The organism is Aminobacter sp. P4_D5 (genome assembly GCF_056401815.1).
The window spans coordinates 1-56,043 of record NZ_JBFUIP010000013.1 but is presented as its reverse complement, the minus strand read 5'-3'; the positions used below and the strand labels follow the sequence as shown (position 1 = coordinate 56,043).

Here is a 56,043-nt window from a genome sequence, read left to right as displayed (position 1 = left end):
CCGCTGCGCGCAGCGTCATCATCGAGCCGGGCGAGCGCTTCTTCGAGCATTCCGACAAGCCTACGCGCTTCATGCGTCTGGGCATTTCCTCGATTGCGCTTCAGCACATCGAGCCCGGAATCCGCGAGCTGGCGACCGCCGCCGGACGCCGCCCCGCGGCTGCATAATGCCCTTTGCCGGCGGCTCCTCCGCGCCGCCGGCTTATATCAGCGTTCTGGCATATCCGGCGGAATCCGCTGGCCCATAGTCTGGGCCAATGGACACGGCATAGTCGCGCAAAGGGAACGAGGCGACACGACGGTGGCATAATCACTGCGGGCCAGCCTCACAGAGTTCGGAGGACCTGCATGTCGCATGCCATCGAAAGCCATGACCTGTCGGCAGAGCAACGCTCGCGCCGATCCGGCGGCAGGGAGGCCAGGCGGGCGATGCGCGCAGCACCACTTGCCGACGACATCCGCCCCATCCGCGCCGGCCTCGAAGGTGGCCGCTTCCAGGCATTGGCGCCAAACGATCTCGAACGCATCCACGAAGCGGTGCTGACTCTGCTCGAGACGGTCGGCTTCGCCAACGCCATCCCAAGTTGTATCGAAGCGCTGACCCGGGTCGGCGCAACCTACAGCGACGACGGCCGCATTCGCTTTCCGCGCGCACTCGTGCTCGCCACCATCAACAACGCTGCCCGCAATTTCACGCTCTGCGGCCAGGACCCCAAACACGACATGCTGATCCAGGGTAAGCGCGTGCATTACGGCACCGCCGGTGCAGCCGTGCATCTTGTCGACGTCGAAAAGCGCGAATATCGCGAAAGCCTGCTGCAGGACATCTACGATGCCGCCCGCATCGTCGAGGGGCTCGACAACATCCATTTCTTCCAGCGCCCGATGGTGCCGCGCGACATTCCCGATCCGCTCGATATGGATTTCAATACCCTCTACGCTTGTGTCTCCGGCACCTCCAAGCATGTCGGCACCAGCTTCACAGTGCGCGAGAACGTCGCCCCGGCTCTTGAGATGCTTTATGAGATCGCTGGCGGCGAGGAGAACTTCCGAGCACGGCCGTTCGTCTCCAATTCCAACTGTTTCGTCGTGCCGCCGATGAAATTCGCCGAGGATGCCTGTGGCGTGCTCGAAGCCTGCGTCGATGGCGGCATCCCGATCCTGCTGCTCTCCGCCGGCCAGGCTGGCGCAACCGCGCCTGCGGCGATTGCAGGTGCGGTGGTCCAGGCGGTCGCCGAGGTGCTTGCCGGTCTCGTCTATGTCAACGCGCTGAAGCCCGGCCACCCCGCGATCTTCGGCACCTGGCCGTTCGTCTCCGACCTGCGCACCGGCGCCATGTCGGGTGGCTCGGCCGAGCAGGCGTTGCTGACGGCGGCCTGCGCCCAGATGGCCCAGTTCTACGATCTGCCCGGCGGCTCGGCCGCAGGCATGGCCGACTCCAAGCTGCCCGACATCCAGTCCGGCTACGAAAAGGGCATCACCAACGTCATGGCCGGCCTTTCCGGCCTCAATCTGGTCTATGAGTCCGCCGGCATGCATGCCTCGCTGCTCGGTTTTTGCCTGGAAAGCCTGATCATCGACAACGACATGCTGGGCCAATGCCTGCGTTGCGTGCGCGGCATCGAGGTCACCGACGCGGCACTGTCGATCGACACAATCTCGGAAGTCTGCCTCAACGGGCCCGGCCATTATCTCGGCAACGAGCAGACGCTCAGGCTGATGCAGACCGAGTACTTTTACCCCGCTGTCGCCGATCGTTTCTCGCCTAAGGAGTGGATCGAAAAGGGCAAGCCCGACCTGCTGGGCAAGGCGATCGCGGAGAAGAAACGAATCCTGGCCGAACGTTTTCCGCGCCACATTCCAAAAGCCACCGACGACAGGCTGCGCGCCCGCTTTGGCGAGCTGATCAAGTTGCCACGCGGTGGCATGGGCGGGTAGGGCAGATCGCCGCTAGTCGGTGCTCAGCCCGAAACGCTCGACGACATCGGGATTGATCAGCTTGGCGTGGAGTGCAAGCAGCACGATCTCCGCGTCGAAGCCGTCGCCTGCTTCCAGCGCTGCCTCGATCCGTTGCTCGGCTTCCTCCATGTAGTCGCGGCCATTGGCCCGCTCGAATGCTTCCGGCCCGGCGATGCAATAGCCAAACAGTTGCGCCACCGGCGGGTAGGCATGTGAAGGCGGGTCGTCTGGCCAATGATCCTTCATCAGATTGACGATGGTGAGCTTCACGCCTTCCGGCACCAGCGCGGGATGCAGGTCGACGCCGCGCAAGGCCGCGTCCAACTCGCGCAGATCGCCCGAGCGGCCGAACATGCCGAGAAATCCAAGGGAAGAGCGTCGTCTCGTCATGATGTCCCTGACCGTTTCCTCATCACCTAGGCGGTTTGGAAACGGAATTCAAAGGCCAACTGCGCGAGCATGGATGACGATCCAGCAGCGCTGACTGTCACTCCTTGAGCGACAGCCAGCGCGACCGGTGCACGTCACGGACATTGTCTTCGAAGCCGACAGCTTTCGGCGACACCAGGTTTTTCGATACGGCCCAGGTCAGCGGAATCACCGCCGTTTCGTCCAGTGCCATCTCTTCCGCGACCCGCAGCAGCAGGAGGCGCTCCGCCGCATCCTGTTCGGTCGCCGCCTTGTTGAGCAGAATGTCGAAGCCAGGATTCGAATAGCCCGCATAATTGTTCGGGTGGCCGGTTTTCATCAGCGCGAGTGAGTCGCTTGCGTCCGCATAGTCGAGGATCCAGCGCGCGCTGCCGGCAGTGAAATCGCCCTTTTTGAGCGCGTCTTGATGTTCGGGGATTTCCTCCCTGACAAACTCCACCTCCGCGCCGATCTCCTTCCATGCCTTTGCGACCGCCTCGCTGGTCTTGATCTGCAGGGGCAGGTTGGACGTGCGCAGTTGGAATTTGAGCGGCTTGCCGGGTCCATAGCCGGCGGATTGCATCAGCGTTGTCGCCTCGGCGACGCGCTGCTCGAGCGTCTTTGCGCTCCAGTCGGGCATGTAGGGCGTGTCCCCAAAACCCGGCACGCCGAGCGGTACCATCCCATAGGCGGCGAGCTGTCCGGTCTCCAGAACTGTGCCGATTTGCTCGCGGTCGATCACCATCGACAATGCGCGCCGCACCCGTGGATCGTTGAAGGGCCGTGTCTTCAGGTTGAGCACGTAATACCAGATGCCGAGCGCAGGCACGATGCGCGCCTCGCCTGGCCGGCTCGACTGCAGTTCATCCATTTGCGCGGCAGGGAACTGCGTGGCGATATCGATGTTGCCGGCCTTGTACGCCGCAAGCGTCGCGCCTTCGTCGTCGATGAAATGATAAACGACCTCGTCGAGCTCGACCTCGCCAGCCTCGCGATATCTGTCGTTCTTGACCGCGCGCAGCGTCTTCCCAGACTTCCATTCGGCGAGTTTGAAGGCGCCATTGCTCACCAGATGTTCCGGCTTGGCCCAGTCATCGCCGAACTTCTCGATGATGTGCTGCGGCACTGGATAGGCACTCGCCTGCACCAGCGCCTGCAGGAAATAGGGCATCGGCCGTTCGAGCTTGATTTCGAGTGTCTTGGCATCGGGTGCAGCCACGCCGAGCACTGCCGGGTCGGTTATCCTCCCGCCATTGAAGGCCTCCGCGTTCTTGATGGGGAACTGGATGAAAGCGAAATCGGCCTTGGTCTTGGGGTCGAGCACGCGGCGCAACCCAAGCAGAAAGTCGCTCGCCTCCAGCGCTTCGCCGTCGCTCCATTTCAGCCCGTCGCGCAGCTTGAACGTATAGGTCAAACCGTCCGACGACACTTTCCAGGATTCCGCTTGGCCCGCCACCGGAGTGCCGGAGGCATCCTCCGTGACCAGCCCTTCAAACAGATCGCCGATGATCAGGTCCGGCCAGTCGCCGGTCAATTTCTGCGGGTCGAGTGTCGCCGGCTCGGCCGATGTCTGGATATCAAGCGTCGCTGCCAGTGCCGCGTTTGTCAGCAATATCGGAACCAGGATGAATGCACTCAGCCAGGATGCGATGCGATTACGCATGGCCATTGCCCCTCTGTTGCTGTCGCAACCTACATCACGAGGTTGCATGAGTGAAGCTGCGCGCCTTTGCCTTTGCCAGCCGATTTTTCTCCCATCGATGGAATAGACCAAAATGTCTCCCGTTCCTCCCAGGCAATCACCAAGATTGTCGAAAAGGAGATGACAGATGAAAAAGATCATCGCCGTGCTTGGCGCGCTGCTGGTCGCAGCACCTGCTACGCAGACACCTGCGATGGCGGACAATGATGTTTCGAAATTCTTCAAGTCGGTCGTTTCAGGCGGCAAGAATTCGAGCGACCGTAGTGGTTGGTCGAATTCAAGCAGCAACCGCTCGTCCAATTCTTCGGACAATTCGAGTTCCAACCGTTCCTCGAACTCGTCGAACAACTCGAGCTCCAACAGTTCGTCCAATTCGAGCTCCAACTCGTCGTCCAATTCCAGTTCGAATTCCTCATCGAACTCGAGTTCGAACAGTTCGTCGAATTCCTCTTCCGACGACGATTGATCGCGGACACGGCATCATCAATCAGAAGGGCCGGTGGAAATTCCACCGGCCCTTTGCGTTTGGTGCAAGGCCTGCATCTTAACGTGGTGCCCGCGCGATCTTGCGATACCAGCCATCGGACGCGATGGTGTTGCGGAGGACGCGACGGCGGTCCTGCTCTTCATCCTTGCGCTCGGCGCGTATATCGGCGGTCAGTTCAAGCGCTTTGCGCTCGAAGGGGATGACCTGCACTAGCGGCGCGCCTTTTTCGATGATGTGCAAGCCGTCGGCGCCTGTCGCAAAGAACGGAAAGTGGATTTCGGCAGTATAGGTGTCGGTATCGACCACGCCCGAGACCAGTTCGAAGATGCCGTTTGGCCGGTTCAGCGGCTGCACGAACAGGCAGCTCCACCCGGGTGGCGTGCGCACGCTCCAGTAGTTGTGGAACTTGCACGGCGGCGCAGGCTGGCGCGGATTGCCTGCGACCTGATGCGCGCCGTGATTGCTGACCAGCGTTCGGTCGAAATCCCAGGCGGTATCTACCGTCTTGCCACCGTCAGAGATTTCCATGCGCACCGTGGCCGCGAGCCTGATGATCCAGCCTGCTGTCATGGCATCGAGAAACGGCATGCAGCGCTTGATGGTGAGGCCACTGTCTCCTGTCGAAAGCTTGGCCGGGTCGACCGCCGGCAACTTGCGGAACCAGTCGGGCAGGAAGGTCTTGGCCGGCACGGGCGGCGGGATGACGCCGTCATCCTCTGGGCGGCACAAAAAGCGGATCGAGGGCGGCTTCGGCGAAAATGGAAACATCTTTTTCTCCTGCGTGATGGCGGGAGAACGCGCGGGGCCGATGTCTATTCCATAAGGGCGGGCGCGTGAGGCAATCAGAGCAGGCTGCGCTTGACAGTGAACCTCTTCGGCAGTAATTAACCGATATGTTAATTAACGTGATTGCTAAATAAATGACCGACGATCGCCTCAGCGCCACCTTCTCCTCGCTCGCCGATCCGACGCGACGCGCCATTCTCGCCCGCCTGGCGCTTGGCGAGGCAACCGTCAACGAACTCGCCGAACCATTCGCCATGAGCCTGCCGGCGATCTCGCGTCACCTGAAAGTGCTGGAGMRSGCCGGCCTGATCAGTCGCGGCCGCGAGGCGCAGTGGCGGCCSTGCCGGCTGGAGGCAGGCCCGCTCAAGGACATTGCCAACTGGGTCGAGCACTACCGCCGCTTCTGGGATGCCAGCTTCGACCGTATGGCCGACTACCTCAAGGAATTGCAGACTGCTCAACCCAAGGGAGGACCCGATGACCGCAAGAACTGACACCGTCGCCGCCCAACCGCTTTCGCTTGAGTTCTCGCGCGTTTTCGACGCTCCGCCAGCGCTTGTCTTCAGGATGTGGTCAAGCCCCGAACATCTGACCCGCTGGTGGGGTCCGAAGGGCTTTACCTCTTCCGTCAAGAAGCTCGAATTCCGCAAGGGCGGGCGCTACCACCTGCTTATCCACGGCCCAAACGGCGAGGATGACAGCATGTCATCCGGCATGTCTGGCACGTTCCGCGAGGTCGTTCAGGGTGAAAAGATCGTCTTCACCTTCGCTTGGGATTACGACCCGGCCTGGGAAACGCTGGTGACGGTGACGCTTGCTGCCGAAGGCACGGGCACGCGGCTGACCTTCCGGCAGGAACCGTTCCTCGACGTCGAAACCCGCGACTCGCACATGGGTGGCTGGGGCGAATGCCTTGATCGCCTCTCCGACGCTCTCGCTGGCCGCCCGGTGATCTGAAAACAGCGCGCTCCGCGGGCGCGCCCGCCGACTTGCATATTCAAACCAGCGCTTGCCGAAGATCTCAGTCGCTTTTCGGATCGATGCGCCATGCCTTGGAGAAGACGATGTTGAAGACCTATCGCGGCAGTTGCCACTGCGGGGCTGTGCATTTCGAATGCCAGCTTGATCTTGCGCCATCGGGCCAGCGCTCCAAGCCCGAGCTCGACGGCATCTGGTGGACCTCCAGCTTTCGCTGCAACTGCTCGTGGTGCGCCAAGACACGGTTTTGGAAGGCCTTTGCCCGTCCGTGGGACTTTCGCGTGACGGAGGGCGCCGAGATACTGACCGAATACCGCTTCGGCGAGCGGGCCATCCGTCACACCTTCTGCAGCCGCTGCGGTGTCCATCCCTTCGCGACGGCCAGTTTTGAGCCGATGGGCGGTGATTTCGTCGCCATCAACGTCGCCTGTCTCGATGACGTTGCACCTGAAGAACTCGCCGCTGTGCCGATCACCTATGAGGACGGCCGCAACGACGCCTGGGACGGGCCGCCGGCTCAGACGGCCCACATGTGAGCGCCGGCCCAGTCATTGCAGCGAGCCGGCCGCAATGGTGCTGCCGGCGAAAAAGTCCAACGATGGAGAGCATGATGCAGCATGAAATCGTGTCACGAGACGAATGGCTGGCCGCGCGCGTAGCCCTGCTGGCCAAGGAAAAAGCAATGACCAGGGCGCGCGATCAGTTGAGCGCCGAGCGGCGCCAACTGCCCTGGGTGAAGATCGACAAGCAGTACTATTTCGAGGGTCCAGAGGGCAGGCTTTCGCTGTCCGACCTCTTCGGCGGCCGCAGCCAGTTGTTCATCAAGCATTTCATGATGGGCCCGGGCCAACAGCACCATTGCGTCGGCTGCTCGTTCGAACTCGACAACGCCGACAGCGTGATCGTCCACCTCGACAACCACGACGTCAGCTACGTCGCCGTGGCGCGCGCGCCGATTGCCGAGGTCGAGGCGCTCAAGGCACGCATGGGCTGGCAGGCGCGCTTCGTCTCTTCCTTTGGCAGCGACTTCAACTACGACTTCAATGTCTCCTATACGCCTGCGCAATTTGCGGCGAAGAAGGCGGTATACAACTTCGCGCCGCTCGATTTCGAAATCGAGGATCTGTCCGGTGACAGCGTCTTCTACAAGGACGAAGACGGCCAGATATTTCTGACCTATGCGAACTTCGGTCGCGGCAGCGAAATGTATCTCGGTGCCTACGGTATTCTCGATGTCATGCCCAAAGGCCGCAACGAAGCCGGGCCTTCCCACGACCTGACAAGTTGGATGCGGCCCCACGATATGTACGGCAAGGGTGGCATGGTCGAGCGCACCGGCCGCTACCATCCGGCCGATTGCAGTTGCGGCAAGCACGCCTGAGCGAGGTGATGCACCGATGTGCTGCGCCATTGGAGCGCTGATCATCGCCGTGATTGCAGCTTGGCGCCGCTTGCTGAAGGCGGCGTCGGGTTGGCATTCAGCATCGCGACGGGCTGCGGCGATTGCCGTGGCTCTGGGCCTTGGCGCTGGGACGGCAATTGCCGCGCAACATTTTCAGCATTACGGCGAACGCGCCGAAAACCATCGACGCACCATCCTGGCCGAGATTTGGTCTCAACCCATCTGCGATGGCAATTCTAAAGCAAGCAGCAGATATCGAGGCTGAACTCACCAAAATCCCGCGCGGCGATCCTTAGTGATTATCGCGCGGGATGCCCTTGGTCTGGGCGACGCGCTGGTACTTCACCGCCGGCTTCAGCACCATGCCCTCCGACAACTGGTCGACCATGCCGCGCTGGATCTCCTGCCACGGCGTCTGGTGCGCCGGGAAATGATAGCCGCCATTGTTCTGCAACTCGGCGCGGCGGCGGGTGATCTCGTCGTCGGTGACCAGAATGTCGGCGGTGCCTTTCTTCAGGTCGATGCGCACGCGGTCGCCCGACTTCAGCAGCGCCAAGCCACCGCCGACCGCCGCTTCCGGCGAGGCGTTGAGGATCGACGGCGAACCTGACGTGCCCGATTGGCGGCCATCGCCGATGCAGGGCAGCGAGTGGATGCCGCGCTTGAGCAGATAGGCGGGCGGCTGCATGTTGACCACCTCGGCGCCGCCGGGATAGCCGACGGGGCCGGCACCGCGCATGAACAGCACAGTATTCTCGTCGATGTTCTCGGCCGGATCGTCGATGCGGGCGTGATAATCCTCCGGCCCGTCGAACACTTTGGCCGTGCCTTCGAAGGCCTCGGGGTCGCGCGGGTTCGACAGGTAGCGGTCGCGGAACTCCTTCGAGATCACGCTGGTCTTCATGATCGCGCTGTCGAACAAATTGCCCTTCAGGTTGATGAAGCCGGCGTCCTTCTTGAGCGGATCGGCGACCGCACGGATGACCTTTTCATCGTGGTTTTCGGCCACGCCGCAATTCTCGCCCATGGTCTTGCCGTTGACGGTGGCAGCATCGGGATGCGGCAACAGGCCGGCCTTCATCAGTTCGGCAACGACCGCCGGCACGCCGCCGGCATGGTGATAGTCCTCGCCGAGGTATTCGCCGGCGGGCTGGAGGTTGACCAGCAGCGGCACATGGTGGCCGATCTTCTGCCAGTCGTCATTGTCGAGCGGCACGCCGAGATGGCGCGCAATGGCGTTGAGATGGATCGGCGCGTTGGTCGACCCGCCGATCGCCGAGTTGACGACGATGGCGTTCTCGAAGGCTTCGCGTGTCATGATGTCGGACGGCTTCAGATCCTCGCGCACCATGTCGACGATGCGCTTGCCTGTTTCGTACGAGATCTGGCCGCGCTCGCGATAAGGTGCGGGGATCGCCGCCGAGCCGGGCAGTTGCATGCCCAGCGCCTCGGCCAGGCTGTTCATCGTCGTTGCCGTGCCCATGGTGTTGCAATAGCCGACAGAGGGCGCCGAAGAGGCGACGATGTCCATGAACTGGTCGTAGTCGATCTCGCCGGCCGACAGCTTTTCGCGCGACTTCCACACGATGGTGCCCGAGCCTGTGCGCTCGCCCTTGTGCCAGCCATTGAGCATCGGCCCGACCGACAGGGCAATCGCCGGGATGTTGACGGTGGCCGCCGCCATCAAAAGTGCTGGCGTGGTCTTGTCGCAGCCGATGGTCAGCACCACGCCGTCGAGCGGGTAGCCGTAGAGCACCTCGACGAGGCTGAGATAAGCGAGGTTGCGATCGAGCGAGGCGGTCGGGCGCTTGCCGGTTTCCTGGATCGGGTGGCAGGGAAATTCGAACGGCACCCCGCCGGCGGCGATGATGCCTTCGCGCACGCGCTTGGCCAGTTCGATGTGGTGGCGGTTGCACGGCGACAGGTCGGAGCCGGTCTGGGCGATGCCGATCAGCGGCTTGCCCGATTGCAGCTCTTCGCGCGTCAGGCCGAAATTCAGGTAGCGCTCGAGATACAGCGCGGTCATGCCGGGATTTTCGGGATTGTCGAACCACTCCTGCGAACGGAGCTTCTTCGTCGTCTTGGTGCCGGCCATAAATTCCTCCCGAAATCCGGACCTGCATCGTTATGGCAAGGACTGAATCGCTGCAAGGGCGACGAAGGCGTGGCGCGTGGGGGCATGTGATCGGGCTGGCTTCGAAAGCGCTCGCTGGTCTCATGAGCGGGGCTGTCCTTGCGGCGCCGCGATGTTATGAAAGCGCCGCCAATGACATGAGAGCCCGTGCCTTGATCGACGACCGCCTCTACATCGACCCCGAGCTTGTGCAGTTCTACGACCTTGAGAACGAAGGCGGCGGCGACGTCGATTTCATCCTCCGTTTCGCCGGCGAGGCGAAGACCGTACTCGATCTCGGCTGTGGCACCGGTGCGCTGACAGTGGCGTTGTCTTCCGGTCGCTCTGTTACTGGCGCCGATCCAGCTGCCGCCATGCTCGATATCGCCCGCAAGCGCCCCGGCGGCGACAATGTCGAATGGGTCGAGGGCGATGCCCGTTCGCTGCGTCTCGGCAAGAACTTCGATCTTGTGCTTTTGACCGGCCACGCCTTCCAGGTGTTCCTGACGGCCGAGGACCAGCGGGCAGCACTCGATACCATTGCCGCCCATCTCGCGCCGGGCGGCCGTTTCATCTTCGATACCCGCAATCCCGCGGCGAAGGCCTGGCTGGAATGGGGCCCTGCTGACTCGCAACGCACTGTCGAGCACCCAACCTTCGGCGCGGTCGAGGCCTGGAACGACGCCGTCCAGGACGAGGCGACGGGTATCGTCACCTACGACACGTTTTACCGCGTGCCGGCCACCGGGCGGCAGTTCCATGCCCAGTCGCGCATCGCCTTTGGCGAGAAGGCGCCGCTTGCTGCGATGATGGCCGATGCCGGGCTTGTCGCCGACCGCTGGCTCGGCAGCTGGCAGGGCGCGCCCTATGCACCAGACGCACCCGAGATCATCCCGATCGGCCACAAGGGCTGACCGCTGCCGGCGTGATGGACAATCGCTGGACGCTGCGTTACCCCTCAAGGATCGGCATTCGGGAGGATTGCGCATGGCTTTGGTGATCGAAGGCGAAGAAAAGATCGCCGCCCCCATCGACGTGGTGTGGAAGGCGCTCAACGATCCCGAAATCCTGAAAGAGAGCATTCCCGGCTGCGAGAGCCTGGAGATGAGTTCGCCGACCGAGATGGCCGCCAAGGTGGTGCTCAAGATCGGTCCGATCAAGGCGACCTTTACCGGCGAAGTGACGCTGAAAAACCTCAACCCGCCGCACTCCTACACCATAGCAGGCGAAGGCAAGGGCGGCATCGCCGGCTTCGCCAAGGGCGGCGCCGACGTCACGCTGACCGAGGACGGGCCCGAAGCGACGATCCTCAAATACGAGGCCAAGGCCGATGTCGGCGGCAAGATCGCCCAGCTCGGCAGCCGCCTGATCACCTCGACCTCGAAGAAGCTCGCCGGGCAGTTTTTCTCGACCTTCGGCGAGAAGGTGGGAGGAGCGTAGGGGGATTTCGCTCGCCCCGTTTACGGGGAGAGGGTGGCCCGAAGGGCCGGGTGAGGGGCGGAGCCAAGTCTTTCACTGTTTGCGCTGCCCCTCATCCGCCTGCCGAAGAGACCAAGCTTGTCCGCCGCCACGCCCCGTTTCCGGTCTGGCCATTGCTAGGAAAAAGTTCGGGAAGCGGGGCGCGAGGCCGAGCCTTCCGATAGTAATTGTTTGGCGCGAACCTTGCGCCCCGCTCGGTGTTCTTGCCCCGCTCAGTCGCCTCAACGCTTTCGCGCCGCCAGCCGCCGCAAGGCCCGGGCTTGGGGGCTCATCACCCAGCAGGAGATCCGACCTCCCGCCAGCCCGGCACCGGCGCTTCCCCCCGATGCCCGGTGCGCACCGGGGTCCCGTGGAAGAACGCGAGGACAAGGATACGGCAGGTTTGAGAGGCGTGGAAAAACACGGGCAGTCTATCCACGCGGATTGCTGACAGACTTGCTGACAAGGCAATCGAAAGGCGGAGGCAGCAGCGTTGCGGAAGTGGCCGTTATCGTTGGCCTGCGATCAGGTGAAGAGCTTGAAAGCGCTGAAAGCGAAGTCGGAGGGATGGGCCTATTTCGGAAGGCATTCCACGGTGAAGGCGACGATGATCTGCTCCGGACCGGCTTTGCCGATGCTCTTCAGGTCTTCCAGGCCACTTCTCAGCCTGTCTCCCGCTTCCTTCAGGCTGGCCTCAAGTTTCGTCTTGGCTGCCTTGCATCGCTCTTCATTGGTAAACTCCTGGAACACAACGGTTGGAAGGAGCCTCCATTCCGACCTGTCATTTGTAGCAGCCGGACTGATTGAAAAGGAAAAGACATACATCAGGACCCACATCGGCATGCTCCACTTTTGGCAGACGGCCCGGCGGCCACAATTGCCAAGGATTGCTCTGATCGGGGCGCCTCTTCCAGATAGTAGTGCTCTACATTGCGTAGTCAGTCGGCGCTTTGTCGGTAACTTGGAGAGTACACCTTTCCACAGCGAGATGCGACCGCGCCCAAAGTTGCATCGTTGCAGGGGCAAGCGGAACAAGTTTCGGCCAACGGATGATTTTCCACGCCAATACAAGGTCGGAACGGATGTTCGGAGCCGAGTGCCACCGAGGTCCACGCAACCAAGGCCAACGAGGCCCGTCCCTACATCGTGGCACGCAGGAGATGACGTCGCCGGACGAGGCCGTCCAGTTCTGATCTTGGACGCGAGTTCGAGGGCTGCTTTAGGCAGTTGAATGCCCAGGCAGCCATTCAGTTTACGGCTTCAATGTCTTCCAGTTTCCAAGTCTTGTCGAAATAGGGTTCCGTCGGGCCATAGAAGCGGAAGATCGGGAACCATCCCTTTCCGGGAACGGTCTGTATCCAGTTCGCCTGCTGTTGGGGTTTGTCGGGGCCGAAATGGATGTCGATAGAGCCGTCTGCATTGACGATCGGCGATTTGTAGCTGCTGACTGACGGAAGAGGTTGATCGTTCTTCAGTTCGGACCGACTCAACGCATCGTAGACGACAACCGACCAAAAATTCTTGGCGGGGATGTCGGGCAGGATGTGCAACTTGTATGTCTTTGCGCCATCCAGAAAATCCCCTTTGCTGTCTCGGTATGTCCACAGATACTGCGATCCCTGACCGACATTCTTCGCCATCATGGCCGGAGAGTTACCTGCGGCCATGTAGTAGACGAAGTTCCGTGCATCGATCTGTGGCGCGCCTTCCTTGCTGAAGGTGTATGTCATTCCTTCCGGGACGGCCTCCCACTTGCGGTCATCATAATAGAACACGCGGGGATCAGGGGACGCGAAGGTGTTGGCGCGAGCCATGGCCCCGCCAAGTTGCGCCGCTTCAGACAGGATCGACTTCGTTTTCTCGTCTGGCTGGAACGGCTTGCCCTTCTCGATGCCGATTGCCTGCATCATCGAGCGTTCAAGCGGGCCGAAACTTTCGACGGGCTCTTCGTCGACAAGCTGGGCCAAGAGCTCGAAAAAGTGGAAATTGTCCGGAAAGACTGTGTTGATGTCCTTGCCCGAGCCGTTCAGGAACTCCATCGCCGGTGGCGACGCGGCGCCGGCAAGCGGGTAGACCTTGATCTGCTTCATCAGCGCGACGGCCTCATCGGTTTTGCCGTCGACCTGGAAGCCGCGAAGCCCAAGGGTGACTGAGTAGGTCGGCGACTTCGCCACGAAGTATCCCTTCGGCGCTTCGCCAGCGTAGCCAGGGGGCAGAACGAGGAACTTTCCGCCTTGGCCCTTGTCAGGACCCAACGGGCCGACATTCGGAAATGTATCGCTGCAAACCGTCCTGCAGAAAGCCGAGCATCTTCGGTGGGGCTTCGACGACGGTCGGTCCGTCCGCCTTCAGGTCGAGATGGCTGAGCGCATAGACGGTCTCGGTGTTCGCGGTGAGCAGTACTGTCTTCGCATCCATCAGGTCTTCCCAGACCACGACCTGATTGGGCTTTTTCGCTCCGAAGGCACGCAAACCTTCCCGCAAGCCAATCTCGCTTACCGGCATCAACTGGGTGAGGTAGACCTCCGTCGCCTGATTGAGCATTCGCAGGTCAAGGAGACGTTCAGCCGTATCACCAGCGGGGTAGCCACCCCTAAACTCGAAGTCGCCGGAGCGACTTTTCAGCGTTTCGGTACCAAGCCAGCCGTAGGGGTTCTGCTCTTGCGCGCCCACTGGCGCAGTGGCCAAGGCTGTGAGGATGACAAGTGAATACTCGATTGGACYGAGACGCATCATCCAACTCCTCGTGAGTGAGTCCAGAAAAGATGTACGTTTGCATATATTCAGCATGCCCAATCTCGCAAATGGCGATGATCAGGTAAAGGTGGCCCTGGTCCTTTTCGCCGATCTTGCCGGACGCAATAATTGCATCGCCTATCAAATGCCCGCCACAAACAAATCGGCCACCGTGAAGAATTTCTCCACGGTGGCCGACGGATGTTCAGGATGGGGCGGAGCCTTAGCCCCTCAGCTCGCGCCGCAAGATCTTGCCGACATTGGTCTTCGGCAGCTCGGTGCGGAACTCGATATGTTTCGGCCGCTTGTAGCCGGTGAGGTTTTCGCGGCAGTAGGCGATCAGCATCTCGACGGTGAGGTTGGGGTCCTTGCGAACCACGAACAGTTTCGGCACTTCGCCCGAATGTTCGTCGGGCACGCCGATGGCCGCGACCTCGAGCACGCCGGGATGCTGGGCAACGACGTCTTCGAGTTCGTTGGGATAGACGTTGAAGCCCGAGACCAGGATCATGTCCTTCTTGCGGTCGACGATCTTGGTGAAGCCGCGCTCGTCCATGAAGCCCATGTCGCCCGACTTGAAGTAACCGTCCGAGGTCATGGCCTTGGCGGTCTCGTCGGCGCGGTTCCAGTAGCCGGCCATGACCTGCGGGCCCTTGATGCAGATCTCGCCGACCTCGCCGAGCGGCAGGTCGTTGTCGTCCTCGTCGCGGATGGCGATGTAGGTCGAGGGCAGGGGCAGGCCGATGGTGCCGGTGAAATCGGGGGAGCTGGCTTTGTTGGCGGTTGCCACCGGCGAAGTTTCCGACAGGCCGTAGCCCTCGGTGATGTGGTTGCCCGTCGCCTTCTTCCAGCGCTCGGCGACCGGCCTTTGCACCGCCATGCCACCGCCGAGGCTGAGCATCAGCCCGCTGAAGTCGAGCTTGCGGAATTCCTCATTGTTGGTCAGCGCGTTGAACAGCGTGTTGAGGCCGGGGAAGATGTTGAACTTGAACTTCTTCAGCTCCTTGACGAAGCCGGGGATGTCGCGCGGATTGGGAATTAGCACGTTGAGCGCGCCCTGCTGCATGCCCATCAGCGCATTCACCGTCAGCGCGAAGATATGATAGAGCGGCAGTGCGCAGATGAAGGTCAGATGCGGCGGCTTGGGCCGCACGGTGTAGGCGTCCTCCACCCACAATGCGAGCTGGGCGACATTGGCCAGCACGTTGGCGTGGATCAGCATCGCGCCCTTGGAGATGCCGGTGGTGCCGCCTGTATATTGCAGGAAGGCGATGTCGTCGGCTTTGACGGCGACCGGCTTGAAGGTCTTGGTCGCGCCTTCGTTCAGCGCCGCCTGGAACGTGACGTGGCCGGGCAGCGACCAGGCCGGAACCAGCTTCTTGACGCGGCGCACGACAAGATTGACCAGCAGGCCCTTGAGCCCGAGCATCTCGCCCATCGAGGCAACGACCACATGCTTGACCTGGGTCTTGGCAACGATGGCCTGCAGCGTGGTGGCGAAGTTTTCGAGTATGACGATGGCTTCGGCACCGGAATCCTTGAGCTGGTGCTCGAGTTCGCGCGGCGTGTAGAGCGGGTTGACGTTCACCACCGTGTAGCCGGCGCGCAAGATCGCCATCATCGCGACGGGATATTGCAGCACGTTGGGCATCATGATCGCCACGCGCGCGCCCTTGGCCAGCCCCTTCGACTGCAGCCATGCGGCAAAGGCCGTCGACATGCGGTCGAGCTCGCCATAGCTCAGCGACTTGCCCATGCACGAAAAGGCCGGGCGACCGGCATATTGGTGGCAGGCAGCAGACAGAAGGTCGCCGATGGAGTTGTGGGCGAGCGGCGCGATCTCGGCCGGCATGTTGGCGGGATAGCTCTTCAGCCACGGCCTTGCGTCGGATTTGACGGCCACGGCCTTGGCAGGGGCGGCGGCTTTAGCAGCGGGCGCGGATTTCGCGGGCGCGGCTGCTGAATTGGTCTTGGCTGGAACAGCCTTTGCGGGCTTGGCAGTTGCGGGCTTGGCGGCCTCGGCTTTAGCCACCGCTGCCGGGGCCACGCCATTGGTTTTTGCGCCGGCTGGCTTTGCCTTGGCTGGGGCTGGCCTGGATGGTTCGGCCCTTGCCGTGGACGGCTTTACCTTGGCAGCTTCGACCTTGGCTGTGGCAGGCTTGGGGGCGGTCTTCGTTGCTACAGGTTTCGGGGCGGCTTTGACCGCTGGCTTTGCAGTTTCGACTTTCACAGCAGCAGCCTTGGCTGCAGGCTTTGTTTCGGTCTTCTTGGCGGGTGATTTGGCAGCCGACTTTGCGACCGCTGCTGTTGCCGTCGGCTTGGGTGCTGGTGCTGCCTTGGCCGGTGCGGTCTTCGGCTTTGCCGTCTTGGCGGGTGCTGCCTCAGCCTTCACGGCGGGCTTGGTTTCGGATTTTGCCTTGTCGGCTGGCTGGGTCGCCGCCTTCTTGGTGGTGGTCTGCGCCGTGCCTGCTTTGCCGGTGGATTTAGCCAATGCAACCTCCCTCGATGTTCTTGTTTCCGGCTGTGGTGGTCCGCCGGCTTTCGCCCTCGTCTACGTCGCAGCGCCATAAGAACAGTGCCGCGTCGGGGCATGTTGTAGTTGTTTGTATTGCTAGCTGACGTGCACGGCAAGTATCACCCAACGTCACCTTGGAGAACGAATTTCAGGATTCGCAGTTACATCGCGCAGCGCAGGTGAGGGCACCCCGAATTGCCCATCGTTGCGAAGATATAACTTTCCGCGGTCGAATCTAACGTGAAGTGCAAATTCCGGCGCGCGCAATGGAACTGACCAATTTCGACTATTTCGAAGTCATCTGTGGGTAAATTATTCTGCTTACCAAAGGGCAGGTAGACGGGGAGTTCCAATGCTCAATAAACGGTGCTTATATGCGCGCCTGCGAGCCTGAACTGGGATGGGCTTGGGCAAAATCATAGGGAGTGTTCAATGATCAAAAAAACGACCTTTGCGGCCGCGTTGCTGGCTGCAACCGTCCTGAGCGGTGCGGCGAGCGCGAAGACGTTCGTCTACTGCTCGGAAGGTTCGCCTGAAGGCTTCGATCCGGGCCTCTACACCGCCGGCACGACCTTCGACGCGTCTGCGCACACCGTCTACAACCGCCTGCTCGAGTTCAAGAAGGGCACCACCGAGACCGAGCCGGGCCTGGCCGAGAGCTACACGATTTCCGACGACGGCCTGGAGTACACCTTCAAGCTGCGTCCGGGCGTCAAGTACCAGACCACCGAGTTCTTCACGCCGAGCCGTGACTTCAATGCCGACGACGTGGTCTTCTCCTATGAGCGCCAGCTCAAGGCCGACAATCCCTGGAACAAGTATGTTGCGGGCGCTTCGTGGGAATATTCGGCCGGCATGGGCTTCCCGGAAGTCATCAAGTCGGTCGAAAAGGTCGACGACCTGACCGTCAAGTTCACCTTGACCCGCAAGGAAGCTCCGTTCCTGGCCAACATCGCGATGCCTTTCGCATCGATCATGTCGAAGGAATATGCAGACAAGCTGCAGGCCGACGGCAAGATGAACCAGCTCAACCAGATGCCGCTCGGCACCGGTCCGTTCAGCTTCGTTGCCTACCAGCAGGACGCCATCATCCGCTACAAGGCCAACCCGGATTACTGGGGCGGCAAGCAGAAGATCGACGACCTGGTCTTCGCGATCACTCCTGACGCATCGGTTCGCTACCAGAAGCTGAAGGCCGGCGAATGCCACTTGATGCCGTTCCCGAACGCTGCCGACGTCGCTGCGATGAAGACCGATCCGAACCTGAAGGTGATGGAGCAGGAAGGCCTGAACGTCGCTTACATGGCCTACAACACCACCCAGGCTCCGTTCGACAAGGCTGAAGTGCGCAAGGCGCTGAACCAGGCCATCAACAAGCAGGCCATCGTCGACGCCGTGTTCCAGGGTGCAGCGACGCCTGCAACCAACCCGATCCCGCCGACGATGTGGTCGTACAACAAGTCGATCGAAGACGATAAGTACGATCCGGAAGCATCGAAGAAGGCGCTTGAAGCCGCTGGCGTCAAGGACCTCAAGATGAAGCTGTGGGCGATGCCGGTTTCGCGTCCCTACATGCTCAACGCCCGCCGCGCGGCCGAGCTGATCCAGTCCGACTTCGCCAAGGTTGGCGTCACGGCCGAGATCGTCTCTTACGAGTGGGCTGAGTACCTCGACAAGTCGAAGGCCAAGGATCGTGACGGCGCTGTCATGCTCGGCTGGACCGGCGACAATGGCGATCCGGACAACTTCCTCGACACCTTGCTCGGCTGCACGGCCGTGGGCGGCAACAACCGCGCGCAGTGGTGCAACAAGGAGTTCGACGATCTGGTGAAGAAGGCCAAGGAGACGACCGACCTGGCCGAGCGCACCAAGCTCTACGAGCAGGCGCAGGTTGTGTTCAAGAAGGAAGCTCCCTGGGCGACCATCGACCACTCGCTGTCGATCGTCCCGATGCGCAAGGGCGTTGAAGGCTTCGTCCAGAGCCCGCTTGGCGACTTCGCCTTCGACGGTGTTGACATCACCGAGTAAGGCTGCCTAAACAGGCCAACCTTGGGTTGGGGCGCTTGGGTCACAAGCGCCCCAATGCACATTTTGTGCTACCCTTACCGAAATTTCGGACATTCACTTAAAAGGTCTGACATGCTCCGGTTCCTGTTGGGGCGGCTCGCCGTCCTCATCCCGACGTTCATCGGGGTTTCCATCATTGCATTCTCGTTCATCCGACTTCTGCCTGGCGATCCCGTCGCCCTTTTGTCAGGCGAACGCGTCATGTCGCCAGAGCGGCACGCGGAAATCTCCGCCCAGCTCGGCTTTGACCGACCGATCGTCATCCAGTACCTCGACTATCTCTGGGGCGTTGTCCGTGGCGACTTCGGCACGTCGATCGTCACCAAGAGGCCGGTTGTCGACCAGTTCTTCGAACTGTTCCCGGCGACCGTCGAGCTTTCGCTCTGCGCCATCATCTTCGCCCTCTTGCTAGGCATCCCCGCCGGCATCATCGCCGCGATCAAGCGCGGCTCGGTCACCGACCAGGCGATGATGGGAACCGCACTTGTCGGCTTCTCCATGCCGATCTTCTGGTGGGGGCTGCTGCTGATCATGCTGGTATCCGGCGTGCTCGGCTGGACGCCCGTCTCCGGCCGCATCTCGCTGATGTATTATTTCCCCTCCGTCACCGGCTTCATGCTAATCGACTCGCTGCTGTCCGGCCAGGCCGGCGCGTTCAAGTCGGCCGTCAGCCACCTGATCTTGCCGACCATCGTCTTGGGTACCATCCCGCTCGCCGTCATTGCCCGCCAGACGCGTTCGGCGATGCTCGAAGTGCTGTCGGAGGATTATGTCCGCACGGCGCGTGCCAAGGGCCTGTCGACCTTCCGTGTCGTCGGCATCCATGCGCTGCGCAACGCCATGATCCCGGTCGTAACCACAGTCGGTCTGCAGGTCGGCGTGATGCTCGCCGGCGCGATCCTGACCGAGACGATCTTCTCCTGGCCGGGCATCGGCAAGTGGATGGTCGATTCCGTGTCGCGCCGCGACTATGCCGTCATCCAAGGTGGCCTGCTGATGATCGCTGCCGTGATCATGCTGGTGAACCTCGCCGTGGACCTGCTCTACGGTCTCATCAATCCGCGCATCCGGCACTAGGAGGACGTCATGTCTCAAGCTGCTGCAACAAGCGCCATTTCGACCGATCCGTCCCGCCGGGCGCGATTGGCCGAATTCTGGTACTATTTCTCCGAAAACCGTGGCGCCGTCATCGGCCTCGTGTTCTTCATTTTTCTGGTGCTGCTGGCGATCTTCGCACCGCTGATCGCGCCGCACGATCCGACCCAGCAATACCGCGACGCGGTTCTGGTTCCGCCGTTCTGGCAGGAGGGCGGCCGCGCCGACTTCCTGCTCGGCACCGACGCCGTCGGCCGCGACATGCTTTCGCGCCTGATCTACGGCACCCAGTTCTCGCTGTTTGTCGGCGTCATCGTGACGACGCTGTCGCTCGCCGTCGGCGTCACCTTCGGTGTCATCGCCGGCTACTACCGCGGCTGGGTCGACACCGTCATCATGCGCGTGATGGACATTATCCTGGCATTCCCCTCGCTGCTGCTTGCGCTTGTGCTGGTTGCCATCCTCGGGCCGGGCCTGGTCAACGCGATGATCGCCATTTCGCTCGTGTACCAGCCGCATTTCGTGCGCCTGGCGCGCGCAGCCGTAATGAGCGAAAAGACCCGCGACTACGTCGTCGCCGCCAAGGTCGCAGGGGCGAGCCATACCCGCCTGATGTTCAAGACGATCCTGCCGAACTGCATGGCGCCGCTGATCGTCCAGGCAACGCTGTCGTTTTCGAGCGCCATTCTCGATGCGGCGGCACTGGGCTTCCTGGGCATGGGCGCGCAGCCGCCGACGCCGGAATGGGGCACCATGCTCGCCGAGGCGCGCGAATTCATCCAGAGCAAGTGGTGGGTGGTGACACTCCCCGGCGTGGCGATCCTTATCACCGTGCTGGCGATCAACCTGATGGGCGATGGCCTGCGCGATGCGCTCGATCCGAAGCTGAAGAGGTCCTGACACATGGCACTTCTTGAAATCGAAAACCTGGTCGTCGAATTTGAGACGGCCTCCGGCCCCTTCCGGGCGGTCAACGGCGTGTCGATGAAGGTCCATGAGCGCGAGGTTCTCGCTATCGTCGGCGAGTCAGGCTCGGGCAAGTCGGTGTCGATGCTGGCGGCGATGGGGCTTTTGCCCTGGACGGCGAAGGTCACCGCCGACAAGCTGACCTTCAACGGCCGCGACCTGCTTGCCATGCCCGCCAACGAACGGCGCAAGATCATCGGCAAGGACATCGCCATGATCTTCCAGGAGCCGGTGGCGAGCCTCAACCCGTGCTTCACCGTCGGCTTCCAGATCGAAGAAGTCCTGCGCGTCCATTTGGGGCTCGACAAGGCCGCCCGCCGCAAGCGCGCGATCGAACTGTTTGAATCTGTCGGCATTGCCGACCCGGCCGAGCGCCTTGGCTCCTACCCGCACCAGATGTCTGGCGGCCAGTGCCAGCGCGTGATGATCGCCATCGCGMTKGCCTGCAAYCCSAAGCTGCTCATCGCCGACGAGCCGACGACCGCGCTCGACGTGACGATCCAGAAGCAGATCCTCGATCTGCTGATGAAGCTGCAGGCCGACCACGGCATGGGCCTGATCATGATCACCCACAATATGGGTGTCGTGGCCGAGACCGCCGATCGAGTGGTCGTGCAGTACAAGGGCCGAAAGATGGAAGAAGCCGACGTGCTGACGCTGTTCGAAAACCCGAAGAGCAATTACACGCGCGCTCTGCTGGCGGCACTCCCGGACAATGCGACGGGCGACCGCCTGCCGACGATCTCGGAACTCTTCGTCGACGACGAGAACCTGGAAGGGGCTGCACGATGAGCGTCATTCTCGAAGCGCGCAACATCGTGCGCGACTACCACGTGCCCGGCAGCTTTTTGAAGAAGGCCAAGACCGTGCACGCCGTCAAGGGCGTGAGTTTCACGGTCGAGAAGGGCAAGACGCTGGCGATCGTCGGCGAAAGCGGCTGTGGCAAGTCCACGCTCGGCCGCATCCTGACGCTGATCGACCCGGCAACCTCGGGCGACCTGCTGATCGAAGGCAACAAGGTCGACATCGCCAAGGGCGATCTGACGCCGGAGATGCGCCGCAAGGTGCAGATCGTGTTCCAGAATCCCTATGGCTCGCTCAACCCGCGCCAGAAGATCGGCGACATCCTGACCGAGCCGCTGGTCATCAACACCGACACGCCCGCCGACGAACGACGCGACAGGGCGATGAAGCTGCTGAAGAAGGTTGGCCTCGAAGAGAAGCACTACAACCGCTACCCGCACATGTTTTCGGGCGGCCAGCGCCAGCGCATCGCGATCGCGCGTTCGCTGATGCTGAACCCGAAGCTGCTGGTGCTGGACGAGCCTGTCTCGGCGCTCGATTTGTCGGTGCAGGCCCAGGTGCTCAACCTGCTGGCCGACTTGCAGGACGAGTTCCAGCTGACCTACGTCTTCATCAGCCACGACCTGTCCGTGGTTCGCTACATCGCCGACGAGGTGATGGTGATGTATTTCGGCGAGGCTGTCGAATATGGCAGCCGCGATGAGGTCTTTACCGACCCCAAGCACAGCTACACCAAGACGCTGTTTGCGGCGACGCCGCGCGCCGATGTCGAAAGCATCCGCGCCCGCCTGGCCAAGAAGAAAGCCGCCTGACGGCTGCCCCGAATCCTCGACTGACGGCTCAAAGTCTCGGCCCGGAAATCGAAAAACGGTTTCCGGGCCGATGCGTAGGTAGGTGTTTGAGAGCCGATGCGTCGCTCAAAGAGCACAATGTTTTGGGCCAGAGGCCCAAAACGCCAATTTCGTCTCTCGCAAAACGGCTTTCCCGGATCATAATCCCGGCCATCATTTGACGGGCCGGCGATGTCGCTGCGCCCAAGGTTCAGGGGGCTGTCATGGCTGATTTCAAAATTTCGAGGCGCAAGGTTCTGGCGGGCTCGGCATTGCTGCTGGCGTCGACCGCACTGCCGTCGATCGGCTGGACGCAGACCAGGAAGGGCGGGCGCCTCGTCGTCGCCGCCGATTCCGAGCCGCGCAACCTCAACCCGGCAATCGTTGCCTCCAACGGCGTGTTCTTCGTTGCAAGCAAGGTGATCGAACCGCTGGCCGAAGCTTCATTCGATGGCCAAGGCGGGCTCGACCCACGGCTTGCGACTAGCTGGGAAGGTTCGAAAGACGGGCTGTCGGTGACCTTCAAGCTGCGCGAGGGCGTGACCTGGCACGACGGCAAGCCGTTCACCTCGGCCGATGTGGCGTTTTCCGCGCTCAGCATCTGGAAGCCGCTGCAAAATCTCGGCCGTGTCGTCTTCAAGAACCTCGAAGCGGTGGAGACTCCCGACGCGCACACGGCTGTCTTCAAATTCTCCGAGCCGACGCCGCTGCAACTGATCAAGAATGCGTTGCCTGCGCTGACATCGGTCGTGCCCAAGCATGTCTATGAAGGCACCGACATTGCCGCGAACCCGGCCAACAATGCGCCGATCGGCACCGGGCCGTTCAAGTTCGCCGAGCACAAGGCCGGCGAATATTACCGGCTTGAGCGCAACGACAAATACTGGCGCGAAGGCGAGCCGCAACTCGACGAGATCATCTATCGCGTGCTGCCCGACCGTGCGGCTGCCGCCGGTGCGCTGGAGGCGGAAGAAATCCAGCTCGCCGCTTTCTCGGCGGTGCCGTTGGCCGACCTGGAGCGCATTTCCAAGGTGCCCGGCATCAAGGTGATCGGCGACGGCTACGAGGCGCTGACCTATCAGCTGGTAGTCGAGATCAATCATCGCCGCAAGGAACTGGCCGACCTCAAGGTGCGCCAGGCGATCGCGCACGCCATCGACAAGGATTTTGTCGTCAAGACGATTTTCCTCGGCCACGCCACGCCCTCGACGGGGCCGGTGCCGGTCAACGACAAGCAGTTCTATTCGACTGACGTGCCGACTTACGCATTCGACGTCGCCAAGGCCAATGCGCTGCTGGACGAAGCTGGTTATCCCAAGGGCGACAACGGCAACCGGTTTGCCCTGAAGCTCTTGCCGGCACCCTATTTCAGCGAGACCAAGCAGTTCGGCGACTATCTGCGCCAGGCGCTCGCCGCTGTCGGCATCGACGCCGAACTGGTCAACAACGACTCGGCCGCGCACCAGAAGGCCGTCTACACCGACCACGCCTTCGACCTTGCCATCGCACCGCCGGTGTTCCGGGGCGACCCGGCGATCTCGACCACGATCCTGGTGCAGTCGGGTATCCCGGATGGCGTGCCCTTCTCCAACCAGGGTGGTTACAAGAACGCCGAACTCGACGCACTGATCGCCAAGGCGGCGGAGACGCTGGACGACAAGGCCCGCACCGATCTCTACGACGAGTTCCAGAAGAAGGTGGTCGAGGACCTGCCGCTGATCAACGTCGCCGAATGGGGCTTCATCACCGTCGCCCGCGACAGCGTGAAGAACGTTGCGAACAACCCACGCTGGGCGGTTTCGAACTGGGCGGACACCTATGTCGAAACGTGACATCATCGCCTTAGCTGGGACGATGATCCGTTACTGAGCATGCCCCTGGAAATTGCAGTGCCTACAATCGCCCCCACCCCTAACCCCTCCCCACAAGGGGGAGGGGGACTTGCTGCCGTGCGCCCTTCAATGGGGTGGCTGTTTGTCTTGGCACATCAAGTGGTGCGGGAATTCCCCTCCCCCTTGTGGGGAGGGGCTAGGGGTGGGGGTCGGCTTTTCCAACGGAAGTATTGCGTGGCGCCACTCCCCCAAACCGGGAGAGGGATACCGCGATGAACCGCGCATTTCGCCTTCTGCGGCGCCGGCTGATAGGCAGCGTTCCGGTGCTGCTGATCGTTGTCGTCGGCTCGTTCCTGTTGCTGGAGGCAGCGCCCGGCGATGCTGTCGACGCCTATATCGCTTCGGTCGGCGGCGACGCTGGTATGATCGAGGCGCTGCGCCAGAGCTGGGGGCTAGATGCTTCGCCGGCGACGCGGCTTGCCGCCTATCTCTGGTCGCTGCTGCATCTCGATCTCGGCCACTCGGTGGCCCTTTCGCGGCCGGTGCTATCAGTGGTGCTGGAGCGGCTGCCCAACACGCTTTTGCTGATGGGCAGCGCGACCGCACTGTCGTTCTTCCTGGGCTCAGCACTCGGCATCGTCGCCGGCTCGCGGCCCGGCAGCTTTCGCGACCGGTTCCTGTCTATCGGTTCGCTGGCGCTCTATGCCGTGCCCGGCTTCTGGCTGGCATTGGTGCTGACCATTGTCTTCTCGGTCCAGCTGCGCTGGCTGCCGCTCTCCGGCATGGAAACCATCGCCTCGGGCAAAGCCGGTTTTTCGCGCGCGCTTGATATCGCCCGACATCTCGTGCTGCCGGTGACGAGCCTCGGCATCATCTATCTCGCGCTCTACCTGCGCATGATGCGCGCCGGCATGGCCGAGGTCTGGCGGATGGATTTTACCCTTGCCGCGCGTGCCCGGGGCATCGGCCGGCGCCGCATCGTCTGGCGTCACGTCGCGCGCAACGCGCTTTTGCCGCTGGTCACCATGCTTGGCCTGCAATCGGCGGCGATGCTCGGCGGCAGCGTCGTGATCGAAAGCGTGTTTTCCATTCCCGGCCTCGGCCGGCTGGCGCAGGAGGCGGTCGGCGCGCGCGACACGCCGCTGCTCATCGGCATCATCCTGGTCAGTGCCGTGCTGGTGATCTTCATCAACCTTGTCGTTGACCTGCTTTATGCGGTGCTCGATCCGCGTGTCGGCGCAAGCGAGGTGAGCGCATGACGCTGTCCCGCTTGACCCGATCGCCGGAGGCTGTCGCCGGCTTCGTCATTCTAGGCTGCCTGTTGTTGATGGCGTTGGCAGCGCCAGTGCTGTTTCCACGCGATCCGCTGTCGATTGCCGGTCCAGCCTTGCTGCGGCCGTTTCAGGATTGGGCGACCCCGCTCGGCACCGACAGGCTTGGCCGCGACGTGCTGGCCGGGCTGTTTCATGGCGCCCGCACCTCGCTTGCCGTCGGGCTTGCGGCGGCCGCCGCTTCGATCCTCGTCGGTAGTGTCGTCGGCACCGTCGCCGGCTTTGCCGGCGGGCTTGTCGACGAGGTGCTGATGCGCATCACCGACGCGTTCCAGACCGTGCCGGGTTTCCTGCTGTCGCTGGCGCTGGTCAGTGTCGTTGGGCCCTCGCTCGGCGTTGTCGTGGTGGCGATCGCGCTCAGCGCCTGGACCGGGCCTGCGCGCATCGCGCGCGCCGAAGTGCTGTCGATCCGCGAACGCGATTATGTCGCCAGCGCCAGGGTGATCGGCATGCATCCCCTCGAGATCGCTTTCCGCGAGGTGCTGCCCAACGCGCTGCCACCGGTGCTGGCGCTGTCGTCGGTGATCGTGGCAGCGGCGATCCTGACCGAGGCGGCACTGTCGTTCCTCGGCCTTGGCGATCCCAACCGCGTGACCTGGGGCGGCATGATCGCGGAGGGCAGGGCGGTGCTGCGCTCAGCACCTTTCTTGTCGATCATCCCGGGCATCGCCTTGGTGCTCGCCGTGCTCGGCGTCTACCTCGCCGGCGAAGGCATCGTCGAAAGTTCGGCCACCAGGCGGGGGAACGCCTGATGGCGCTGCTCAGTGTGCGCGGGCTTGGCGTCCGCTACGGCAATGATGTCCTGGCGCTTGAAGGTGTCGACCTGGACCTCGATGCCGGAGAACGGCTGGCTGTCATCGGCGAAAGCGGGTCGGGCAAGAGCACGCTCGCACGCGCCATCGCCGGGCTTTTGCCGCCCGCTGCCAAGGTCGAGGGCAGCGTCGCTTGGCCGGAGCTTGGGCGGGTGGCGCGAAACGGACGCGATATCGGTTTCGTTTTCCAGGATCCGGCATCGAGCCTCGATCCCGTCATGAATGTTGGCGACCAGGTCGCCGAGGTGGTCCATGTCAATCTCGACATGACATGGCCCGCAGCGCGGCGCCTGGCGGTCGAACTGCTCGACAGGGTCAAGCTGCCGGAGCCTGCGGCAACCGCGAAAGCCTACCCTCATCAGCTTTCCGGCGGCCAGAAACAGCGCGTGGCGATTGCAGCAGCGATTGCCGCAGGGCCACGGCTGTTGATCGCCGACGAGGCGACCAGCGCGCTCGACACCATCGTGCAGGCCGAGATCGTTTCGCTGATCCGGGGACTGGTCGACGAGGACGGCATGGCGCTTTTGTTCGTCAGCCACGACATCGCGCTGGCTGCGAACCTCGCCGACCGCATCGCCGTGTTCCGGCATGGGCGCCTGGTCGAGACGGGCACCGCGGCATCGCTGATTGCGGCACCCACCAGCGACTACACCCGCGCGCTGCTCGATGCGCATCTGGGGCTCGACGCATGACCGCGCCGCTGCTTGAGGTCGCGGGCCTGTCGAAATGCTTTGCGCGTGGCGGCAAAAACTTTGCCGCGCTCGACGGCGTAGGCTTTTCGATTGCGGCGGGCGAGACACTTGCGCTGGTCGGTCCCTCCGGCAGCGGCAAGTCGACGGTGGCGCGCATCTTGTTGCGGCTCGTCGAGGCCGATGCGGGCAGCGCCCGTTTCGATGGGGAAGATCTCCTGGCGCTGCGCGGTGCTGCGCTGCGCGCGGTGTGGGCGAAGCTGCAGATGGTGTTCCAGGACCCGCAGGCGGCTTTCAATCCGCGCGCGACGGTGGCGCGTCTGCTCGACGATCCGCTGCGCATTCATGGTGTTGTCGACAGAGGCGGGAGGCCCAAGGCGATTGCCGCGCTGCTGGAACGCGTCGGGCTGTCGGCCGAACTCGCCGGCCGCGCCGTGCACGAAATCTCGGGCGGGCAGCGCCAGCGCGTGGCGATAGCACGCGCGATTGCCACCAAGCCGTCGCTGATCGTGCTCGACGAGGCGGTGTCGGCGCTGGATGTTCTGGTGCGCGCCGACATGCTGCGCCTGCTCGCCGATCTGCAAAAAGACCAAGGCATCGCCTATCTTTTCATCTCGCACGATCTCGGCGCGGTGCGTGCCATCGCCCACCGCAYCGCCATCATGGATGGCGGCAAGATCGTCGAACAGGGCGCGGCCCGGGCGGTGATCGAAAGCCCAGCTTCCGCGACCGGCAAGGCGCTGGTTACTGCCACGCCCAAACTGCCGCGTGCCAAGGAGAATGCATCGTGACCGATCCCGCCTTAAGGGCCGAAAAGCTCGCCGCCGAACTCGATGCCGCTTTTCGCAACCGCGCCGACCTCTACCGGCTGATGCTGGACGAACTCGCCGCCGAGTTCGGCGACGACAAGGCCGAGGCGATCCTGGTGCGGGCGATCGAAAAGCGCGGCCGCGAGGTCGCCGAGGTGGCCTTCGCCCAGTTCGGGCCCAACGACGCGCGCGCCATCGGTGAGGCCTTTCTGGCGGTCAGCCCCGATGGCGGGCGCATGTATCCGACCGATGTCGAGCGCAGCGACAGCCACATCGCTTTCAAGGTCAAGCGCTGCCCGCTCAAGGATGCCTGGGTGGGCGCTGGTGTCGCCGACGACAAGCTGGCCACGCTGTGCCGGATCGCGGGTGCTTTCGACCGAGGACTGTTCGAGGCAACCGGCATTCGCTTCGACAATGTCACCTGGACGCCGGGCCACGGCTCGGGCTGCTGCCACATCTGCCTGACCGACCGGGATGGCTGAACAAGCCAAGGTTGCGCACGATGGACTTGGGCCGCCCGATCATGCGACGATTCTTCCACCGGCGTGAGTCGTGGGCCGGCAACATGAGGCAAGGCGATGTATAAGTTCGAGGTCTACAAGGACAAGGGCGGCGAGTTCAGGTTCCGCTTCAGGGCGTCCAACGGCGAGGTGATGTTCGGTTCGGAAGGCTATGCGGCCAAGGCATCGGCGCTGAAGGCGATCGAATCCATCAAGAAGAACGCACCAACTGCTGCCGTCGAAGACCAGACCACGGCCATCGCCTGATTTTGGAGCGCCGCGTGTCCATGTGGGCACGCAAAGGACGTCGTTGAACCTGCGCATCGTATTTTTCCGAAAACCCATGCCGGTATTCGGGCCGACGCGCTAAACCAGGAGAGATCAAATGGGTATCGAAAGCCTTCTTGTCTTCCTTATCGTCGGTGCGGTCGCCGGCTGGCTCGCGGGCCAACTCGTCAAGGGCTACGGCTTCGGCCTGCTCGGCAACATCGTCGTCGGTATCGTCGGCGCGCTGATCGCGGGCTGGCTGTTTCCGTTCATCGGTATCGGCCTGGGCTCGGGCATTGTCGGGGCGATCATCCACGCCACAATTGGCGCGGTGATCCTGCTGGTGTTGCTCAGGCTGGTAAAACAGGCCTAGCGGAAGCCACCAACAAAAAGCCAACGAGGCGGCCCCGGTTACTTCGGGCCGCCTTTTTCAACTACGCATGGGGAAGGCGATAGTGACCTTGAGGCCTGGATGGTTGTCGTCGAGCTTCAGTGTCGCGCCATGCAGATCGGCGATGGCGCGAACCAGGCTGAGGCCTAGCCCGCTGCCCGGCGTCGTGCGGCTCTTTTCGGTGCGATAGAGACGCTGGAACACCTTTTCGCGCTCGACCGGCGCAATGCCGGGACCATTGTCGCAGATCTCGGTGACCACCATGTCGCCGAGATTCTTGGCCGACATGGTGATACGCGTTCCCTCGGGGCAATGGCGGATGGCGTTCTCGACAAGATTGGCGAACATCTGGACGAGCAATTCGTGGTCGCCAGAGATCGGATGAAGACCTCTAAAGTCGCCCGAGGCGGCCAGGACCTTGCCATCGTCTTCGGCGACATCGGCGTAGATTTCGGCGATGAAGCTCATGATCTCGTCGAGATCGATGGCCGCGAACCGGGCCTTGCGTGAACCTGCCTCGATCTGGGCGATGCGCAGCAGCGCATCGAAGGTTTCGTTGATGCGGTCGCTTTCGACGCGCGCGTCATCAAGTTCCTCGTTGACTGGCTTGCCTCGCTCATTTTTGCCGATGGCGGTGTCGATGGTCATCTTGAGCCGGTTGAGCGGCGTCTTGAGGTCATGGGCGATATCGGTGCTGACCTGCTTCATGCCCTCCACAAGGGCCGCAAGCCTTTCCAGCGCGGTATTGATCTGGCTTGAAACAGCGTCGATGTCGTCGCCATTGCCGGTCAGCGGAATGCGCGAACCGAGCTTGCCGTTGGAGACGTCGTCCATGGTGTCGCCGATGCTGTCGAGGCGGCGGCGGATACGGGCGGCGAGGAATGCGCTGAGCGCGAAGGCCGTGACCGTGATGATGGCAAGCGCCCAACCCATGCTTTTCAGCGCGATCAGTGCCAGCCGGTCCGTCTCGGCGAGGCTGAGCCCCACCGACAGCCAGTTGTTGCCGACCTTGCCGGAGACGATGCGGTAGTTGCCGTCGCCGCTCAGTCCGGCTTCTTCGGCCGAAAGCATCGAAAGGCCGCTTGCGGTGGGGGGCTTGGTGAAATTGCCCGCAAGGCGTTTGCCGGCGGGGTCGAGCAGGACGAAAATCCGGTCCTCGGGGTTGGAGAGCCGCGAATAGATGTCGACCGCGCCGACAATGTCTTCGAGGTCTCCGTCGGCATCGGTTGCGGCGACGACCGCCCAGATTTCGCGCGCCGAATTGTCGAGCCCGGTCGACAGCTCGGTTCTCATCAACTGGTAGGCAATGAAGCCCATGGCCAGGAAGGCGCTGACGAACAGGGTTCCGAAACCCAGCGCCAGACGGAACGGCGTGCTGCGAAACAGGTTAGGTCGGAGCATGCAGGCTATAGCCTGTGTTGCGCACGGTATGCAGCAAGGGCGCGTCGAAGGGACGGTCGATCTTGGCGCGAAGCCGGCTCATATGGGTTTCTACGACACTGGTCTTGGGATCGAAATGCAGGTCCCAGACGCGCTCGAGCAGCATTGTGCGGGTCAGCACGCGGCCCTCGTTGCGCATCAGGATTTCGAGCAGCTTGAACTCGCGCGGCTGCAGTTCGATCGGCTGCCCGCGCCTGGTGACGCGCCGCTTGATCACATCGAGTTCGAGATCAGCGACTGCCAGCACGGTCTTTTGATCCTGCACCGGCGGCCGGCGCGACAGCGCGTTGACCCGCGCCAACAGTTCGGAAAAGGCAAAAGGCTTGACCAGATAGTCGTCGCCTCCGGCTTCGAGCCCTTCGACACGGTCGTCGACCCCGCCGATCGAGGTGAGAAACAGCACCGGCGTCTTCACATTGGCCGCACGCAGCGCCTTGACGAGGGAAAGCCCGTCGAGATTGGGGATCATCCGGTCCATGACCAGCACGTCGTAGGCGGTTCGCATCGCATGAAACAACGCGTCCTGGCCATCGCCGATGACGTCGCAGAGATGCCCTGCCTCCGAAAACCCTCTGGCGGTGTAGTCGGCGGTCTTCCTGTCGTCTTCAACGACAAGTATGCGCATGCTGTCTTGCCCCGCTCCGCGTCGTCCAGCCATCAGCCTCATAGGGCCGGTCGTAGGGTGCTGTAATAGCACTTCGTGGTCATTCCGTGGAAGCCGGTGAGGCAGGCGACGCGCCAGGCGCCAGCATCCTGCGCAGCGTGCCGTCCTTGAGCACGAAATGATGGAACAAAGCAGCGGCGGCATGAACGCCGATCAGCACGATGAATGCCGGCTTGGCGAGGGCATGCACATCGCCTATCCAGGGCAAGGCGTAATAGGCAATCAGACCTGTGACGGGCGTGACGAACAGCAAGCAATAGAAGGCCACGTGAGTGACCCTGGCGGCAAGAGTCATCCAGGCGGGCGCCGCCGGTTCGACCGGCGGGACGCCTAGCGTAGCGCGCAGGCCGAGCCGCAGAATGATGAGTGCAAGGATCGCGAGGCCGACCCAATAATGAGCGGATGCAAGCGTCTGGTCGGCGGACGAAGCCTGGACGCCGTCGGCGATGGCGTCGACGGCCGCTGTCATGCTTTCACCGAACACCAATTGGAACAGCACCAGCGCCGCCACCATCCAGTGCAGGCCGATCTGGAGCCGGTAATAACCTGATTTCGAAGGGCGCATACAAACCATCCTATTGCTTGGTCGGAATTCAAATGACCCGACGGGGGAGATGCCCCCGCCGGGGATTTACAAAGCGCGCAAGGCAAAGCCTGTCATTCAGGCGCGGCATTGCCTGCTGCTGCGTTGATGCCGCTCCGGCTTGCCTGGGTGAATGTCATGAACAGGATCAATGCTGCGATGCCGACGAGGAAGATGAAGCTGGTCACGGTCGTTCCGAAATCGAGGCCGCCATGTTCCCCCGGTTGCGCAAACAGGTCGCCAAGCGACGCGCCCCATGGTCTAGTCAGGATGTAGGCGAGCCAGAAAGCCAGGATGCCGTTCAGATTGAGCGCGTAGTAGGCAAAGGCGATCGCGGCGATGATCGAGCCGAAGATGACACCGGTCTGCAGGTAGCCGAGGCCCAGTCCTTCGGCGGTCAGATCGCCGGCGGCGGTTCCGAGCGCGAAGGTGAACAAGACCGCGAGCCAGTAGAAGGTTTCGCGCCTGGTGGTGGTGATGCTGTGGATCGACAGAGTCCTTTCCGACGCGTACCAGAGCGTGAAAGTGGCCGCCAGCAAGACGCTGAAGAGCAGCGTCGTCGTTTGCAGGCTGACGCCGAAATTGTCGACAAGATTGTCCGTCACCAGCGTGCCGACGACGCTGATCAGCACCACTGTCACCCAGTAGATCCACGGAACGTAGCGGAACTGGGCGAATTGCAGGGCCAGGGCTGCGATCAGAAGACCGCTCAGGATCCACGATGTGGTCGCCAGGCCCATATCGAGGTCGAGGTTCATGTAATCGGCGGCTGTTTCGCCGACGGTCACCGCCAGCAGCTTGATCAGCCAGAAGTCGAATGTGACCGCAGGGACCTTGTTTAGCATCTGCGCACGGTTAGTTCGCGTCGTCATGACGTTGTTCCTCGTTGCAGGGACTGTTGGGGAAGATGCGGGGGGAGGTGCTGGCGCTATTTGCCGAGCACCTGCAGCGCTTGTTGAAAGAATGCGTCGGCACCGGCATCGTCGTCGGCCTTGCAGCGCTCAAGGCCCTTGCCCTTGAGGTCGACGGCCTTGGCCTTTTCGGTGTCGGCTGCTTTCGTCGCCTTCATCGCGGCATTGACGTCGCTCAGCATCTGTTCGCACGGTACCGGAGCGGTGGCAGCCAGGGCGAAAGTGGGAATCGAGCCGAGAGCGGCGGCGAGTGCAAAGGCAGCGACAGCAAAAGATTTCGTCATATCCATCATCCCGTTGGAAGCCGGAAGGTCCGGCTGTTTTGACAATTTCCGGCCCGAGAGGTTTGGCCGGCAGGGAGATGTCTAAGGTGCCGAGGTCTACTGGTCCTGTCTGAGGCCATACGGTTTTGTAAGAAACGCAATCCGGTCTGCGACAAGGTGAAGGCGAACGCCTTCATCGAACCGCAATGCGCCGTCTTCGCCGGCATCAATTTCCGGTTCGCCCTCGGCAAGTAGAAGCCGCTACCCGTCAGCCTAGTTCGGGTCGACTGGCTTCCAGTCGAAATGCAATTCCTCGCGGAACGCGAAACGCACGATATGGTCGACCACGACCTGCTCAAGTCGCGGCAGGTCGGCTGCCTCCAGTTCGACCGTCAGGGCTGAATCGCCCGCGCTCAGATCGATCAATCTTCCTTCGCCAAGATCGATGCGTCCCTGGACAGGCGAGAACTCGACTTCGAATTTGTGGCCCCAGTGCTTGCAGAGTTGCTGCAGGTAGCGGCTTGCATGTTTTGTTGTGACAACAGCTTTTGACTTGGGCATCGCGCCTGGTTCCTTGTTTCGCCTGCTTCGAATGTCCGGCCCGACGGTTGCATTTGTAATCTTTGCGGGCGGTTTGCCATCTCGAATTTTTATGCGGTCCGGGCTTACTCTTCATCGAACCGAGATGAAAAACCTGCTCGACAAGCTCGCGGAAGGACCGGCGGCGAACCGGACTCACGGAACAGCCACCGACCTGCCGGTGACAATAATCGGATCGGAGCTTGAAGCGCTAGCGGTGCAGAGGGCAGCGCTGTTGGCCTACGACACCGATTTCAAGGGTTATGCCCTCACAGGCACCAGCCTGGCAACGCGGTGCAGATTTGCGCTGCGAGAGCCGATATTTTCGGCCGCCCGCCGCATGGCGAACAGCAGGGCCGCTGCACGCGGCCCTGGTTTTCTCATGCGACAAGCCTGTCCGCCCTCGGACGTGGACCCAAGGACGGACAGGCTCAGCTTCGGCTTATGGCCGGATGTTCTGGTTGACCCGGAAGAGGTTCTTCGGATCGTATTTGTGCTTGGCTGCGGCGAGCCGCCCATAATTGGCGCCATAGGCGGCACGCACGCGCGCCTCGCCCTCATCGTCCATCATGAAGTTGATATAGGCGCCGCCATGCGCATTGTGCTTGTGCACCGCCGCCCAATACGCGCCAGCCCAGCGCTTCAGCTCCGGCGCCTTGCCAGGGTCGGGATCGATGCCGGCGATAACCATCGACCAGCGGGCTCGCCGCGCACCCCAGGCGGTTGCATCAGCAGCCACGTCGTGGACCGCTCCGTCGATGGGATAGAGATGCATCAGCGACAGCTCGCTCGGGCTCTTCGAGCCGTGCTCGACATGGGCAGCGATTGCCGCATCGGACAGCTCGTCGACATAGTCGCCCTTCCAGTACCACTGCAGCCCCTTCGGCAGCAGTGGATCGAACAACGCCTGGAGGCCGACGAAGGGCACCTGCATCATGCCGTCCATCAGCGGCTTGGGCAGCGCGTCGCGGGCGGGCTGCATCGCCTGGATGCCGTCCTCCTCGGTGCCGTTGTAGCAGCTGATGAGCGCACAGATCCGCTTGCCCCAGATCTCGCGCGGGAACGGATCGCAGGAGGGCACCGTCTTGATCCCGAAGAACATCGCGAGTTCACGCGGCGCTTTCGGCAGGAAGCCGCGATACCAGCGCATGATCTCGGCGGCATGGGCGATGTCGTAGAAGATCGGCCCGGCATAAACGTCCTTCGCCGGATGCGCCTGGAATGTGAAGCGCGTCACGACGCCGAAATTGCCACCGCCGCCGCGTAGCGCCCAAAACAGCTCCGGATTTTCGTCCTTGCTTGCCGTGACAACGCTGCCGTCGGCTAGCACGACCTCGGCGGCAAGCAGGTTGTCGATGGTGAGCCCGTGCTTGCGCGTGAGATAGCCGGTGCCGCCGCCCAGCGTCAGTCCGGCGATGCCTGTCGTCGAGACGATGCCCGCCGGGACCGCAAGCCCGTGCTCGCTGGTGGCGCGGTCGACGTCGCCTTGGGTGCAGCCGGCCTCGACGTGGACCGTGCGCGTGGCGGGATCGATATCGATCCGCTTCATCGGCGACATGTCGATGACCATGCCGCCGTCGCAACTGCCGAAGCCCGGACCGTTGTGGCCGCCGCCGCGAATGGCAACGAGCAATTGCTTGTCTCGGGCATGATTGACGGCGGCGACCACGTCGGCAACCTCGGCGCAAGGGACGATCCAGCGCGGCCGCTTGTCGATCATGGCGTTGTAGAGCGTGCGAGCCGCGTCATAGTCTGGGTGATCTTGGCCGATGAGGCTCGCGCGGAGCCGCTCGGGAAAGTCAGGCGAAGCAGTTGACTTCAGCATTTTGAACTCTCGTGTTTCGGAGCAAAACGCATCAGCGCCTCGGCCAAGAGGTTTTTGTCCTGGCGGTCAGTCATTGCGTTTCGCCGGTTGAACATGCCGCACTCGCGGCACTTCCCGTCCTACTCCGCTTCCATTTCAGGTGTTTTTCTGTAGCGCCGAAGGCGTGTTTCGTTTGTTTCAGCGGCAGCCAGCCGCTGACAGCATCGCCTCATGTGTTGGCCGGTGGAAGTCGCAGCGCATGATGACGGCCTCGGCGCCGCAAACACCACTACCTGCAGGCTGAAATATCCTGCGGGATGCCGCTTCCGGCCGGTTGGTGGTGAGCAACAGCCGGCGGATGACGGTCCCGAACGGGCGTTTTGCAGAGATATTCTCCTGAATGGCCGATCTTGAGAATTCCATTCCTGTCGGATCCCGCCAAATCGGGGCAATGGAGCGTCTGCCGGCCCCAGGCACGCGAGATCAAGGTTGATTGCATGCTACGATTAGTCACCCGTCATCGAATGCGTAGCGCCTTCGTATGACGCTGTGGCGATGCTATCTCGCCCGGGTGACCTGACTAAAACGTGAGCTAATTATGAAATTGCCAATTGCAGCGGCCGACGGGGCTCGCCATGAGCGCGCGCAAGCCGCGCCCATGGTCGCGTTCGAGGGCGTGACCAAGCGCTTCGGCGACGGTGCGAAATCCTTCACCGCGCTCGATGGCGTGGACATGACCGTCGGCCGAGGGGAGATCACCGGCATCATCGGCCGCTCCGGTGCCGGCAAGTCCACGCTCATCCGGCTCGTCAACGGCCTTGAAAAGGCGAGTTCGGGCAAGGTGGTGGTGGACGGCACCGAGGTTGGGGAGCTGAACGAGGCTGGCCTGCGCGGTCTGCGGCGCGAGGTCGGGATGATCTTCCAACACTTCAACCTGCTGTCCTCGCGTACTGCTTTCGACAATATCGCATTGCCGCTGGAGGTCGCCGGGCTGGATCGTGCCGCGATCAAAGGGAAGGTCGACCCACTGCTTGATCTCGTCGGGCTTGGCGACAAGGTCGACCGCTATCCGTCGGAACTCTCCGGCGGGCAGAAGCAGCGCGTCGGCATTGCGCGGGCGCTGGCGACCTCGCCCAAACTCCTGCTTTCCGACGAGGCGACCTCCGCGCTCGACCCAGAAACCACCCAGTCGATCCTGGCGCTGCTGAAGCAGATCAATGCCGATCTCGGCCTGACGGTGCTGTTGATCACCCATGAGATGGAGGTAGTCAAAACCATTGCCTCGCACGTCGCCGTCATCGACAAGGGACAAATCGTCGAGCAGGGCCGGACCTTCGACATCTTCACCGCTCCGAAGCACGAGACGACGAAGATCCTCCTCTCCTCAACGCTCGGCATTTCCCTGCCGGAATGGCTGCGTGCCGGAGTGAAGGCCGCGCCTTCGGCGGGCGACCGCATTCTCGTGCGGCTCACCTTCTTCGGCGCGACGGCCTTCCAGCCGCTGACGGCGCAGCTGGTCACGGAGATTGGCGGAAACGTCAACATCCTCGCGGGTGCCATCGAGGAGATCGCGGGGGAACCTTTCGGGACGCTCGTCGTCGCCTATCCGGCGACACCAGAGATTCTTGACCGCGCCAGCCGCTTTTATGTGGCCACGGGCCTTGCCACGGAGGTGCTCGGCTATGTCGCCTGAGATGCTTTTCGACGTGCTCTGGAAATCGCTGCTGCAGACGCTGCACATGGTGGCCGTATCCGGCCTCATCGGCTCCCTGATCGGCCTGCCGATCGGCGTCTTTCTCGCTACCAGCGCCAGGAACGAACTCTTCCCCGCGCCGGCGCTCAACCACGCGATCGGGCTCGTCGTCAACGCCGCGCGATCGACGCCCTTCATTATCCTCGTCGTTGCCATTATCCCCTTCACGCGCCTCCTGACAGGCACGTCGATCGGTACCACCGCGGCCATAGTGCCCCTGACCATCGCCACAGTTCCGTTCTTCGCGCGCCTGGTGGAGGCCGCAGTACGCGATGTTGACAAAGGGCTCATCGAAGCGGCTCGCGCCATGGGGGCGACGCCGATGCAAATCGTTTTCAAGGTGCTTCTCGCCGAAGCGCGCCCGGCCATCTTGCTCGCCTTCACTATGACCATTGTCAGCCTGATCGGCTTTTCGGCGATGGTCGGCGCGGTCGGTGGCGGCGGCCTCGGCGATCTCGGCATCCGCTACGGTTACCAGCGCTTTATGCCGGAAGTCATGCTGGCCGTTGTGGTGATGCTGATCGTCCTCGTGCAACTCGTCCAGAGCGCAGGCGACGCCCTTGCCCGTCGCTTTGACAAGCGCAACCGCAAGAGTTGATTCAACCCCTCCCAAGTCATGTCATCATCAAGGAGAAAACTATGATGAAGTTCCTCGTCTCGGCGGCTCTTGCTGCCCTCATCAGCGTCCCGGCGCTYGCCGAAGACATCAAGGTCGGCGTTACGCCCGGCGAGCACGCTCAGATCATGGAAAAGGTCAAGGAAGTCGCCGCCAAGAATGGTCTCAACATCGAGATCCTGGAATTTTCGGACTACGTGGTACCGAACCAGGCGCTGGCCGACGGCGATCTCAACGCCAACTCCTTCCAGCACCAGCCCTATCTCGACAACCAGATCGCCGATCGCGGTTTCGACCTTGTCAGCGTCGGCAAGACCATCACCACCCCTATGGGCGTCTATTCCAAGAAGGTGAAGAGCCTCGGCGAGCTCGCCGAAGGCGCAACCGTCGCSATCCCGAACGACCCGACCAATGGCGGYCGCGCGCTTCTGGTTCTCGCCAAGGAAGGCCTCATCAAGGTCAATCCGGAAGTGGGTCTGAAGGCGGGCCCCGCCGACATCACCGAAAATCCCAAGAACATTCAGTTCGCCGAACTCGACGCGGCCCAGCTGCCGCGTTCGCTGGACGATGTCGATGCGGCGGTCATCAACACCAACTTCGCGCTGGAAGCGGGCCTGCATCCGAAGAACGACGCCATCGCAATCGAAGGTAGCGAGTCGCCCTATGCCAATGTGATCGTCGTGCGCAGCGCCGACAAGGACGCGCCATGGGTCAAGACGCTAGTCGAGTCCTACCATGACGAAAGCATCAAGTCGTTCATCAACGACGAGTTCAAGGGCGCCCTGATTCCATCCTGGTAAGCAGCGCACGGGCATCGCTCGAGCTTGCCAAACCATAGAAACTGCGCCGCCCGGCTGGCCCAGCCCGCCGGGCGGCGCGCCTCGATTTCGGATTTGCAGGGCTGATGCCACATATGAAATGGCGCAGGTGGCTGCGCAGCGACCGCCAGCAACGAGCAGCCACTGCAAACGACGCCGCCAAGCAGCGCAGCTTCGTGCATTGCTAGTGACTCAGCGACTGATGAAAACGGGAAAAATGGTGCCGCTTAGGTGACTCGAACACCTGACCCCCGCATTACGAATGCGATGCTCTACCAACTGAGCTAAAGCGGCTTCCATGCTTCGCGACCCGGAAGGTGCGAGGCAATGAGCGCGTGATAACTTCATTGCGCTCGGATTTCAAGACACCTTCTGACGGTTTTGAGCAGCGGCGATAACCCGTCATCGCAGGCTTGCCGGCTCAGCCCGCCATTGTTGTACCTCAGCCCACGAGGCGGGCCTTGGCGGCGGCGTACTCGCTGGCCAGGCGCTCGACCAGTTCGGCAACCGGCATGACCTTGTCGATGGCACCGATGCCCTGGCCGCAGCCCCAGATGTCCTTCCAGGCCTTGTATTTGTTGTCGCCTTCGAAATCCATCTGCGTCGGATCGGAGACGGCGAGGTTGTCGGGGTCCATGCCGGCGGCGCGGACTGAGCCCTTGAGGTAGTTGCCGTGGATGCCGGTGAACAGGTTGGAGTAGACGATGTCGGCGGCCTTGGAGTCGACGATCATCTGCTTGTAGGCGTCGGCAGCGCGCGCCTCCTCGGTGGCGATGAAGGGCGAGCCGATGTAAGCGAGGTCAGCCCCCATCGCTTGGGCTGCGAGCACTGCACCGCCATTGGCGATTGCGCCCGACAAAAGCAGCGGGCCGTCGAACCATTGGCGGATTTCCTGGATCAGCGCGAAGGGTGAAAGCGTGCCGGCATGGCCGCCGGCCCCGGTGGCAACGGCGATCAGCCCGTCGGCCCCCATCTTGATTGCCTTGCGGGCGTGGCGGTCGTGGATGATGTCGTGCAAAACGATGCCGCCATAAGAATGGACGGCCTGGTTGACCTCTTCGACCGCGCCGAGCGAGGAGATGACGATCGGCACCTTGTACTTCACGCACAGGCGCAGGTCGTGTTCGAGGCGCTTGTTGGACTTGTGGACGATCTGGTTGACGGCAAAGGGTGCTGCCGGGCGATCCGGGTTGGCGGCGTCATGGGTGGCGAGGTCTTCTGTGACCATGGCCAGCCACTCGTCGAGCTGTGCCTCGGGCCGGGCGTTGAGCGCGGGGAAGGAGCCGACGATTCCGGCCTTGCACTGCGCCAGCACCAGAGGCGGATGCGAGATGATGAACAAAGGTGCGCCGACCACGGGGATGCGCAAGTTCTTCTTGAGGATGTCAGGCAGCGCCACGCTTTTCTCCCGGCTCTCGATTTTGACGTTTCCGTAAACGTCACTCCATATAGCAGATCGAGCGCTGTCCACAATGTACAGGCTTGGGCGCCTGGCGCACTTGTTTTGCCCGCCCCAAGGGGCATTGCATCCTGTTTTGGCCGACAAAACGCCAACAGCGCCGTTGATTGATGCCCTCTCTGCCGCTAACCATCTGGCAACACAGGCGCCGTTGCGAGGAAAATCGATTGGATTCGATCGAAAAGGCGATCCGGAACGCTTTCGAAAAAGGCGATCCCGAGAACCGCGAGTTTCGCGAAAAGGTCTATCGCGCGGCCTTTGCCGCGCTTGACCGTGCTCTCAAGAACAACCCGGCCATGACCGTGGAAGTGGCGATCAACCGCCGCAAGGCGCTGCAGGCGACGATCACCGAGATCGAATCGGAGTTCATGCCGGCAGGCCCCGAGGTCTCCATCGGCTCGGCCAACCCGGCCTCGGCACCGGAAGTGTCGCTCAACGGCAATGGCGCGCCCAAGGCGCCGTCGGTCTCGATCGGAAAGCCGGCAAAAGGCGTGACGCCTGTCGTGCCCGATATCATGCCCGATGCGACCTTGCCCGGCGGCCCGCCGATCGAGCTTTCCGAAAAGCGCAGCAGGGCCGAGCGACGCGCGGCCGACCGCGCCAGCGCGCGCGCCGAAAAGCGGCGGCCTTTCGCGGCGATTTTCTTTGCCGTCACCCTGCTTTCCATGGGTGGTATCGGCGCTTGGTGGGCCGTGCAGACCGATCTGTTCAAATCGGCCGCCGAGATCGACACCTCGGTGCACAATCCCCCCAAGCAGCTCGAGAGCGAGGATTTTTCGCCTGACGGCACCAATGCGGGCCCGGCACGCCCCGGAGAGGTCGATCAGGCGCGCAACTGGATCACCGTCTTCACGCCCACCGATTCGACCGGTGTGAGCGCGCCCAACGGCACGACGGCCGAAATCGCCAAGGACGATACCGGCAGCTATCTGCGCATTCGTTCGGGCACATCAGGTTCGGCCGTCAGCTTCGATGTCGGCCAGGGCGTGCTCGAGCAGATCGCCGGCAAGCATGCGGTCTTCGACATCGTCGCCCGCGCCGAAGACGGCCAGGAAACGCAGATGGCCGTCGACTGCAATTTCGGCGAGCTCGGCGATTGCGGCCGCAAGCGCTACATCGTCAGCTACCAGCGCGGTGAATATCTGTTCGAGATGGACGTGCCTGACAAGAAGCCGGGTGCTGCCGGCACCATCGCCATCAATTCGGACTTCGCCAAGGAAGGCAAGGCGGTCGACATCTACCAGATCAGGGTCTCGGTGACCGAGTAGAACGTTATTTGAGCATGATCTTGTCCGAAAACCGGCGGCCACTTTTCGGGATCATGCTTTAATCGAGCAGCGCCTGCAGCGTCTCGATGCGGTCGGCTTCATCAGGCGGCTTGTCCCAGCGCAGCCGCGATATCCGGGGAAAGCGCATGGCGACGCCCGACTTGTGGCGCGTCGAGCGGTTGAGGCCTTCGAAGGCGACTTCCAGCACCAGCCCGTTTTTCCTGTCGGCACGCACCGAGCGCACCGGGCCGAAACGTTCGATGGTGTTGTCGCGGACATATTTGTCGATCTGCCTCAGCTCCTCGTCGGTGAAGCCGAAATAGGCCTTGCCGACCGGCACCAATTCCTCAGCGCCCTCGGCACCCGACCAGACCCCGAATGTGTAGTCGGAATAAAAGCTCGAGCGCTTGCCGTGGCCACGCTGGGCATACATCAGCACCGCGTCGACAGTGTGCGGATCGCGCTTCCACTTGAACCAGGGCCCCTTGGGGCGGCCGGCGAGATAGGGCGAATCGAGCCGCTTCAGCATCACGCCCTCGATGATCGGATGAGGCGGTATGCGGCGCATCTCTTCGAGTGCTGCCCAATCGCCGAACGGCACCAGCGGCGACAGGTCGAAGCGGGTGGGATCGAGCGTGGCGATGAAGGCTTCGAGCCGCTCGCGGCGCGCGGTGAAGGGCAGGCCGCGCAGGTCCTCGCCATCAAGCTGGAGCAGGTCGTAGCAACGCACGAAGGCCGGATATTGCGTCTGCATCTTGGGCGAGACGGTCTTGCGGTTGAGCCGCTGCTGCAGGTCGGAGAAAGTGCCGGTGGCTTCGGCCGGCACGCCGACGAGGAGTTCGCCGTCGAGCGCAGCATTGAAATCCATGGCGGCCACGACGTCGGGGAAAGCACCTGACACATCGTCGCCGGTACGCGAGTAGAGCCGGCGGATGCCACCTTCTGAGACCGCCTGGACGCGGATGCCATCCCATTTCCATTCGGCGGCGTAGTCGGCTGGCGCAAGCTTTTCGAGGTCGCCGTCACTGAGCGGGTTGGACAGCATGACCGGGCGGAACAGCGCCTTTGCAGTTTTCTCAGGCTTCGGCGTTTTGCCTTCCAGCCAGGCGAACAGCTCGATGTAGGGCGCAGTGAGGCCGTGCCAGAGTTCCTCGATTTCCGACACGTCAACCTTGCCGAGATCGGCAAGTGCCTGCTTGGCAAGCCTCGCCGACACGCCGATGCGCAGGCCGCCGGTGACCAGCTTGATGATGGCATAGCGGGCCGAAATAGCTGCCTGGTCGAGCAGCCGGGCGAGCACGGCGGGGCCGTCGGAGCGGCTGGCCGATTGCAGCTTTTCGACCACTTCGGCAAGCGAGATGTCGTGGTTGGGGCGCTGGTCTGGTACTTCCGGCCAGACCAGCGAGACCGTCTCGGCGAGGTCGCCGACATAGTCGTAGGAGTAGCCGAAGAGGATGGGATCCATGCGCTCGGCCACCAGCTGGCGCAGCATGGCGGGCTTGACCGATGCGATGTTGAGATCGCCGGTGAGGGCGGCAAGGGCCAGCCCGCGGTCGGGGTCCTCGACGTCGCGGAAATAGTCGGTGATGAGCTTGAGCTTGCCATTGCGCGACGGCGTCAGCACGAGGCGATCGAGGAGCTCGGCGAAGCGGTTCATAGGAGAGGCGTCCCCGATCGGCGTCGCGTGCTGTCCCACCCCCCTCTGGCCTGCCGGCCATCTCCCCCGCGAGGGGGGAGATCAGCCAGCGTGGCTACCTGCCTCCACCTTGTCATGCTGGCAACTGGCACGGAGGCCGAGGTTAGTTGACCTCCCCCCTTGCGGGGGAGATGGCCGGCAGGCCAGAGGGGGGTGGGACGGAATGCAACCTTCCTGAGCATCATCAATCCCCCTCATCCTCATAGCCGACGAGGTGCAAGGGCCGGGCCGCAATGCCATTCAGCTCGCACCAGCGCACCAGCACTTCCTCGCGGCCGTGGGTGACCCAGACCTCGCCGGCGCCGGTGTCCTTGATCGTTTCGGTCAGCTCGTTCCAATCGGAATGGTCGGAGATGATCAGCGGCAGCTCGACGCCGCCTTGCTTGGCGCGCTGGCGGATGCGCATCCAGCCCGAGGCGAAACAGGTGAGCGGGTCGGGAAAACGCCGCGCCCAGCGGTCGGCGAAACTCGACGAGGGTGCCACGACAATCGCGCCGGCGAAATCGCGCTTGTCGCCGCCCTCGACAGTCGCCGGCTGCAAGTCGCCGAGCGCTACACCCTGGCTCTCGTAATATTCGCTGAGCCTGGCGATGGCGCCGTGGATGTAGATCGGCTTGTCGTAGCCCTGGTCGCGCAGCAGGCGCATGACGCGTTGCGCCTTGCCGAGCGCATAGGCGCCGACGAGATGGGCGCGCTCTGGAAACTGCTGTGCCGACTTCAATAGCTTGCCGATCTCGTCAGCTGCATCCGGGTGACGGAACACCGGCAGCCCGAAGGTCGCCTCCGTGATGAAGACGTCGCATGGCACGACCTCGAAGGGCGTACAGGTGGGATCCTTGGCACGCTTGTAGTCGCCTGAAGCTACGATGCGGATGCCATTGTGCTCGACCGAAATCTGGGCCGAGCCGAGCACATGGCCGGCCGGATGAAACGAGATCCTGACGTCGCCGAGTTTGAGTTTCTCGCCAAACGCCATGGCCTGCGTTGTCCCGGCAAAGCCTGGCCCGCAGCGTATGGCCATGATGTCGAGGGTCTGTTGCGTCGCCAGCACCTTGGCGTGGCCGGGCCGGGCATGGTCGGAATGGCCATGGGTGATGAGCGCGCGCTCTACCGCCCGCACTGGGTCGATGTAGAAATCGCCGGGCGGGCAATAAAGCCCCTCGAGGCGGGGATGAAGCAGGTCGCTGGCACGCATTGTTCCAAGATAGGCATTTGGCGCTTGCGTGGAAGGCCGCTTTGGCAGTAATGCGCGCCACCCTCCTCATTGTGGATGCCGCGCTTGACGCTGTTGCAGCTCTCTTCCAACGACCTGCTTGCCGACCGGCGGGCGGACTATGCTGAAATGCTGTTCGGCTCGGGCGAGCATGCCGCCGCCGCCGAGCTGATGCTGGGCGCGCTGGAGATAGCGCCGAAATGGGCGATGGGCTGGTTTCGCCTCGGCGAGATGCAGGAGGCGGCCGGAGCGCTTGGCGCCGCAGCCGAAGCCTGGCGTATGTCGCTGAAACTCGAACCGGCGGATCGGCCAGGGGCCGCGCTCAAGCTGCAGTTGATCGGTGCGGGACCTATGAGCGAAAGCCCGCCGAGCGCTTTCGTCGAGACCTTGTTCGACCAATATGCCGACAAATTCGATCATGCGCTGGTCGAGACGCTGCATTACCGCGTGCCGGAACTACTGACGGCGGCGATTGCCGCCACGGGGCGAGCGCGGTTCGAACATGCCATCGACCTCGGCTGCGGCACCGGGCTTATGGGCGTCAAGCTGAGGCCGGTGGCGACACGGCTGGACGGTTACGACATATCGGCCGAAATGCTGCGCAAGGCGCGCGACAAGGGTGTTTACGACAGGCTTGAAAAGGCCGACCTGCAGGAATTCCAGCCAGATGGCGACAGGGCCGACCTGATTACCGCGGCGGATGTGTTCATGTATCTCGGAGGGCTCGACCGGGTGTTTGCGAGCGCAAGCGGCATGCTGGCGCCRGGCGGACTGTTTGCCTTTTCGGTCGAGCGGTTTGCCGGCGAGGGCGCCTTCGAGTTGCAGCCGTCGCGCCGCTATGCTCACTCGGAAGCCTATGTGCACGGCCTGATTGCCGCTGCCGGGCTGAATCTGGTTTCGCTGGAGCGCGCCGTGATCCGGCAGGACCGCCGCGAGCCGGTGGAGGGGCTGATCGTGGTGACGGAGAGGGAGGGCTAACGCGCTTTTGGATTGCCGAGCATGCCGCGCGACCGCAGCTGTTTTTCCGCCGGCTTGGCTGTGATGCCCATTTGTTTCTGGACGGCTTCCAGCTGGGCCTGAAGCTCGCGAACGAGCTTTTCAAGTTCAGCGATACGGGCTTCGTGTGAGGCGATGTCGGTCATGCGGGCGGGCTCGGTTTGTGCAGGTGTCCGTATGTGACGCGGCTATGGCGAAGACGCAAGCCGGATGGGTCGCACTCCTTCACGCCCCCCCTCTGCCCTGCCGGGCATCTCCCCCTCAAGTGGAGAGATCAGTCGCGTTGCCCGTAGCGCCAATCATCTCAGCGTTGCCGAACGGGCGGCGAGGCGGCCGCTGCCAATCTCCCCCCTTGAGGGGGAGATGCCCGGCAGGGCAGAGGGGGGCGTTTCAGTTGATCTGGTCGTCCTCCATCTCTTGATCCCTTTTTGTTCCAGATTCCGCTTGGCGTTGCCGCACGCCCGCGTTAGGTCTGTGGCGTGACGAGCCAAGCGAGACTGGAGCCGAGTACGACTGCTGCCATGCTGCCGGAACCATTCTTGCGATGGTTCACCGAGCGCGGCTGGTCGCCGCGCGCCCATCAGCTTGATCTGCTCGCCACAGCCCAGCAGGGCAATTCGGTGCTCCTGATCGCGCCGACTGGCGCAGGCAAGACCCTGGCCGGTTTCCTGCCGTCGCTGACCGACCTCGCTACGCGTCCAAAACGCGGGCCAGGCGAGATGCAACGCGGCGTGCACACCCTCTACATCTCGCCGCTCAAGGCGCTGGCCGTCGACATCGAGCGCAATCTCGGCAAGCCGGTCGCCGAGATCGGCCTGCCGATCACGATGGAAACGCGCACCGGCGACACGCCAGCGCACAAGCGCACGCGGCAAAAACTGTCGCCGCCTGAAATCCTGCTCACGACGCCCGAGCAATTGGCGCTGCTGATCGCCTCGCCTGACGCCGAGCGTTTTTTCGCCGACCTGCGCTACATCGTGCTCGATGAGTTGCACTCGCTGGTGACCTCCAAGCGCGGTCATCTGCTGTCGCTCGGGCTGGCGCGGCTCCGCGCCTTCGTGCCCGACCTTCAGGCGATAGGACTGTCGGCGACGGTGGCCCAGCCGGACGAGTTGCGGCGCTGGCTAGTCAACCAGAACCCATCAGGCGAGATGGCCGAGCTGATCACGGTGTCGGGTGGCGCCAAGCCGGAGATATCGATCCTCGATTCCGAGGAGCACGTGCCGTGGTCGGGGCATTCGGCGCGTTATGCCATTCCCGATGTCTATGAGGCGATCCGCAAGCACCGTACGACGCTTTTATTCGTCAACACGCGCAGCCAGGCCGAATTGCTGTTTCAGGAGCTGTGGCGGATCAACGACCACAATCTGCCGATCGCGTTGCATCACGGCTCGCTCGACGTCGGCCAGCGCCGCCGCGTCGAAAAGGCGATGGCCGACAATGCGCTGAGGGCTATGGTGGCGACCTCGACGCTAGATCTGGGCATCGACTGGGGCGATGTCGATCTCGTGGTGCATGTCGGCGCGCCGAAAGGCGCGAGCCGCCTTGCCCAGCGCATTGGCCGTGCCAACCACCGCATGGACGAGCCGAGCAAGGCGATATTGGTGCCGGCCAACCGCTTCGAGGTGCTGGAGTGCCGGGCGGCCCTTGAGGCCAATTATCTCGGCGCGCAGGACACCCCACCGCTGATCGAAGGCGCGCTCGACGTGTTGGCACAGCATGTACTGGGCTGCGCGTGCGGTGCGCCTTTCCGCGCCGACGACCTGTTCAGTGAGGTGAGGGGTGCGGCACCTTATTCAGCGCTTGACCGCGACACCTTTGACCGTGTCGTCGATTTTGTCGCCACCGGCGGCTACGCGCTGCGAACCTATGAGCGCTACGCCCGCATCCGCCTGACCAAGGACGGCACTTGGCGGGTGTCGCATCCGCGCGTTGCCCAGCAATACCGGCTCAATGTCGGCACCATCATCGAAGCGCCGATGCTGAATGTCCGCTTCACCCGCGCCAAGGGCAAGCCGGGCGCGGGCAGTGCCCAGTCGCTCGCCTTGCGCGGCGGACGCGCGCTCGGCAAGATCGAGGAGTATTTCGTCGAAACACTGTCGATCGGCGACATGTTCATCTTCGCCGGCAAGGTGCTGCGCTTCGAAGGCATCCGCGAAAACGAATGTTACGTCTCCACCGGCGGTGGCGGCAACGTGCTGGTGCCCTCTTATGCCGGCGGCAAGTTTCCGCTGTCGACCTATCTCGCCGAACAGGTGCGCGGCATGTTGGCGGACCCCGCGCGCTGGAAGGCGCTGCCCGACCAGGTGTCGGACTGGCTGCGCATGCAGCAGCTGAAATCGATCCTGCCGCGGCGCGAGGATCTCTTGATCGAGACCTTTCCGCGCGGCGAGCGCCACTACATGGTGGCCTATCCCTTCGAGGGCCGGCTGGCGCACCAGACACTCGGCATGTTGCTGACAAGGCGATTGGAGCGTGCCGGCGCGCGACCGCTGGGTTTTGTTGCCACCGACTATTCGCTGGCCATTTGGGCGCTCGGCGATCTCGGTCACATGTTCAAGAACAAGCAGCCCTCGCTCGCCGAATTGTTCGATGAGGACATGCTGGGCGACGACCTGGAGGCTTGGCTCGCCGACAGCTGGCTGCTCAAGCGCACCTTCCGCAACTGCGCTGTCATATCAGGCTTGATCGAAAAACGCTTTCCCGGCCAGGAAAAGAACGGGCGGCAGATAACGGTTTCGGCCGACCTCATTTATGACGTCTTGCGCAGCCATGAGCCCGACCACATCCTGCTCAAGGCGACGCGGGCCGATGCGGCATCCGGACTGCTCGATGTCAGGAGGCTGGCCGAGATGCTCTCGCGCATTCGCGGGCGAATCGTCCATAAGATGCTCGACCAGATCTCGCCGCTGGCGGTGCCGGTGATGCTGGAAATCGGCAGGGAACCGGTCAATGGCGAGGCCAACGATACGCTGCTGCTCGAGGCGGCGGACCTGATCGAAGAGGCGATGGGAAGCGCATGAACATTGCCGCGCGTGATTTGGTAAGGGCCGGCGGCGAAGCAATCGCCATCGCAGGCGTGCGCGCGGTCTGCGATCAGCGCGGGGCATTGCATTTCCCTGATATCGGCCTTCTCGTCGTCTCAGATTTGCATCTCGAAAAGGGTTCTTCCTTTGCCCGTCGCGGCCGGCTGATCCCGCCCTACGACACGGCCGCGACGCTTGTGCGGCTGGCATCGGTCGTCGAGGATTATGCGCCCAAGACCATCGTCAGCCTTGGCGACAGCTTTCATGATGGCGAGGGTGCGGCGCGCCTGCCAGAGCCGTTCCGCGACAGCCTGGTCGGCATGATGAAGGGCCGCGACTGGTTCTGGGTTGCTGGCAATCACGATCCCGAAGCGCCCGACGATCTGCCCGGCGAGACGGTGCAGGAACTGGCGGTCGGCGGGCTGGCGTTTCGCCATGAGCCGTCGAAGGGCCAGGCCGAGGGCGAGGTGGCGGGGCATCTGCACCCTTGCGCGCGCATCGTCCAGCGCGGCCGTTCGGTCAGGCGGCGCTGTTTTGCCGGTGACGGTTCCAGGCTGGTGATGCCGGCTTTCGGCTCGTTCACCGGTTCGCTCAACGTGCTCGACCGTGCCTACAAGGGCATGTTCCGCGATGATGCGCTGACCGCCTACATGATCGGCACCAGCAGGGTCTATGCGATTGCCGGGGCGCTGCTCAGGCCGGGGTGATTCTTCCCGCTTCGGCAGCCGCCGAAGGTATCGTGGTTGAATGCAGCTTGGTTGCACGCCGATCGAGATTGGCGTCGGAAGCAGTTTGCAATAGTCTGGATGCGATCTTGAACAAGGACCTGGGTTCGGGTCATACGATGAACAACACGGCTGACACCGCTCAAGTCATCATCCGGCCGCCGATCGCATGGGGGCTGGCCGTTATTGCCGGGCTTGTGTTGCACTGGCTCATTCCCTTGCCGTTTCTGCCGGCTTATCTGCCTACGGGCTGGTTTGGGGCGATTTTATTCACGCTCGCACTGGTGTTGTTTGCCTGGGCCATCGTTACGATGACCAGGGCCGGTTCGAACGTTCCCACCAACCTGCCGACCATCACCATCGTCGAGAGCGGACCCTATCGCTTCACCCGCAACCCCATCTATCTCGGCATGCTGCTGGGGCTGGTCGCTCTCGCCATCGCGTTGGACAATCTCTGGCTGCTGATGACGCTGGTGCCATTCGCGCTCACCATCCGATATGGCGTCGTGGCCCGCGAGGAGGCCTATCTTGAGCGCAAGTTCGGCGACGTCTACCGTGGCTACCGGTTGCGGGTACGGCGATGGCTGTAGCCATGTCGCGTTGCGACTGACGGTTCAGCGCGCGCCTCTCTTTGAGGCGGGGCGCGCCGGCGTCGCCTTTCAATCTTTCCTGAAGATGATCCTGCCGAGCCAGCCGGTGAGCATGGCAAGGCCAATGGCAAACAGGCCGTAGCCGAAACCGTGGTCGGTGGCGAAGCGAAAGATGGTCTGCTCGAAACCCGACTTGACGATGGCCAGTTGCGCCGAGGTTTCCTTGATGAACAGGCCGTTGCGGAACAGGAAGGCACGCGCCTTGTGGGTGCCCACCGGCACATTGGGGGCGAGGTGCAGCGTGGCGCGGAACAGGCTTTGCGACAGGAACTGCACGCCGCCGATATTGTCGCTGTAGAGCCCCATCGCCTGCTTGCGTTCACGCAGCGCGTCGGTGAATTCCTGGATGGTCAGCGGGCTGTCGCGCTTGTCCTCGGGCTCCATGTAGATGTTGGTCGCGCCGAGTGACAGCTGCCGGTAGTTGTTGGGATCGGTGATGTCCTGCGGCTGACGCGTGGTCGCCACGGAATAAGACATAGGCACGTTGGTGAAGGTTTCGGACTGGGTGTTGATCCACATGCCGAGCACGCGGCTCTTGCGGCGCACCACAACCGGTCGCGCTGGACCTTCGAGCACGACATAGACGTCGTAGCGGCCCTGGCGGTTGATCAGCGGGTCGGCGTTTTCGAGCGCGCCGAAGATGGTGAGATCGGCACCAGCGAAATTGGCCGTGATGGCGACGCGGTCGGTCGACAGACCGATCTGGATGCTTTCGGGATGCGCCGCTTCCTGGGCGCGCGCCGGAAGGGCGGCAGTCAGGAGCAGGGCTGCAAGCAGTGCCGCCCGCATCATATCAGCCCGCTCACGCCGGTCAGCGAATAGAGGTTCTGCGGCCTGACGAACAGGTCGAAGCCGAGCCGCAAGGCGACCGCCAGAACCAGCAGTGCCAGCAATGCGCGCAGCTGTTCGCCGCGCAGTTTCTGGCCTGCCTTGGCGCCGTATTGCGCACCCGCGACGCCGCCGATCATCAGCACCAGAGCGAGCACGATGTCGACGGTCTGGTTGGTGGTCGAGTGCACCAGCGTGGTGAAGGCCGAAACGACGACGATCTGGAACAGCGACGTGCCGACGACGATGTTGGTCGGCACCTTGAGCAGGTAGATCAGCGCCGGCACCATGATGAAGCCGCCGCCAACGCCCATGATGGCGGACAGAAAACCGATGCCGGCACCGATGCCGAGCACCGGGATGACGGAGACGAACAGCTTCGAGGTGCGGAAGCGCATCTTGAAGGGCAGGCGGTGGATCCAGTTGTGCTGGCCCGATTTCTTCAGCGCCGGCGGCACCCCGCCCTTGGTCAGGCGCAGCGCGTTGACGCTTTCGATCAGCATCAGCCCGCCGACGGTGCCCAAAAAGACGACGTAGAGCAGCGAGATGAACAGGTCGAGCTGGCCAAGCGCGCGAAGCAGCGCAAAGACGAAGCCACCGGCGGCCGAGCCGGCTATGCCGCCGATCAGCAATATGGTGCCGAGCTTGAAGTCGAGCGTACCGCGCTTGAGATGGGCAAGCGCGCCGGAAAAGGACGAGGCGATGACCTGGTTGGCGCCGGTGGCAACCGCGATGGCGGGGGGGATGTTGTAGAAGATCAGGAGGGGCGTGATGAGAAAGCCGCCGCCGACCCCGAACATGCCCGACAGGAAGCCGACCGCCGCGCCCATTGCCAGGAGCACGAACACATTGACCGACATTTCCGCAATCGGGAGATAGATGCCCACCCGTCAGTCTCTGCAAATTGAATTGTTGCCGACGCCCATCCCTGGGAGCTTGTTGGCTACCGGGTACTTGCGCCGACATTGCGGCGAAGTCAAACTTCGCCGAGCACAAACGAAAAATAACTCAATCAGTTAACCCTCCGGTAAAGGCGGGCTGCAGAAAGCTGGTGATGGTGAATTATTTACGCGCCAGCAAAGCCTCGACCAGTGGGCCATCGACCTCGCCGGTGGGGGCCATGGCGTTGTCTTTCTGGAACGCGGCGATGGCGTCCTTGGTCTTCTGGCCCATCACGCCGTCGGGCTTGCCCACCTCGTAGCCGCTCTTGCCGAGGATCGACTGGATGTTCTGCACGGCCTTTTTCATGTCGACCTTGGCGGCCGGCGCGTCCTGCCATGCCTCTGGCACCGCGACCGAGTTGGAGGCAGGGTCCAGTGCCTTGGGCTGCCAAAGTGCTGTCGTCTCCTTGGCGCGCTTGAGCTGGTCGGGGCTGAGTGCCTTGGCGATCTCGTCGCGCTTGGAAGCCGCGTCATTGTCGCCCTGCTTGGCGACCAGCGCGAACCACTTGTAGGACTCTTCGAGGTTCTGCTTCATGCCGACGCCCTTGGCGGCGAGGATGCCGAGATTGAACTGGCTGTCCTTGACGCCGAGTTCGGCCGCACTGACGAACCAGCGGTTGGCCGAGTCGTTGTCGACGGTGCCGTCCGCGCCCATGGCAAGCAGCACGGCCAGATTGTGCATGGCGCTGGCGTTGCCCTGGGCCGCGGCGAGCTGGTACCAGGTCTTGGCCTTGACGGCGTCGCGGTCGACGCCGATGCCCTTCTCATACATGTTGCCGATGCGGTACTGCGCCGGCGCGAAGCCAAGTTCGGCCGACTTTTCGTACCACTGGGCGGCGGCTTTCATGTCCGCGCTTGTGCCGCGTGCTTCGGCGTAGCGTGAGCCGATTTCAAACAGCGCCTTGGCGTCGCCGGCATTGGCCGCATCGCGCAGTGGCGCCGGACCGACAGCTTCGGCCATCAAGGCGGCAGGTGTCGGTGTTGGTTTGATCGCCTCGGTCACTACAGGCTGTGCTGGAATGGACTGCGTGCTGGCATGGTCGAGCATGACATCGGCCGGTGCCGTATCCTGTATCGCCTCGGCGATCATGTCAGGTGCTGCGGCGGGAGCTTGCGCGACCTCGGGCTTTTCGACATTGCGAACCGGAGCGGCAGTTTCCGCGATGGGCTTGGCAGGAGCTGCGACCGCGACCTGGACCGGCTGGGCGGAAGAAGGTGCAACGGTGATGCTTGCCGTTTCGACCGGGTCGTTGAGGAAGGCCTTGCCGAGCTGCATGCCGGCGAGCGCCAGCATTACCGCGCCGACGGCCATGAGAACCGATTTGCGGCGGGACTTGATGAGATCGCCGATGCGCAGCGCGCGCACCGGGCCCTTGAAGTCGGAAGTGCGCTTGAGCGCATCGGCCTCGGCGGCGGCTGCCTGAGCCGCGCGTCGGGCAGCGGCGATGAAGTCGGACTTCGCCGCGTCGGGCTCATTGGGACGCACAATTTCGCCACGCTCGTCGCGGACGCGGCGCATGATGGCGTTGAGGTCAGGTGCACCGGAGCCCGGCTCCAGCGGGCGGTTGGCAATCTTGGGATCGAGCGGCGCGTCGAGCATGACGCTTGGCGCAGGCGTCTCGACGACAGGCTCGGCAGCTACCGCGATAATGGTCTCTTGCTTGGCCTTCTTGCTGGCGAAAGCGCGCGCAAGACCGCCGAGCATCGAGGTCTTGGCCGGCTTTGGCTCTTTCTTGTCCGTGCGGACGACGTCGAAGGCCTCGATCGCAGCGGCCGCTTCGGCGGCTGCCTGTGCCGGGCTACGGGTCGCGCGTTCGCTCTCCAACGGACGTTCGGCTTGATCGGAGCGGCGGCCAAAGGTGGCATTGGCGTCGGGCAGCGGCGCTGGTGCTTCCGAATCGAGCGATGGCGTTTCGCTGAGCGCCAATTTCGGTGCCGGCGACAGCATGGTGGTCGACAACAATTCGGCGACGGAAGCAGGCGCCTCGACAAGTGCCGGCTCGCTGGGTTCGAGTGAACCGAGCCGGTCGACGATCTTGAGCAGCGTGTCGTGGATCGCCTCGAAGGTCTTGCCGTTGCGCTCGTCGGAGCGGCGGGTCAGCGTCTCCAGCGCCTTGAGGTCCTGCGCAAGCCCTGCCACAGCGGCGGTCTCGGTGGTCGAGCCGGAGAAGGAGCGCACAGCATCTTCGGCGGCCTGGCGGGCAGCTTCGACAAGGGCGTGGTGGTTGCCGGCGATCGAGCGTTCGATCTCGTCGATGCGCGGACGGATGTCTTCGAGCTCGGGCAGCGGCGCGCCGGGACGCGCGAGGTGGCTCGACAATTCGCTGACCTGGGCTTCCAGGCTGCGGATCAGGCTCGGGTCGATGCTCGCTACCTGCGCCGCCGACATTTCGATGCGGCCGGAGATGTCTTCGAGACGGGCTTCGAGCCCGCGCATGGCAAGCTCGGTGGCAGGGTCGGCGCGGTTGGTCTCAAGCCGCTGGGCAAAAGCAGTGAAGCGCGCGTCGATGGCTTCCATGATGCCAGACTGATCGGCGACCGGTTGGGCCGCCTGACGGTCGAGGCGTTCGCCCAAATCTTCAAGGCGGCGTTCGAGATCGCGAAACAGCGTGTTGCCATGTTCGAAAGCGTCGCCCTGGCGGCGCTCGAACACCTCGGCGAGCGCATCGAAGCGCTGCTCGATGCCCTGGAAGATGAGGCCGGCATCAGGTGCGGCGGGCGTGCGCTCGATCTTGTCGGCGATCAGCGAGATCTGCCGGCCAAGGCGCTCGACGGCCTGCTCGGGGATTTCGCTGCGCGCGGCGATGCCGTCGACACGATTGGAGAGCTCGTTGAGGCACTCGATGATCTCGGCCGTCGGCTGGTCGGCTGTGATCTCCTCGATCTGGTGGGCAAGGGCTGCGATGCGCACCTCGATCCGCTCGAACGGCTCGGGGTTGAAGTGCGGCGTCTGGGCAGCGACGGTCGATGCGACGATGGCACGCGAGATTTCGTCGAGGCGTTCGTCGATGAGGCTGAACATCTCCTCGCCATGGCTGTCGCGCTGGCGCACGAACTGGTCGACGGCACCAGCAAGTGTGCGGACCTTTTCTTCGATGGAGCGCAGCGACAGCGATTCGGGCAGGTTGTTGACGGCGTCGTTGATCTGTTCGAGGCGGCCAGCGAGCGCTGCAAGGGCAGGATCTGCCGGGCGCTGGCGCGCATCTGCCGACATGCGGTCGGCAAAATCGGTCCAGCGGCGGTCGAAATCGTCCCAGCGGCGATCGACCGAAAGCACTGTCTCTTCGCGCGCCAGATCGCCGAGCGAGCGACGGACCTGTTCGAGTTCGAGGCGCAGCGTGTTGACGCTCTTGTCGTCGCTGCGTTCGGCGAGCGAGTGGATGGCGCCCGACAGCCGCTCCAGCTCAAGCCCGAGTTCGACGGCGTGGGAGCCGGCAGCGCCTGCCTGGCTGGCGCGGTCGATGTCCTTGCGCAGCAGGTCGAATTCGCGTTGCAGCCCAGACGTCATCTGGTGGCGCATCTCTTCGCGCAGCGCGCGCAATTCGTTGGCGATCTTGCCGGCGGCGGCGATGCCGTCTTCCTGGCCGCGGGCGCGGTCGATGTCGCGCGCGATCGTCTGGTAGGGCCGTTCGTAGGGTGCGCTGCGGCCAAACTCGCCGCGCGGCGTGTAGCCGGCCGGGGGCGTTTGCCGTTGCGGCGCGCGGTAGGATTCGGCAGCTTCCTCGCGCGTGCGTTCGAGCCGCGCTTCGAGATTTTCCAAGGAGCGGTTGAGCTGGTCGAGCGAAGCATGCGGGCGGCGCTGCCTGCCTTCATTCAGGGTGTCGAGATAGGACCGCTTGTTGTTCATCGAAACGCCCGTTGGTCAGAGTGCTGGTGCTGGAACCAGAAGTCTCAAATCCTTGCCGGGAACAGAGGCGCGAGATGCCACGGAACTGGGTTTCCTGAGGCCTTTCGCCGCCTTCCGAAACCGTGAACAATCCAATACATGATGCTCACGGGGGAACCGACACGGGTACATTTCCCTCAACGTGGTAAACAAGCTCTTAACCAAGCTTAAGAAACTGCGACGTTGTGTAACCACCGGAACGGTCAAATCGGCCAGATTTCCCTTGCGTAGGGTAGGCGGTGTCGTTATAGCATTTACGTAAACGTAAGACGTGTGCAGATCGCCGTCTTAAGGAAGCATTTACATAGAAACCACGATCGGAAGCCCCGCCCCCTGCGGCTTCCATCAGAGCACTGGCCGGCTCTGCCGCCGTGCTCGCAATTGGGGATTGCAGAGAAGATGATGAAGCTTGTGTCGGTCGCCGACGTTGCGGCCAATGAAAACAATCTTTCCAGCGAGGACTATGTCCGCATTGGAGAGATGGCGAAGCAGTATGGCGTGACGTTGCGGACGTTGCGCTTTTACGAAGACAAGGGGTTGCTCAACCCCAAGCGTGAGGGTGCGACGCGCCTTTACACCCGTCGCGACCGTGCGCGGCTGAAGCTGATCCTGCTCGGCAGGAAGGTTGGTTTCTCGCTGCGTGACGTCAAGCAGATGATCGACCTGTACGATCCGACCGGCACCAACGCCAAGCAGCTGCGCCTGACGCTCGACAAGTCGGACAAGCAGCTCGGCCGCCTGCACAAGCAGCGCCAGTTGCTCGACGAAGCGATCGGCGAGCTGACCGACCACATGGCGACCGTCCGCCAGTTGCTGGCCGAGCGCACCACCATCCAGGCCAGCGCCGCAAGCTGATATCAAAGCTGTTTGCTTATTTGAAAACGACCCGGCGAGGGAGACTTCGCCGGGTCGTTTTGCGATTGGTGGATTGCGGTCTGATGGGGGTGGCGCGCTCAATGGAGCGGCTCATACCGAGCCTTTTCTGTTC

53 protein-coding genes, 1 tRNA gene and 1 pseudogene (1 of these 55 only partly in view) are annotated in these 56,043 nt (G+C 62.8%); 32 read left to right on the top strand and 23 right to left on the bottom strand.

Annotated features, from left to right (window positions below):
• Both pdxR and AC1DWF_RS05295 read left to right on the top strand, forming a co-directional pair.
• Positions 1–167: the final stretch of a MocR-like pyridoxine biosynthesis transcription factor PdxR gene (pdxR, locus tag AC1DWF_RS05300; RefSeq protein WP_476781991.1), read on the top strand. It extends 1,327 nt beyond the left edge of the window; the window shows 167 of its 1,494 coding nt (coding positions 1,328–1,494); the start codon falls outside the window, past its left edge; its stop codon occupies positions 165–167.
• A gap of 180 nt (positions 168–347) precedes the next feature.
• On the top strand, positions 348–1,937 hold the full coding sequence (locus AC1DWF_RS05295) for a trimethylamine methyltransferase family protein (RefSeq protein ID WP_476788771.1): 1,590 nt from the start codon (positions 348–350) through the stop codon (positions 1,935–1,937).
• A gap of 12 nt (positions 1,938–1,949) precedes the next feature.
• Here AC1DWF_RS05295 and AC1DWF_RS05290 read toward each other — a convergent pair whose 3' ends face one another.
• Positions 1,950–2,348, bottom strand: coding sequence for a hypothetical protein (locus AC1DWF_RS05290; protein WP_476781989.1), 399 nt, complete (start codon positions 2,346–2,348; stop codon positions 1,950–1,952).
• 97 nt (positions 2,349–2,445) lie between these two features.
• Positions 2,446–4,029, bottom strand: a complete 1,584-nt coding sequence (locus AC1DWF_RS05285; RefSeq protein WP_476788770.1) for a peptide ABC transporter substrate-binding protein — start codon at positions 4,027–4,029, stop codon at positions 2,446–2,448.
• Between the two features lie 166 nt (positions 4,030–4,195).
• Between AC1DWF_RS05285 and AC1DWF_RS05280 the strand changes: the two genes are divergently transcribed.
• On the top strand, positions 4,196–4,534 hold the full coding sequence (locus AC1DWF_RS05280) for a hypothetical protein (protein ID WP_476781987.1): 339 nt from the start codon (positions 4,196–4,198) through the stop codon (positions 4,532–4,534).
• Positions 4,535–4,612: 78 nt separating this feature from the next.
• Here the strand turns inward: AC1DWF_RS05280 and AC1DWF_RS05275 are convergent, their stop codons facing one another.
• Positions 4,613–5,323, bottom strand: a complete 711-nt coding sequence (locus tag AC1DWF_RS05275; RefSeq protein WP_476781986.1) for a DUF6065 family protein — start codon at positions 5,321–5,323, stop codon at positions 4,613–4,615.
• A gap of 152 nt (positions 5,324–5,475) precedes the next feature.
• On the opposite strand from AC1DWF_RS05275, the gene AC1DWF_RS05270 reads away from it, so the two are divergent.
• From AC1DWF_RS05270 to AC1DWF_RS05250, 5 genes are all read left to right on the top strand, one after another.
• The gene (locus AC1DWF_RS05270) at positions 5,476–5,835 is read left to right on the top strand and encodes an ArsR/SmtB family transcription factor (RefSeq protein ID WP_476841495.1); all 360 of its coding nucleotides are present in this window, start codon (positions 5,476–5,478) and stop codon (positions 5,833–5,835) included.
• The gene (locus AC1DWF_RS05265; protein WP_476781984.1) at positions 5,819–6,298 is read left to right on the top strand and encodes an SRPBCC domain-containing protein; all 480 of its coding nucleotides are present in this window, start codon (positions 5,819–5,821) and stop codon (positions 6,296–6,298) included. The genes AC1DWF_RS05270 and AC1DWF_RS05265 overlap by 17 nt, the downstream gene beginning before the upstream one ends.
• A 107-nt stretch (positions 6,299–6,405) precedes the next feature.
• Entirely contained in the window at positions 6,406–6,855 is a 450-nt protein-coding gene (locus tag AC1DWF_RS05260) for a GFA family protein (protein ID WP_476781983.1), read from the top strand.
• A gap of 74 nt (positions 6,856–6,929) precedes the next feature.
• Positions 6,930–7,700 carry a DUF899 domain-containing protein gene (locus tag AC1DWF_RS05255; protein ID WP_476804364.1) on the top strand — a complete coding sequence of 257 codons (771 nt, stop codon included), beginning with the start codon at positions 6,930–6,932 and terminating at the stop codon, positions 7,698–7,700.
• Between the two features lie 122 nt (positions 7,701–7,822).
• The gene (locus tag AC1DWF_RS05250; RefSeq protein WP_476841494.1) at positions 7,823–8,017 is read left to right on the top strand and encodes a hypothetical protein; all 195 of its coding nucleotides are present in this window, start codon (positions 7,823–7,825) and stop codon (positions 8,015–8,017) included.
• Here the strand turns inward: AC1DWF_RS05250 and AC1DWF_RS05245 are convergent.
• Complete coding sequence (locus tag AC1DWF_RS05245) at positions 8,014–9,816, bottom strand: IlvD/Edd family dehydratase (RefSeq protein WP_476788769.1); 1,803 nt, start codon at positions 9,814–9,816, stop codon at positions 8,014–8,016. The genes AC1DWF_RS05250 and AC1DWF_RS05245 overlap by 4 nt on opposite strands.
• A 176-nt stretch (positions 9,817–9,992) precedes the next feature.
• Here AC1DWF_RS05245 and AC1DWF_RS05240 point away from each other — a divergent pair, with 176 nt between their 5' ends.
• Complete coding sequence (locus AC1DWF_RS05240; RefSeq protein ID WP_476781979.1) at positions 9,993–10,748, top strand: class I SAM-dependent methyltransferase; 756 nt, start codon at positions 9,993–9,995, stop codon at positions 10,746–10,748.
• A 73-nt stretch (positions 10,749–10,821) separates the two neighbouring features.
• The gene (locus AC1DWF_RS05235; RefSeq protein ID WP_476781978.1) at positions 10,822–11,274 is read left to right on the top strand and encodes an SRPBCC family protein; all 453 of its coding nucleotides are present in this window, start codon (positions 10,822–10,824) and stop codon (positions 11,272–11,274) included.
• A gap of 591 nt (positions 11,275–11,865) precedes the next feature.
• Here AC1DWF_RS05235 and AC1DWF_RS05230 read toward each other — a convergent pair.
• The 4 genes and pseudogenes from AC1DWF_RS05230 to AC1DWF_RS05215 all read right to left on the bottom strand — a co-directional run bounded on the left by AC1DWF_RS05230 (position 11,866) and on the right by AC1DWF_RS05215 (position 16,519).
• On the bottom strand, positions 11,866–12,129 hold the full coding sequence (locus AC1DWF_RS05230) for a hypothetical protein (protein WP_476781977.1): 264 nt from the start codon (positions 12,127–12,129) through the stop codon (positions 11,866–11,868).
• 410 nt (positions 12,130–12,539) lie between these two features.
• Positions 12,540–12,932 carry a DUF1214 domain-containing protein gene (locus AC1DWF_RS05225; RefSeq protein ID WP_476788774.1) on the bottom strand — a complete coding sequence of 131 codons (393 nt, stop codon included), beginning with the start codon at positions 12,930–12,932 and terminating at the stop codon, positions 12,540–12,542.
• Positions 12,933–13,418: 486 nt separating this feature from the next.
• Positions 13,419–13,710, bottom strand: a pseudogene (locus tag AC1DWF_RS05220) (DUF1254 domain-containing protein); the annotation flags it as partial.
• 541 nt (positions 13,711–14,251) lie between these two features.
• Positions 14,252–16,519, bottom strand: coding sequence for a long-chain-fatty-acid--CoA ligase (locus tag AC1DWF_RS05215; RefSeq protein ID WP_476804363.1), 2,268 nt, complete (start codon positions 16,517–16,519; stop codon positions 14,252–14,254).
• Positions 16,520–16,975: 456 nt separating this feature from the next.
• On the opposite strand from AC1DWF_RS05215, the gene AC1DWF_RS05210 reads away from it, so the two are divergent.
• The 13 genes from AC1DWF_RS05210 to AC1DWF_RS05150 all read left to right on the top strand — a co-directional run bounded on the left by AC1DWF_RS05210 (position 16,976) and on the right by AC1DWF_RS05150 (position 28,918).
• Positions 16,976–18,571, top strand: coding sequence for an ABC transporter substrate-binding protein (locus AC1DWF_RS05210; RefSeq protein ID WP_476788767.1), 1,596 nt, complete (start codon positions 16,976–16,978; stop codon positions 18,569–18,571).
• A 111-nt stretch (positions 18,572–18,682) separates the two neighbouring features.
• Positions 18,683–19,687 carry an ABC transporter permease subunit gene (locus AC1DWF_RS05205; RefSeq protein WP_476781974.1) on the top strand — a complete coding sequence of 335 codons (1,005 nt, stop codon included), beginning with the start codon at positions 18,683–18,685 and terminating at the stop codon, positions 19,685–19,687.
• A 9-nt stretch (positions 19,688–19,696) separates the two neighbouring features.
• Positions 19,697–20,605 carry an ABC transporter permease subunit gene (locus tag AC1DWF_RS05200; protein WP_476788766.1) on the top strand — a complete coding sequence of 303 codons (909 nt, stop codon included), beginning with the start codon at positions 19,697–19,699 and terminating at the stop codon, positions 20,603–20,605.
• Between the two features lie 3 nt (positions 20,606–20,608).
• A complete protein-coding gene (locus AC1DWF_RS05195) occupies positions 20,609–21,463 on the top strand; it encodes an ABC transporter ATP-binding protein (RefSeq protein ID WP_476841493.1) in 855 nt (284 codons plus the stop codon).
• Positions 21,460–22,287, top strand: coding sequence for an ABC transporter ATP-binding protein (locus AC1DWF_RS05190; RefSeq protein WP_476788765.1), 828 nt, complete (start codon positions 21,460–21,462; stop codon positions 22,285–22,287). The genes AC1DWF_RS05195 and AC1DWF_RS05190 overlap by 4 nt, the downstream gene beginning before the upstream one ends.
• Positions 22,288–22,529: 242 nt before the next feature.
• A complete protein-coding gene (locus AC1DWF_RS05185; RefSeq protein ID WP_476788764.1) occupies positions 22,530–24,137 on the top strand; it encodes an ABC transporter substrate-binding protein in 1,608 nt (535 codons plus the stop codon).
• 272 nt (positions 24,138–24,409) lie between these two features.
• Positions 24,410–25,396, top strand: coding sequence for an ABC transporter permease (locus AC1DWF_RS05180; RefSeq protein ID WP_476781791.1), 987 nt, complete (start codon positions 24,410–24,412; stop codon positions 25,394–25,396).
• A complete protein-coding gene (locus AC1DWF_RS05175; protein WP_476781790.1) occupies positions 25,393–26,220 on the top strand; it encodes an ABC transporter permease in 828 nt (275 codons plus the stop codon). The genes AC1DWF_RS05180 and AC1DWF_RS05175 overlap by 4 nt, the downstream gene beginning before the upstream one ends.
• Positions 26,217–26,972, top strand: a complete 756-nt coding sequence (locus AC1DWF_RS05170) for an ABC transporter ATP-binding protein (protein ID WP_476781793.1) — start codon at positions 26,217–26,219, stop codon at positions 26,970–26,972. The genes AC1DWF_RS05175 and AC1DWF_RS05170 overlap by 4 nt, the downstream gene beginning before the upstream one ends.
• Positions 26,969–27,760, top strand: a complete 792-nt coding sequence (locus tag AC1DWF_RS05165; RefSeq protein ID WP_476841492.1) for an ATP-binding cassette domain-containing protein — start codon at positions 26,969–26,971, stop codon at positions 27,758–27,760. Before AC1DWF_RS05170 ends, AC1DWF_RS05165 begins: the two co-directional genes overlap by 4 nt.
• Positions 27,757–28,260, top strand: coding sequence for an L-2-amino-thiazoline-4-carboxylic acid hydrolase (locus AC1DWF_RS05160; protein ID WP_476781788.1), 504 nt, complete (start codon positions 27,757–27,759; stop codon positions 28,258–28,260). The genes AC1DWF_RS05165 and AC1DWF_RS05160 overlap by 4 nt, the downstream gene beginning before the upstream one ends.
• Positions 28,261–28,356: 96 nt before the next feature.
• The gene (locus AC1DWF_RS05155) at positions 28,357–28,545 is read left to right on the top strand and encodes a YegP family protein (RefSeq protein WP_476781787.1); all 189 of its coding nucleotides are present in this window, start codon (positions 28,357–28,359) and stop codon (positions 28,543–28,545) included.
• A 118-nt stretch (positions 28,546–28,663) separates the two neighbouring features.
• A complete protein-coding gene (locus tag AC1DWF_RS05150) occupies positions 28,664–28,918 on the top strand; it encodes a GlsB/YeaQ/YmgE family stress response membrane protein (protein ID WP_476781786.1) in 255 nt (84 codons plus the stop codon).
• 57 nt (positions 28,919–28,975) lie between these two features.
• Here the strand turns inward: AC1DWF_RS05150 and AC1DWF_RS05145 are convergent, their stop codons facing one another.
• The 7 genes from AC1DWF_RS05145 to AC1DWF_RS05115 form a co-directional block, all read right to left on the bottom strand.
• Positions 28,976–30,337 carry a sensor histidine kinase gene (locus AC1DWF_RS05145; protein WP_476781785.1) on the bottom strand — a complete coding sequence of 454 codons (1,362 nt, stop codon included), beginning with the start codon at positions 30,335–30,337 and terminating at the stop codon, positions 28,976–28,978.
• Complete coding sequence (locus AC1DWF_RS05140) at positions 30,324–31,001, bottom strand: winged helix-turn-helix domain-containing protein (protein WP_476781784.1); 678 nt, start codon at positions 30,999–31,001, stop codon at positions 30,324–30,326. Before AC1DWF_RS05140 ends, AC1DWF_RS05145 begins: the two co-directional genes overlap by 14 nt.
• 79 nt (positions 31,002–31,080) lie before the next feature.
• Positions 31,081–31,605 (bottom strand): cytochrome b, encoded by a 525-nt coding sequence (locus AC1DWF_RS05135; protein WP_476781783.1) that lies wholly within the window; start codon positions 31,603–31,605, stop codon positions 31,081–31,083.
• Positions 31,606–31,697: 92 nt separating this feature from the next.
• Positions 31,698–32,495, bottom strand: a complete 798-nt coding sequence (locus AC1DWF_RS05130; protein ID WP_476781782.1) for a COG4705 family protein — start codon at positions 32,493–32,495, stop codon at positions 31,698–31,700.
• Positions 32,496–32,551: 56 nt separating this feature from the next.
• Positions 32,552–32,818, bottom strand: a complete 267-nt coding sequence (locus AC1DWF_RS05125; protein ID WP_476781781.1) for a hypothetical protein — start codon at positions 32,816–32,818, stop codon at positions 32,552–32,554.
• 252 nt (positions 32,819–33,070) lie between these two features.
• Positions 33,071–33,358 (bottom strand): DUF2218 domain-containing protein, encoded by a 288-nt coding sequence (locus AC1DWF_RS05120; protein ID WP_476781780.1) that lies wholly within the window; start codon positions 33,356–33,358, stop codon positions 33,071–33,073.
• Between the two features lie 460 nt (positions 33,359–33,818).
• Complete coding sequence (locus tag AC1DWF_RS05115) at positions 33,819–35,201, bottom strand: FAD-binding oxidoreductase (RefSeq protein ID WP_476788763.1); 1,383 nt, start codon at positions 35,199–35,201, stop codon at positions 33,819–33,821.
• 637 nt (positions 35,202–35,838) lie between these two features.
• Between AC1DWF_RS05115 and AC1DWF_RS05110 the strand changes: the two genes are divergently transcribed.
• The 3 genes from AC1DWF_RS05110 to AC1DWF_RS05100 are packed head-to-tail and all read left to right on the top strand — an operon-like array spanning position 35,839 to position 38,349.
• Complete coding sequence (locus AC1DWF_RS05110; protein ID WP_476788773.1) at positions 35,839–36,873, top strand: methionine ABC transporter ATP-binding protein; 1,035 nt, start codon at positions 35,839–35,841, stop codon at positions 36,871–36,873.
• Positions 36,863–37,531 (top strand): methionine ABC transporter permease, encoded by a 669-nt coding sequence (locus AC1DWF_RS05105; protein WP_476781777.1) that lies wholly within the window; start codon positions 36,863–36,865, stop codon positions 37,529–37,531. The genes AC1DWF_RS05110 and AC1DWF_RS05105 overlap by 11 nt, the downstream gene beginning before the upstream one ends.
• A gap of 41 nt (positions 37,532–37,572) precedes the next feature.
• Entirely contained in the window at positions 37,573–38,349 is a 777-nt protein-coding gene (locus AC1DWF_RS05100) for a MetQ/NlpA family ABC transporter substrate-binding protein (RefSeq protein WP_476781776.1), read from the top strand.
• Positions 38,350–38,585: 236 nt separating this feature from the next.
• Here the strand turns inward: AC1DWF_RS05100 and AC1DWF_RS05095 are convergent.
• A tRNA-Thr gene (locus AC1DWF_RS05095) sits at positions 38,586–38,661 on the bottom strand.
• Between the two features lie 148 nt (positions 38,662–38,809).
• Positions 38,810–39,766 carry an NAD(P)H-dependent flavin oxidoreductase gene (locus AC1DWF_RS05090; RefSeq protein WP_476804362.1) on the bottom strand — a complete coding sequence of 319 codons (957 nt, stop codon included), beginning with the start codon at positions 39,764–39,766 and terminating at the stop codon, positions 38,810–38,812.
• A gap of 227 nt (positions 39,767–39,993) precedes the next feature.
• On the opposite strand from AC1DWF_RS05090, the gene AC1DWF_RS05085 reads away from it, so the two are divergent.
• Positions 39,994–41,094: a hypothetical protein gene (locus AC1DWF_RS05085; RefSeq protein ID WP_476788760.1), complete on the top strand. Its 1,101-nt coding sequence runs from the start codon at positions 39,994–39,996 to the stop codon at positions 41,092–41,094.
• Between the two features lie 58 nt (positions 41,095–41,152).
• On the opposite strand, the gene AC1DWF_RS05080 is transcribed toward AC1DWF_RS05085, so the two are convergent.
• Complete coding sequence (locus AC1DWF_RS05080; RefSeq protein ID WP_476781773.1) at positions 41,153–42,751, bottom strand: cisplatin damage response ATP-dependent DNA ligase; 1,599 nt, start codon at positions 42,749–42,751, stop codon at positions 41,153–41,155.
• 223 nt (positions 42,752–42,974) lie between these two features.
• Complete coding sequence (locus tag AC1DWF_RS05075; protein WP_476788759.1) at positions 42,975–43,985, bottom strand: ligase-associated DNA damage response exonuclease; 1,011 nt, start codon at positions 43,983–43,985, stop codon at positions 42,975–42,977.
• An 84-nt stretch (positions 43,986–44,069) separates the two neighbouring features.
• On the opposite strand from AC1DWF_RS05075, the gene AC1DWF_RS05070 reads away from it, so the two are divergent.
• Positions 44,070–44,981 carry a methyltransferase gene (locus AC1DWF_RS05070; protein ID WP_476781771.1) on the top strand — a complete coding sequence of 304 codons (912 nt, stop codon included), beginning with the start codon at positions 44,070–44,072 and terminating at the stop codon, positions 44,979–44,981.
• Here AC1DWF_RS05070 and AC1DWF_RS05065 read toward each other — a convergent pair.
• Positions 44,978–45,145 carry a hypothetical protein gene (locus AC1DWF_RS05065; protein WP_476781770.1) on the bottom strand — a complete coding sequence of 56 codons (168 nt, stop codon included), beginning with the start codon at positions 45,143–45,145 and terminating at the stop codon, positions 44,978–44,980. The two genes, AC1DWF_RS05070 and AC1DWF_RS05065, sit on opposite strands and share 4 nt — an antisense overlap.
• Before the next feature lie 375 nt (positions 45,146–45,520).
• Here AC1DWF_RS05065 and AC1DWF_RS05060 point away from each other — a divergent pair, with 375 nt between their 5' ends.
• From AC1DWF_RS05060 to AC1DWF_RS05050, 3 genes are all read left to right on the top strand, one after another.
• Positions 45,521–48,022, top strand: coding sequence for a ligase-associated DNA damage response DEXH box helicase (locus tag AC1DWF_RS05060; RefSeq protein WP_476788758.1), 2,502 nt, complete (start codon positions 45,521–45,523; stop codon positions 48,020–48,022).
• Positions 48,019–48,732 carry a ligase-associated DNA damage response endonuclease PdeM gene (pdeM, locus tag AC1DWF_RS05055; RefSeq protein ID WP_476781768.1) on the top strand — a complete coding sequence of 238 codons (714 nt, stop codon included), beginning with the start codon at positions 48,019–48,021 and terminating at the stop codon, positions 48,730–48,732. Before AC1DWF_RS05060 ends, pdeM begins: the two co-directional genes overlap by 4 nt.
• A gap of 107 nt (positions 48,733–48,839) precedes the next feature.
• Entirely contained in the window at positions 48,840–49,340 is a 501-nt protein-coding gene (locus tag AC1DWF_RS05050; protein ID WP_476781767.1) for a methyltransferase family protein, read from the top strand.
• A gap of 69 nt (positions 49,341–49,409) precedes the next feature.
• Here AC1DWF_RS05050 and AC1DWF_RS05045 read toward each other — a convergent pair whose 3' ends face one another.
• From AC1DWF_RS05045 to AC1DWF_RS05035, 3 genes are all read right to left on the bottom strand, one after another.
• Positions 49,410–50,192 carry a TIGR02186 family protein gene (locus tag AC1DWF_RS05045; RefSeq protein ID WP_476781766.1) on the bottom strand — a complete coding sequence of 261 codons (783 nt, stop codon included), beginning with the start codon at positions 50,190–50,192 and terminating at the stop codon, positions 49,410–49,412.
• Positions 50,189–51,115, bottom strand: coding sequence for a sulfite exporter TauE/SafE family protein (locus AC1DWF_RS05040; protein ID WP_476781765.1), 927 nt, complete (start codon positions 51,113–51,115; stop codon positions 50,189–50,191). The genes AC1DWF_RS05045 and AC1DWF_RS05040 overlap by 4 nt, the downstream gene beginning before the upstream one ends.
• A gap of 175 nt (positions 51,116–51,290) precedes the next feature.
• Complete coding sequence (locus AC1DWF_RS05035) at positions 51,291–55,016, bottom strand: peptidoglycan-binding protein (RefSeq protein WP_476781764.1); 3,726 nt, start codon at positions 55,014–55,016, stop codon at positions 51,291–51,293.
• A 441-nt stretch (positions 55,017–55,457) separates the two neighbouring features.
• On the opposite strand from AC1DWF_RS05035, the gene AC1DWF_RS05030 reads away from it, so the two are divergent.
• On the top strand, positions 55,458–55,910 hold the full coding sequence (locus AC1DWF_RS05030; RefSeq protein WP_476781792.1) for a MerR family transcriptional regulator: 453 nt from the start codon (positions 55,458–55,460) through the stop codon (positions 55,908–55,910).
• The last annotated feature ends 133 nt before the right edge of the window (positions 55,911–56,043 follow it).

Bases quoted from the DNA above. Each gene is read 5' to 3' on its own strand.
- AC1DWF_RS05295 (WP_476788771.1), top strand. From the start codon at position 348: ATGTCGCATGCCATCGAAAGCCATGACCTGTCGGCAGAGCAACGCTCG.
- AC1DWF_RS05290 (WP_476781989.1), bottom strand. From the start codon at position 2,348: ATGACGAGACGACGCTCTTCCCTTGGATTTCTCGGCATGTTCGGCCGC.
- AC1DWF_RS05285 (WP_476788770.1), bottom strand. From the start codon at position 4,029: ATGCGTAATCGCATCGCATCCTGGCTGAGTGCATTCATCCTGGTTCCG.
- AC1DWF_RS05280 (WP_476781987.1), top strand. From the start codon at position 4,196: ATGAAAAAGATCATCGCCGTGCTTGGCGCGCTGCTGGTCGCAGCACCT.
- AC1DWF_RS05275 (WP_476781986.1), bottom strand. From the start codon at position 5,323: ATGTTTCCATTTTCGCCGAAGCCGCCCTCGATCCGCTTTTTGTGCCGC.
- AC1DWF_RS05265 (WP_476781984.1), top strand. From the start codon at position 5,819: ATGACCGCAAGAACTGACACCGTCGCCGCCCAACCGCTTTCGCTTGAG.
- AC1DWF_RS05260 (WP_476781983.1), top strand. From the start codon at position 6,406: ATGTTGAAGACCTATCGCGGCAGTTGCCACTGCGGGGCTGTGCATTTC.
- AC1DWF_RS05255 (WP_476804364.1), top strand. From the start codon at position 6,930: ATGCAGCATGAAATCGTGTCACGAGACGAATGGCTGGCCGCGCGCGTA.
- AC1DWF_RS05245 (WP_476788769.1), bottom strand. From the start codon at position 9,816: ATGGCCGGCACCAAGACGACGAAGAAGCTCCGTTCGCAGGAGTGGTTC.
- AC1DWF_RS05240 (WP_476781979.1), top strand. From the start codon at position 9,993: ATGAGAGCCCGTGCCTTGATCGACGACCGCCTCTACATCGACCCCGAG.
- AC1DWF_RS05235 (WP_476781978.1), top strand. From the start codon at position 10,822: ATGGCTTTGGTGATCGAAGGCGAAGAAAAGATCGCCGCCCCCATCGAC.
- AC1DWF_RS05230 (WP_476781977.1), bottom strand. From the start codon at position 12,129: ATGTGGGTCCTGATGTATGTCTTTTCCTTTTCAATCAGTCCGGCTGCT.
- AC1DWF_RS05225 (WP_476788774.1), bottom strand. From the start codon at position 12,932: ATGGCGAAGAATGTCGGTCAGGGATCGCAGTATCTGTGGACATACCGA.
- AC1DWF_RS05210 (WP_476788767.1), top strand. From the start codon at position 16,976: ATGATCAAAAAAACGACCTTTGCGGCCGCGTTGCTGGCTGCAACCGTC.
- AC1DWF_RS05205 (WP_476781974.1), top strand. From the start codon at position 18,683: ATGCTCCGGTTCCTGTTGGGGCGGCTCGCCGTCCTCATCCCGACGTTC.
- AC1DWF_RS05200 (WP_476788766.1), top strand. From the start codon at position 19,697: ATGTCTCAAGCTGCTGCAACAAGCGCCATTTCGACCGATCCGTCCCGC.
- AC1DWF_RS05190 (WP_476788765.1), top strand. From the start codon at position 21,460: ATGAGCGTCATTCTCGAAGCGCGCAACATCGTGCGCGACTACCACGTG.
- AC1DWF_RS05185 (WP_476788764.1), top strand. From the start codon at position 22,530: ATGGCTGATTTCAAAATTTCGAGGCGCAAGGTTCTGGCGGGCTCGGCA.
- AC1DWF_RS05180 (WP_476781791.1), top strand. From the start codon at position 24,410: ATGAACCGCGCATTTCGCCTTCTGCGGCGCCGGCTGATAGGCAGCGTT.
- AC1DWF_RS05175 (WP_476781790.1), top strand. From the start codon at position 25,393: ATGACGCTGTCCCGCTTGACCCGATCGCCGGAGGCTGTCGCCGGCTTC.
- AC1DWF_RS05155 (WP_476781787.1), top strand. From the start codon at position 28,357: ATGTATAAGTTCGAGGTCTACAAGGACAAGGGCGGCGAGTTCAGGTTC.
- AC1DWF_RS05150 (WP_476781786.1), top strand. From the start codon at position 28,664: ATGGGTATCGAAAGCCTTCTTGTCTTCCTTATCGTCGGTGCGGTCGCC.
- AC1DWF_RS05145 (WP_476781785.1), bottom strand. From the start codon at position 30,337: ATGCTCCGACCTAACCTGTTTCGCAGCACGCCGTTCCGTCTGGCGCTG.
- AC1DWF_RS05140 (WP_476781784.1), bottom strand. From the start codon at position 31,001: ATGCGCATACTTGTCGTTGAAGACGACAGGAAGACCGCCGACTACACC.
- AC1DWF_RS05135 (WP_476781783.1), bottom strand. From the start codon at position 31,605: ATGCGCCCTTCGAAATCAGGTTATTACCGGCTCCAGATCGGCCTGCAC.
- AC1DWF_RS05130 (WP_476781782.1), bottom strand. From the start codon at position 32,495: ATGACGACGCGAACTAACCGTGCGCAGATGCTAAACAAGGTCCCTGCG.
- AC1DWF_RS05125 (WP_476781781.1), bottom strand. From the start codon at position 32,818: ATGACGAAATCTTTTGCTGTCGCTGCCTTTGCACTCGCCGCCGCTCTC.
- AC1DWF_RS05120 (WP_476781780.1), bottom strand. From the start codon at position 33,358: ATGCCCAAGTCAAAAGCTGTTGTCACAACAAAACATGCAAGCCGCTAC.
- AC1DWF_RS05115 (WP_476788763.1), bottom strand. From the start codon at position 35,201: ATGCTGAAGTCAACTGCTTCGCCTGACTTTCCCGAGCGGCTCCGCGCG.
- AC1DWF_RS05110 (WP_476788773.1), top strand. From the start codon at position 35,839: ATGGTCGCGTTCGAGGGCGTGACCAAGCGCTTCGGCGACGGTGCGAAA.
- AC1DWF_RS05105 (WP_476781777.1), top strand. From the start codon at position 36,863: ATGTCGCCTGAGATGCTTTTCGACGTGCTCTGGAAATCGCTGCTGCAG.
- AC1DWF_RS05080 (WP_476781773.1), bottom strand. From the start codon at position 42,751: ATGAACCGCTTCGCCGAGCTCCTCGATCGCCTCGTGCTGACGCCGTCG.
- AC1DWF_RS05075 (WP_476788759.1), bottom strand. From the start codon at position 43,985: ATGCGTGCCAGCGACCTGCTTCATCCCCGCCTCGAGGGGCTTTATTGC.
- AC1DWF_RS05065 (WP_476781770.1), bottom strand. From the start codon at position 45,145: ATGACCGACATCGCCTCACACGAAGCCCGTATCGCTGAACTTGAAAAG.
- AC1DWF_RS05060 (WP_476788758.1), top strand. From the start codon at position 45,521: ATGCTGCCGGAACCATTCTTGCGATGGTTCACCGAGCGCGGCTGGTCG.
- pdeM (WP_476781768.1), top strand. From the start codon at position 48,019: ATGAACATTGCCGCGCGTGATTTGGTAAGGGCCGGCGGCGAAGCAATC.
- AC1DWF_RS05045 (WP_476781766.1), bottom strand. From the start codon at position 50,192: ATGATGCGGGCGGCACTGCTTGCAGCCCTGCTCCTGACTGCCGCCCTT.
- AC1DWF_RS05035 (WP_476781764.1), bottom strand. From the start codon at position 55,016: ATGAACAACAAGCGGTCCTATCTCGACACCCTGAATGAAGGCAGGCAG.
- AC1DWF_RS05030 (WP_476781792.1), top strand. From the start codon at position 55,458: ATGAAGCTTGTGTCGGTCGCCGACGTTGCGGCCAATGAAAACAATCTT.